Source organism: Hymenobacter polaris (assembly GCF_012927305.1).
In the GTDB taxonomy this organism is placed as follows: domain Bacteria; phylum Bacteroidota; class Bacteroidia; order Cytophagales; family Hymenobacteraceae; genus Hymenobacter; species Hymenobacter polaris.
This window is the reverse complement of the sequence record NZ_JABBGH010000001.1, coordinates 2,047,886-2,105,556: the sequence shown is the minus strand read 5'-3', so window position 1 is coordinate 2,105,556 and position 57,671 is coordinate 2,047,886. Positions and strand designations below refer to the sequence as shown.

The following is a 57,671-nucleotide window of genomic DNA, read 5'->3' as shown; positions in this document are numbered from 1 at the left end:
AATGGCGACCGAACTGGTTTGCGCCGGGCGGATGGTAAAGTTGCGCACGTCGGTAAACTTGCTGCCCTGGCTGGTGTTGGTGCGGAAAACCAAGCGGTAGGCGCCCGGCTGCAGCGCCAGGTTGAGCCGGCTGCTGGCTTCGGGCAGGTTATATACCCAGGTCTGCGATTCATCGTCGTTGAGGCGGTAAATGCTGCCGAAGCCCTTCAAGTCACTGGTAATGTTGAGGGTGCCGGGCGCGGGGTAGCTCACGGTCGTGGTTTGGCCCTGGCGCACCACCACGCGCTCGGTAATGCGCGGCAGCGTCAGCAGCTCCACGTCGTAGCTGCCGGCCAGCAGCTTTTGCCGCGCCCCGAAGCCTAGGGCCAGGCAGGTGGCGCCGCTGCCCGCCGGGCGCACCACGGCCTGCACGGTGGCGCCGTAGGGGTTGGGCGTGCTGGCGGGTGGCTGCAGCGCCAGCGTGCCCTGCGGTGTCTTAAAATTCAGCACGTTAGCTTTGCCCGCCCGAATAGTCAGGTTGGGCTGGCGCACCGCGGGCGTGGTGTTGATGATGAGGTCGTAGCTCTGCAGGGCGTCGATGTCCACCACGTCGGCCTGGCCCTTGGCGTCGCGGTAGTGCACGTAGTTGTACTCGGGCTGACCGGTCACGTTGTTCACGAAGGTCATGTTCACGTTGCTTTCCACGGGGCGGCCGGCTTCGTCGGTTAGGTTCACGGCCACGGTGGTTTTGGCCAGCGTCTGGGCAATCACGTCGTTGAGCACCGTGCGGAAGGTTTTGACTTCGGCCGCGTTGTAGTAGCGCCCCAGGCACTCCAGCGAGCGCCCAAAGTCCTTCTCGGCCCCGATGCCAATCACGAACGGCTTGAGAAAGATGCGCTTGCGCTGCAGCTCCAGCGAGGTGGCGCAGGGGTCGCCCTTGCACGACTCCACGCCATCGGTGATGAGCAGCAGCACGTTGCGCGAGGTTTTATCCGACGGGAAATCCTTGGCCGACTGCTGCAGCGAGTACGTGATGGGCGTGTTGCCCTGGGCCTTCAGCACCTTAAGCTTGGCCTTGATGGCGGCCGCGTTCTTGGGCGCGAAGGGCACCTCCAGGCGCGAATCCTCGCAGTTTTGCTCGGCGTTGGGGTGCTGGTGGCCGTACACGCGCAGGCCCAGCTCCAGGTTGGGGTAGGCGTTGAGCGAGTCGGCCATGCGGGCCAGCAGGCGCTTGGCCACTTCCCAGCGCGGCTTACCTTCCCAAGGCGCCATCATCGAGCCCGAGGCATCGAGCAGAAACAGGATGCGCGTCACCTTGGGCCGCTCGGGCGGCGCGTTCTGCCCTAGGACCGGCCGCGCCGCCAAGGCCAGCCCCAGCAGCCCCAGCAGCCAGCCGATACCGCCGCGCAAACAGAAACGGAGTGGGAATAGCATCGGCGAAATTTACACTGCCGGCGCGAGTTTAGCGCTACCGTAGCGGCAAAATTGGGCGGCGCCCGGCCGGCTGGCGAGCGCCCGAAGCCGCCCAGCCCGCTAACTTTCGCGCTGCCGCGGGCCCTGGGGCCTCCATTTTAGTTCTGCAGTATGCGCGTTGCCCGCTTTCTTTTTCAAAAATTAACCCGAGTATTGGCCGGCAACGGTTTGTACCTCAGTAAATCACTCAACTATAAGCAAAGCCCGGCGCCGCTACCCATCAACTTCGATTACGTGCGCTACGCCACCCTAGGCCTCTGCTTCGAGCAGCTGGTGGCCCGGCAGGTGCCCGGCAATGTGGCCGAGCTAGGCGTGTACCAGGGCGATTTTGCCAAGCGCCTCAACCAGCTTTTCCCCGACCGCCAGCTTTACCTCTTCGATACGTTCGAGGGCTTTGCCGACCAGGATGTGAGCACCGAAAAAGCCAGCGGCTTCTCTACCGGCGAGCAAAGCTTCGCCAATACCAGCGTCGAGCTGGTGCTGCGTAAAATGCCGCACCCGCAGCAGTGCATCGTCAAGAAAGGGTTTTTCCCCGCTACCGCCGCCGATGTGGACGATACCTTCTGCTTCGTGAGCCTCGACGCCGACCTCTACGACCCCATCCTGGAAGGCCTGCGCTTCTTCTACCCGCGCCTCGCGCTGGGCGGCTACATCTTCGTGCACGACTTCAACAACGACGAGTACCGCGGCGCCCGCCAGGCAGTCACCGAGTTTTGCCGCGCCGAAGGTATCGGCTTCACGCCTCTGCCCGATAGCGGCGGCACGGCCGTGCTCTGTAAGTAAAGCTACGGGGCTACGCGTTCAGGCAGGAAGCCGTCATCGGCGCAATACTACTGCCTCGGCCAGGGGCGGCTCCGGTACGTTGAAGGATACAGGCTGACCGTTGAGTTGTAAGCTGACGCTCTTTGCCCGGTCGCACCCATTCTTGCACGGTGAGCGCTCTACGGGTACCATAATACGGCGAATGTCGTAGCGCTGCTTCGCGGCTGGTACTAATACGCGGTACGAGCCGGCAATTCCGCGCGTGGAATCGCCCACAAAGCCGAGCGCAAAACGACGCCGGTCAATAATGAGCAGCTTGCGGCCGGTGGCCGACGCGGCCAGCCAGCGTACAGTGTCCTGCGGCTGGAGCAGGCGCGCATCGTAGTAGCTTACTACGTAGGCACTTCGCACCTCGGCCTGCCGAAAGCCTTGCCCCGCCACCAGCGTATCAGCGCTAAACTGGAAGTATACCGTCGCGCTCTCGCTGTAGCCAGGGCACTCGCCCAGGCAGCAGCTTCCCAGCATAGCTACTAGTAACAGGTATAGTAAGATTTGCATACTGGCGGACGGTGGGGCAGAGAGGGTTGTGGGAAAACTTTACGCGGAGGCAGAAACTGGCTACGGCCGACCCCGCTAATAACTAAAACCCCCGCGCCGGCCTGGTAGCCAACGCGGGGGTCTAGGGTAGGTGGCGGGGCCAAGCTACTACATATTCTTCACAATCTCCTCGCCAAACTCGCTGGTTTTGAGCAGGGTGGCGCCATCCATCTGGCGCTCGAAGTCATAGGTGACACGCTTGCTGGCGATGGCGGCCTCCAGGCCCTTGTTGATGAGGGCGGCGGCTTCCTTCCAGCCTAGGTGCTCGAGCATCATCACGCCCGAGAGGATAACCGAACCGGGGTTCACCTTGTCCTGGTTGGCGTACTTGGGCGCGGTGCCGTGGGTAGCCTCGAAGATGGCGTGGCCGGTGAGGTAGTTGATGTTGGCGCCCGGCGCAATGCCTATGCCGCCCACGATGGCCGCCAGCGCGTCGGAGATGTAGTCGCCGTTCAGGTTCAGCGTGGCTACTACCGAGTACTCGGCGGGGCGCAGCAAAATCTGCTGCAAGAAGGCGTCGGCAATGCTGTCTTTGATGATGAGCTTGCCCTGCTCCACGGCCTGCTTTTGCAGCGCGTCGGCCACTTGCTGGCCCTGCTTGGCCACAATCTTGTCGTACTGGGCCCAGGTAAATACCTTGGCGCCAAACTCCTTCTCGGCCAGCTCGTAGCCCCAGGTTTTGAAGGCGCCCTCGGTGAACTTCATGATGTTGCCCTTGTGCACCAGCGTCACGCTGGGCAGCTTGTGCTCGAGGGCGTACTTGATGGCGGCGCGCACCAGGCGCTCGGTGCCTTCCTTACTCACCGGCTTGATGCCGAACGACGACGACTCGGGGAAGCGGATTTTCTTCACGCCCATCTCGTCCTGCAAGAATTCGAGCATCTTCTGGGCCTGCGGCGTGCCGTTCATGTACTCGATGCCGGCGTAGATGTCCTCCGTATTTTCGCGGAAGATGACCATATTGGTTAGCTCGGGGTGCTTCACCGGCGAGGGCACGCCGTCGTAGTAGCGCACCGGGCGCACGCAGGCGTAGAGGTCTAGCTCCTGGCGCAGGGCCACGTTCAGCGAGCGGATGCCGCCGCCCACGGGCGTCGTCAGCGGGCCCTTAATGCCCACCAGGTATTCGCGGAATGCTTCGAGGGTCTCGTTAGGCAGCCAGTTGTTTAGTTGCTTGAAAGCCTTTTCGCCGGCCAGTACTTCCTTCCACACCAGCTTACGCTTGCCGCCGTAGGCTTTTTCGACGGCCGCGTCGAATACCAGCTGCGAGGCGCGCCAAATGTCGGGGCCGGTGCCATCGCCTTCGATGTAGGGAATAGTGGGTTGGTCGGGTACGTTCAGCTTACCATTTTTAATGGTGATTTTCTGCTCTGCCATGAGAAGGGAAAAAATTATCTTGTTGCGTTGGAGGAGGGTGGGAAGAGAAAGAACTGTCTACGAGGTGGTCATGCTGAGCTTGTGAAGCATCTCGCGTGCAGCAGTAATCTCAAACGTTGGGATTTGCTAATCCAAGCGAGATGCTTCGCAAGCTCAGCATGGCCGCTTGGTGGGGTGTTCTACAAACTCAGTAGCCAAAAATCTCTTTTAGTGTCAGTTGCTGCACGGTGCCGTACTTGGCTAGCTCCTTGAAATTAAGCCGGTCCTTGGAGCCGATGACCAGAATTACCTGGTTCTGGCCCTTGATTTTGGCCTGCTGAAATTTCTGCAAGTCGGCAAACGTCATATTCTGGGTTTGCTCGTACACGTCGCGCCGCAGGTCGTAGTCGAGCCCTAGGCGCCGGGCGCGCTCGTAGCTCAGCAAAATGCCTTCGTGGGTGATGCGGTCGGTGGCGATGCTGTTGCGCAGGCTCTGCTTGGCAATGGCCAGGTTGGCGTCGGCCAGGGGCATGTCGGTGAGCAGGGCTTCCATGCCGCTCATGGCCTCGGGCAGCTTGTCGCTCTGCGTGCCGATGTAGCTCACGATGTAGTTCGAGCGCCCCGTCTTGTCGGCATTCGCGTAGCGCGACATGGCCGAGTAGGCCAGCGCCTTGCTCTCGCGCAGGTCCTGAAACACGATGCTGCCCATACCGCCGCCGAAGTATTCGTTGTAGAGACTCACGGCCGGCACCATGCCCTTGTCGTACACGTCGCCCTTGGTCAGGAACAGGATTTCGGCCTGCACCATGTCGTAATCCACCCAGTACACCTTCTTGTCGCGCAGCGGCTGCTCGGCAAAGTCCTTAGGGGCCGGGTCGGGCTTAAGGGTAGCGGGCGTCTTATGAAAACCCTGTATAACTTCAGCCACACCAAGCTCACTAGAAACGTTGATGCTACCAACTATTTTTGGCTCTACAGAAATTGGTCGCGGCCCGTAGTACAGCACGCGGTGCTGATACGTAGGCAGCGACTTCAGCAGCGCCGTTAGTTGCTCGGGCTTCAGGGCCTTGAGCTGCGCCTCGGGCACGATGTCGGTAAACGGGTTGCGCGGGCCGTACTTGGCGTAGTTCAGCATGGCCGCGTTTAGAATCACGCCCTTGTTGAGCTTGGCGTCCTGGCGCTGCTTGAGGATACCGGCCACCTGGTTTTTCAGGGCCGACGCGTCGGGGCGCGGGTTGTTCAGCAGCTGCTCAAACAGTTTTAGCGCCGGCTCCAGGTTGCTGTCGAGGCCGCTGAGGCTGATGAGCACCCGGTCTTGCCCGCTGCTGACGGCAAACGAGCAGCCCAGCTTATAAAACTCCTGCTGCAACTGCGCCGCCGAGTACTGGCCGGTGCCCAGGTACTGCAAGTAGTCCGTGGCTACGTCGAGCAGCGGGTTGTTATTCGTCCCCAGGTCGATGGCAAAAAACAGGCTAAACAAGCCGTTTTCGGTGTTTTTGGTATAGTACAGCGGCAGGCCGGGCTTAATCTGCGCGGTCTGGATGTCCTTCTTATAATCCACGAACACCGGCGCGAGGTCGGTGGCCGGCAGCTTGCTCACCTCCGTGTAGTAGGCCGAGGCGGCGTCGCGGTTGGCTGGCACGGGCGTAATGGCGGGCTTCACCACCTTCACCTTGTTGGGGTCTTCGCCGGTGCGCTTAAACACGGCCACGTAGTTCTGCCCGTAGTGCTCGTTGGCGAATTTGACAATTTCGTCTTTCGTGATAGTGGCAAAATCCTCGTTCTGCTGCACGTAGTCGGCCCAGCTCACGCGCTCGATAAACGACTCGTACATGGCCCCGGCGCGGGCAGCGTTGCTCTCGTAGCTTTTGGTGCGCTGCAGGGTTTCGTTGTTCACGATAGCCGGAATCAGCCAGTCGGGGAAATCGCCGCGCTTCACCTTGGCCACCTCGGCCAGCATCAGGGCCTGCACTTCCTCCAGCTTCTGCCCCTGGCGCGGCGAGCCGTAGAGCACGTGTGTCGAGTAATCATCGTTGAGGTCGGCAAACGTCTGAGCTTGCAGCACGCGCTGCTGCTGGTTCAAATCGAGGTCAAACAAGCCGGCCTGGCCGTTGGTCAGGATTTTATCCAGCATCCGCAGGCGCAGGCCGTCGCGGGTGGCCTTGCCGGCTAGGCGGTACCCTAGCATCACGTTCTCGGCCTGAGGCCCCACTACTTCTTTAGTGATGGGCGCCGTAACAGGCTGCTCTACCGGCGGGTTGAAGGCCGGCACGGGCTTAGCCTGCCAGTCGCCGAAGTATTTGTCAATCAGGCGAATGGTCTGGTCGAAATCCAGGTCGCCGCTCAGGCACAGCGCTACGTTGCCGGGCACGTAATACTGGTTGAAGTACTTTTTAATTTCGGTTACCGACGGATTTTGCAGGTGCTCAATCGTGCCGATAGTCGTTTGGGTGCCGTAGGGATGGGTGGGGTAGAGGCTGGCGTTGAGCGCCTCAAATTCCTTGTTGAAGTCCGAGTCCAGGCCGCGGTTTTTCTCTTCGTACACGGCCTCCAGCTCGGTATGAAATAGGCGCGGCACCAGCTCCTTGAAGCGCTCGGCCTGCACGGCCGTCCACTTCTCCAGCTGGTTGCTCGGGATATCCTCCTGGTACACTGTTTCCTCGTTTGAGGTATGCGCGTTCGAGCCTTTCGAGCCGATGCTGCCCATCAGCTTGTCGTACTCGTTGGGCACGGCGTAGCGCGCGGCCACCCCCGAAATGGAGTCAATCTGGTGGTAGGTGCGCTTGCGGGCCGCTGGGTCGTTGCGCTGGCTGCGGTATACTTCGTACAGCGCCTCAATCTTGTCCAGCTCCGGCTTTTCCTTGGCGTAGTCCTTGGTTCCCAGGTGCGAGGTGCCTTTAAACACCATGTGCTCGAGGTAGTGGGCCAGGCCGGTAGCGGTAGCTGGGTCGTTCTTCGAGCCGGCGCGCACGGCCACGTACGTCTGGATGCGGGGCGCGCTCTTGTAATCCGACAGATACACTGTCAGCCCGTTGCTGAGCGTGTACACGCGCACCCCTAGGGGGTCGTTGGGAGCCGTAGTGTAAGAGTAGGTTTTGGGAGCGACCGCAGAAGCCGAAGGCGCCGCCACAATGGCCGCCGTCGCGGTGGGCTTGCTCGACTGGCACTGCGTGGTCAGGGCCAGGGCCGCCAGGGCTGGCAGCAGGAGCAACGTTGGTCTAATCACAAACTTCAAACTTACGGGTCGGAACGCAAACAATTTTACAGGGGCACAAAGGTAGAAGGTTGCGGGGGGAATAAAAAACAAAAAATTCGGTGCTTATAGCAAGCGTCAACCTCAAGTATAGCCTTATAAAACACGCATTTGCGTAAATAAATTCGGTTTTTTGGCGCCTTGGCTGAACGGCAATGGCCCCGGCGTATTTGGGGCGCTTGTACTCATGGCGTTACGGGCTTGGTTTTTCTAGCGCCGCGCTTTTTGATGCCACTTGCTACCAATTTTTCGCGCCTAGCAGAACCCACCGCTCAAGCTGGTGGGCCGAGCTACAGCGCCCACCCAGCCTAGGACTGCTGCCGGCCAAGAAGCGCTGCCCCGACCGAATCTGCCCGCATTAAACGCGCAGAAGCGGCTGCCAACCAGCGTCGGCAGCCGCTTCGATAAGTGGCCGGCCCTGCGGGGGGCCTATGGCTAGGGCAACCAGCGTGGGCCGCTGGCCTACTCCGTGGCCGGGGCCGCCGTTGTTTCGGCAGCGGGACCGACGCCCGAGTCCTTGCGGCCGCCGCGGTTGCGGCCGCCACGCTTGCGGCGGCGCTTGGCAGCCTCGCCGGTGCTGCCTTCGGCGGCGGGGCTGGCAGCGCCATCAGGACTAGCGGCAGCAGCGTCGGGGCGGGCAGGGCGCGGGGTGCGGGGGGCACGGGGAGGGCGGTTTTCTCCCTCGGGGCGCGGCTCGCGCGGGGCCGCCACGTAGGGCGCCACCGTGGTTTGGCCGGCGTCGATGGCGGCTAGGCGCGCGGCAGCCTGGGCCAGGCGCTCAGCGCGTTGCGGGTCGTTTTTACCCTCGCCTTCGCGGCGGGGGCCCCGGTCGCGACCGCCGCGGCCACCTTCGCGGCGCTGCCCTCCTTCGCGCTGTTCGCCCTCGGCGCGGGGTGGGCGCGGGCCGCGGTCACCTTCGGGGCGGGGGCCCCGGTCGCGGCCACCGCCGCCGCTGCGGCCGCCATCGCGCCCGCCGGCTTTGCCGCGCAAGCCGCTGAAGCGCTTGGGGTCGAAATCGGGGGCAGGGCCGTAGCCTAGGCCCTCGGTGATGGCTTGCTTCTCAATTTCGCGCTCAATCAGGCGCTCAATCTTCACGATGCGGTCCTGGTCCTGGTCGGCGATGAAGGTGATGGCCGTGCCGGTGGTGGCGGCGCGGGCGGTGCGGCCAATGCGGTGCACGTAGTCCTCGGCGGCCCTAGGCACGTCGAAATTCACCACGTGGCTCAGGCTGTCGATGTCGATGCCGCGGCTCACCACGTCGGTGGCTACCAGGATGGGGAACTGCTTGTTCTTGAAGGCGCGCATGGTGGCCTCGCGCTCCTCCTGGGTGCGGTCCGAGCTGATGCCCTGGGCCGGGTAGCCCAGCTTGTTGAGCGAGCGCACGATGCCGGCCACCGCCGATTTCTTGCTGGTAAAGAGCACCATGCTCTGCACGTCCTGGGCCTTAATGAGGTGCTCCAGCACGGGCAGCTTCTGGTGGTCGAATGTCATGTAGAACTGCTGGTTGATGCCGGCGGCGGGCTTGCTCACGGCCAGGCGCACCTCGTCGGGCTGGTGCAGAATCTGCTGCGAGAAGTCGCGGATTTTGCTGGGCATGGTGGCCGAAAACAGCAGCGTCTGGCGCTGCTTGGGCAGCTGCCGCACGATGTTGAGGATGTCGTCCGAAAAACCCATGTCCATCATCTTGTCGGCCTCGTCGAGCACCAGGTAGCGCAGGTGCTCAAACTTGACGTAGCCCAGCTGCATGTGGGCAATAAGGCGGCCGGGCGTGGCAATAATAATGTCGGCCCCCGAGGTGAGGGCGCGCTTCTGCTGCTCCCAGTTCTCGCTTTTGCCGCCGCCGTAAATAGCGGTGGACGAGGCTTCTACGAAGTAGCCGAAGCCCGTTACCTGCTCGTCAATCTGGGTGGCTAGCTCGCGGGTGGGCACCAGCACCAGCGTGGAGGTGTGGCCGTGGCCGGTGGGGTCGTGGGCAATCTTATCTAGCAGCGGCACCAGGTAGGCGGCCGTTTTGCCGGTGCCGGTCTGGGCGCAGGCAATCAGGTCTTTGCCGTCAATAATCTTGGGGATGGCCTGCTCTTGAATGGGCGTGGCCTGCTGGTAGTTCATGGCCTCGACGCCGGCCAGCAGGTCGGCGTGGAGGTTAAATTCCTGGAACGTCAAGGATTCAGCTTCTTTAAATGTGAGAAATAGGGTAATGTGGAAGAGGTGAAAATGAAAAGCAAGCAGACGCTTTCGCAATTAGCGCATTTTTCACATTCAACACATTTGCCACATTATCAACATGGGGCTGACCATGTGCTTCCCGGTCAGCAAACCGCTTGATTTAGAACAAAGGTAAGCCGGATAAGTGCCCGGCCGGCCGCTACCTTCGCCACCATGCCGCTCGACCGTTTTTCTGCCCAGGCCGCGCTCTACGCCCGCTACCGCATCAGCTACCCGCCCGCGCTCTACGCCTGGCTGCTGCCCCAGGTGGCGGGCCGCCAGCGGGCCTGGGACTGCGCCACCGGCAACGGCCAAGTAGCGGCCGCCCTAGCCCCCTTTTTCGAGAAAATCGAAGCCACCGACCTCAGCGCCAACCAGCTAGCCCAGGCGCCGGCCCTGCCCAACGTGCGCTACCAAGTGGCCCCGGCCGAGCACGCGCCCTTTGCTGACCACTCGTTCGACCTCGTCACCGTGGGGCAGGCCGTGCACTGGTTCGAGCCGGCAGCCTGGCACCAGGAGGTGCGCCGCGTGGCCCGGCCCGGCGCCACGCTGGCCGAATGGGGCTACGGCCTGGCCCACACTGGCGAGCCGGCGCTCGATGCGCTCATCCAGCACTTTCACGACGAAACCCTAGGGCCCTACTGGGACGAAAACCGCTGGCACGTTATCGACGAGTATGCGCGGCTGCCCTTCCCCTTTGCCAACATACAGCAGGCGCGTTTTCCGGTCGGGCGGCACTGGTCGGCGGCGTGGTTTCTGGACTACCTGCGCACCTGGTCGGCGGTGGTGAAGTACGGCCAGCAGCACGCCGGGGCCGATGTAGTAGCCGAGGTAGCACCGGAACTAGTGCGGCTGTGGGGAACGGGCGAGCGTGAGGTACTATTTCCGGTATTTGCGCGGGCGGGGCTAGTAGGCTGAATACTAGGTTGTCGCTAGCTGCGTTGCACTTAATATAAATAGCTACACCGTATGGCAGTCTGGGGGGCGCGGCTTCGGGGAATCTGGCTGTTTTACCGCGGCGTGGCCCCTGCGCTACTACTTATCAGCGCGGCGCTGCTACTAGTGATGCAGCTGCCCGTACTAGTGCAGCTGCCTGGCGTGCGCGAAGGGCGGGTAAGCGGCGTGCCGCCCGGCTTGGTGCTGGCCAAGCTGCTGAGTGGGCTAGCGGTGTGGTACTTGGCCAACGAGTTGCGCCCGCAGCAGTACTGGTTTTACTATAACCTGGGATTATCCAGGGCTTGGCTGTGGGGCGGCGTGGCCGTGCTCGACGGCAGTTTGTTTATGGCGGCGGCCGAAATTATTGCGCGGCTGTGGCCATGAAAAACAACTATTTGACGGGCGGCCCGCACGTGCTGGAGGCCGATGGCATCCGGGTGCTATTTGACGGGCGGCCGGTGCTGACGGACATTTACCTGCGCGTGCAAACCGGCCAAATCGTGGGGCTGCTGGGGCGCAACGGCAGCGGCAAATCGACGCTGCTGCAAACTATATTCGGCGCCCGCCCCGTGCCCGATGCCTCCGTGCGCGTGAATGGCCGCCGCGCGGTGCCCGCCTTCCAAACCCCCGGCTTGCTCAACTACCTGCCGCAAGCGGCCGCGTTGCCCGCCTCCCTGCCCCTAGGGCGCGCCGCGCGCCTGCTGCAAGTAGATGCCGAGGCGGCCACCGCAAATTTTCCGGAATTGCGCCCCCAGTTAGCCGGCTTTCTCCACGAGCTGTCGGGCGGCTCGGCGCGGCTGCTGCAGGCGCTACTGCTGCTGCACGCGCCCACCGCGTTTTCACTGCTCGACGAGCCTTTTTCGGGCGTGATGCCGCTGCACGTAGAGGCGCTGGCCCGCGAAATGCAAGCACTTAAAGTGCGCAAAGGCCTGGTTATTACGGACCATCGCTACGAGGCGGTGCTGGCGGTGAGCGACGTGGTGTATCTGCTGCACCAGGGCCGCCTACGCCAGCTGGCCGCCGACCCCTGGCCCGAGCTGCGCGACTATGGCTACGTGCCAGCCTAGGGCCACAGCGGCGCAAGCAAGGCCTAGCGTCCGCGCTACCATAGGGCCATAGGAGCGCGTTTAGATTTCACTAAAATCGCTTTTGGAACGTCATGCTGAGCCCCGCGAAGCATCTCTACCGAACGATATGGCGCGGTAGAGATGCTTCGCGGGGCTCAGCATGACGTTCTTTTACATGACGTTCTTTTAAATGCCCAAACATGCTCTAAGTCTGATAGCACGTTCTTTTGCGGCACCAATACCGACCCTACCCATCTTGCCAATGCCTACCGTTCTTCCCTTTGTCGGCCTGCGCGTGCTGGAGCTGGCTGCCGTGCTGGCCGGCCCGCAGGTAGGCCAGTTTTTTGCCGAGCTAGGCGCCGAGGTGCTGAAGGTAGAGCCGCCCGCCGGCGACGTAACCCGCAGCTGGCGCACGCCCGCCGACGACCCCAGCAGCTCGGTGTCGGCCTATTTTGCAGCGTCTAACTGGGGCAAAACTTCGCTGGTGCTCGACCTGCGCCTGCCCGCCCACCAGGCCGAACTGCTCCGCCTGGCTGCCACCGCCGACGTGGTGCTGGCTAGCTACAAGCCCGGCGATGCCGCCAAGTTTGGCGTGGGCTACGCCGCGCTGGCGGCCGCCAACCCGCGCCTCATCTACGCCCAGCTCACGGGCTACGGCCCGCAAAACCCGCGCCCCGGCTACGATGCCGTGCTGCAAGCCGAAACGGGTTTTATGCACCTCAACGCCCCTAGCCCCCACGAGGCGCCCCAAAAGCTGCCCGTGGCATTCGTCGATTTGTTTGCCGCCCATCAGCTCAAGGAGGGCATCCTCACGGCGCTGTATCAGCGCGAGCGCACCGGGCAGGGCGCCTTGGTGGAGGTGAGCCTGTACGAAAGCGCCCTGGCCGCGCTGGCCAACCAGGGCGCCACCTGGCTGACGACCGGCTACGACCCCGCGCCGCTGGGCTCGGGCCACCCCGGCATTGTGCCCTACGGCCCCGTGTATCGCGCCGCCGATGGGCAACGCCTGGTGCTGGCCGTGGGCACCGATGCGCAGTTTCGCACCTTGTGCGAGGTGCTGCAGCGCCCGCATTGGGCCACCGAGGTTCGCTTTGCCACCAACTTGGCGCGGGTGCGCCACCGCCCCGCCCTGCACGAGCTGCTGCTCACGCGCATTGCCGAGCTGAACGGCTGGGCCTTGCTGCACGAGCTAGCGCGCCTGGGGGTGCCGGCCGGGGCCGTGCGCTCGGTGGGCGAGGCGCTCGACATGGAGCAGGCGCAGGCCATGCTGCTGCCGCCCCAGGCGTCCGAGTTTCCGTACGCGGGGCTGCGCACGGTGGCGTTTCGCAGCTCGGCCTGGGGCGTGGCCGAAGCCCTGAGCCCGCCACCGCCACTGGCGCAGCCCTAGGGGGTAGTAAGCAGAAAAGGCAGCCAGGCAACGCGTGCGCCCGGCTTACCGTTGAGCCTATTGCTACCTTTACCTTTATGAAAGCAAGTGCGTTGCTACGCCCGTTGGGCCTGGGGTGCCTAGGCCTGTTATTACTGCTAGCCCAACCTGCGCGGGCCTACTCGGTGCTCAGCCACCAGGCCATTATCGACTCGTGCTGGGCCACGTGCCTGCGCCCGGCGCTGGAGCGGCGCTTTCCGGGTGCCACGCCCGACGAGCTGCGCGACGCCAAGGCCTATGCCTACGGCGGGTCTATTATTCAGGATATGGGCTATTATCCATTTGGCTCTAAGCTCTTTACCAACCTGACGCACTACGTGCGCTCGGGCGATTTTGTGCGCCACCTGCTTGAAGAAGCCCGCGACCGCAACGGCTACGCCTTCGCCCTAGGGGCGCTTTCGCACTACGCGGCCGACATCTACGGGCACGAGCTGGGCGTCAATAAATCGGTGCCCATCCTGTTTCCGAAGCTGGGGGCCGAGTACGGGCCGGTAGTTACTTACGAGGAAGACCCGGTGGCCCACGGCCGTACCGAGTTTGCCTTCGACGTGGTGCAGCTGGCCGCCGGCCGCTACCGCACCAACGACTACCACGATTTTATCGGTTTTAAAGTTGATAAAGACTTGCTGGATAAGGCCTTCGATAAAACCTACGGCTTGCCGCTGAGCAAGGTTATTTTCAACGTCGACCTGGCCATCGGCTCGTACCGCTTTGCCGTGCGCAACCTGATTCCGCTGGCTAGCCGCGCCGCCTGGCGGGCCAACCGCCACGCCCTGCGCCAGGTAAACCGCCGCATTCGGCGCCGCGACTATGTGTATAAGGAAAGTAAAGAGCAGTTCGAGCAGGAATACGGCACTAAGTACGAGCGGCCGGGCTTCGGGGCGCGCATCCTGGCCGGCATCATCCGTATTCTGCCGAAGGTGGGCAAGCTTCGCAACCTGAAATTCGTAACGCCCACGCCCCAAGCGCAAGCCCTATTTAGGCAAAGCTTCCGCGAAATAGTGCTGACCTATAGCAAGTTTGTGAATGCGCAAACGCCTGCTTTAGGCCAGGCTGGCACCTACCCCAACATCGACATTGACACCGGGCACCCCACGCACCTGGGCGAGTATGCCCTGGCCGACCGCACCTACGGCGAATGGGTGCGCGACTTGGCCAAGGATAACTTTAAAGACCTGAAGCCACCCCTGCGCGCCAATATCTTGGATTTCTTCGCCAACGGCAGCTACGCGCCCATCGACGAGGAGGAGAAGGAAAAGGACAAGCGGGAAGAAACGGCCAAGGCCCTGGCGGAGCTGCGCGCCCTGCCGGCCGGCCGCTAGGCGCTGCCTACTCGGTGGGGCCGTTGCCCAGGCCGGGGGGCGGGTTGCCCTGGCTGCCGCCGGCCTTCGGAATGCCCATTTTCTCTTCACGCTTCTGCTGGTAGCGCGTAAACTGGCTGCCCGTGAGCACGTCCTTGAGCTGCTCTAGCCGGGCCAGGCCAATGGCGTCGATGTAGCTGCGCAGCTTGGCGGGGTCCTGGCGGTAGCGCAGGCGGGCGGCCTCCACGTTGCGCACCGAGGCCACGTTGATGGTGCGTACTTTCTCGGTCTGGGCGGGCGTCAGGCCGAGGCCCTGCGTCATGTTAGCAGTCAGCGCGTCGGCCCGGCTTTGCACCGTGGCCTCGTTGGGGGCGGCTTGGGTAGGCGCGGTGGCCCTAGGGGCGGCGCGGGGCGTTTGGGCTAGGGCCGGCACCGCGCCAGCCAGCACGAGCGCGGCAGTCAGAATATTCTTGGTAAGCATATAAAGCAGCGGAGTAGGCCAGGAGAAAACGAGTGTTCAGAGCCAGCCTAGGCCAACCCCTGACCGGCAAAGCTAGTTTGGTGCCAAGTCATAAAAAAAGCCGCTGACGAGCAGCGGCTTTTTCGGGGAGGCGGCAGAAACCTAGGGTTTAATGATTACCGTGCCAGTGGTGCCATCGGCGCTGGGAGACAGCGTGATGGTGTAGGTGCCAGCCGTCGTAATCTGCAAGTTATTTTTGCCGTTAACGAGTGTAACGCCTTTAGCTAAAGCACTATTTGTAATGTCGCCGGTGTTGCCGGCCGTGCCAAAGTTCACGCCCCAGTCGTTGTTAGCGCGGAACTTGAACTCGCCCGCATTCAAGGGCATAGTGGCCTTAAAGGTCTGGGTGTAGCAGTCGTAGGTCAGGGCTTTATCGGTGTTCCAATCGGTGCCGGCCGGGCCAATCAGGCTCCAGGTGCGGCCGGTGGTGTTAGGCACGCATACCGGCGTGGGCGTACCCGTCAACGTCACTACCGACGAGTTTTGAGTGGGTGCAGTCGTGCTTACCGAGGCCACTACCCGCGCATCAACCTGCGCCGTGGCGCCGTAGGCCACGCCTAGGGCAAAGAAAGCGTTGGCCAACTGCGACTTGGTGAGCGTGAAGGTGCCGGGCGTAGTGCTGCTCGCCACCACTTGCGGGCTGCTAAAAGTACCGCCCTTCTTATCTATCTGCAGCGAGTAGGTCGTAACGGCCGGAAAGCCGAAATCGGCCGCCGTGTACGTGAAAGTAGCCGCTGTAGCATTGGCATTGGTGGTCGTTAGCACCAGGTCGGGCGCCGTGGTAGAGGTGGTGAGAGCCGGGGCCGCCGCGGTTTTGAGCACCACCTGCGACTCGTCCTTCTTACAGGCAGTGACGCCCAGCACCAATAGCGCAAAGGCACTAGTCGCTACCCGAGTAAACCAAGTATTCATAAAAGTTAAAAAAGCGGGTGAGAAAAGAAAAGCTAAACCGTGTTTCCTAGGCCCTGAACTTGCGGCCAGCGCCAAAAGTTCAAGGGGCCTAGGAAAGCTATAGTGGGTTAGTAACCAGGGTTTTGCGGTAGGTTGGGGTTGGCTACCCGGTCGGTGTTGGGGATGGGAAACAGGGTGCGGAAGGTTTCCACATCCTTGCCCGCCTGCACGCCGCCCTTGAAGGCCCAGTTGTAGCCGGTGGTGTACACGCCGAAGCGAATGAGGTCGGTGCGGCGGTGGCCTTCCCAGAACAACTCGCGGGCGCGCTCATCCAGAATCGAGCTGAGCGTGAGGGCGCCGGCCGTGGTGGCCGAAGCACCGGCGCGGGCCCGAATCTGGTTAACGTAGGCTAGGGCTTGCGTGGCCGAGCCACCCGAGCCGCCGCGCAGCACGGCCTCGGCATACATGAGCATCACGTCGGCCAGGCGGAACATGGGGAAGTCGGTGTCGGGGAAGGTGACGTTGGAACCCGGTGCGCCGGTCGAGGTCACGTTGCGGTACTTGGCAATGAGCGGACCGCTGCTAAACTGCCCTAGGGTATCTACGCGCGGGTTCTGGCCCTGGAACACAAACAGCTGCGAGCGGGCGTCGTTGGGGTTGCGCGCGGTGGTTGAGCCAAACAAGCCGGTAAGGGCCGGCTTGGTGCGCAGGCCCGACCAGCCACCGTCGATGCCGGCCTGGGCGGCCGTGTAGGCGCGGCCGTTGGGCGCGTGCACCAGGTAGGTCATGCCCCCGTAGGTTTGGGTGCGGGTGCCATCGAAAGTGATGGGGAAGATAATCTCGTTACGGGCGTCGGTCGTGTTGTTGTCCGCCAAAAACAGGTTGGCGTAGCTCGGGCTCAGGCTGTAGCCAGAGCTAGCGGCTAGCACCTTGTTGGCGTAAGTGATGGCATCGGTCGAGCGGTCGGTGCCGGTGTACACCTTGGCGTTGAGATAGAGCTTGGTGAGCAGCGTCCAGAGCACGGCCTTGTCGGCGCGGGCATACACGGCCTTCGGAGCTAGCAGGGCGCCGCTGTTGTCGTCCAAGGCATCGAGCGCTTTCAGCTCCGACTCGACGTAGGCGAACATATCGGCGCCTTTCTTATACTGCGGCGTGGTGCCGATGGCGTCGGTTTCGGTGGCGAAGGGGCCGCCGCCAAACAAATCGATGGCGTGCCAGTAGCTGAGGGCGCGCAGCAGGCGGGCTTCCGAGCGGTAGGTGCGCACGGTGTTGAGGCTGGCGGCCGGAATACCCCGCGACGACAGGTTGGCGTCCGACGTCTGGCGGATGAACTCGTTGCACAAGCCCACTTCGTAGAACACCCGGTCGTAGGTGGCGCGCACAAACTCGTTGTCGGCGTTCCACTGCAGGGTGTTCACCTGGGGCAGGGTGCCGTCGTTCCAGCCAATCACGGCCTCATCGGTGGTGATTTCCTGCAGCTGCCAGTACTGGCGGATGTAGTTTGAGAAGCCTTCGTCGATGCCCGAAATGTCGGGGTTACCGGCCGGACCCTGCTGGCCGCTCACCGCGAAGGTGGCGTAGAGGCGGGCCAGCACCTGCTGAATCTGGGCTGGGTCGGCATACACGACGTTCGACGAGGCCGCGTAGTCGGGCGATTGGTTGAGGTCCTTGGTGCACGAGGGGGCTAGGGCCGAAATACCGGCAGCCATGGCCATTATTCCCAGCGTGCGAGTGAAGTTGCGTTGCATAGTAGTTGGATGGGAAAATTAGAGACCAAGGTTCAGGCCGACGGTGAACGTACGAGCCCGGGGGTAAATCGTATTGTCGATGCCCTGAGTTGCTGGAGGACCAGCATTATAAATCTCAGGGTCAAGACCTTTATAATTGGTAATCAGGAACAGGTTCTGACCGGCGGCCGTCAGGGTCAAGGTGGTGCCCTTCTTAATAATGGCGCCGAAGTTGTAACCGAGCGTAGCATTCTGCAAGCGCAGGAACGACCCGTTTTCGATGAAATAATCCGAGAAATACTGAGCCGTGGTGAAGCGCGAAGCCAGGAATTCCTGGGTCTTATTACTTACGAAGCCCGACGAGTTCTGGTCGTAGTAGCTGTTGGCGCGCACGTTGTTATACACGTAGTTGCCTAGGTTGGCACGCAGCGTAAAGGCCAGGTTGAAGCCCTTGTAGCTGGCGTTGGCACCGCCACCCAAAATCCACTGCGGGCGCGGCGAATGGTAGCGGTAGCGGTCGGTGCTGTTGATAACGCCGTCGCCGTTGGCATCCACGTACACGCCTTGCAGCGGCAGGCCGTTGGCGTCGTACACCTGCTGGTTCACGTAGAACGACTGCGTGGGGTAGCCCACGGTGTTAATCTGAATGTTATTGCCTACGCCGCCCGAGATGCCGCCCGTGGGCTGCCCCACGTCGTTGCCCGAACCGTAGATAGTCAGCTGGGTCAGCTTGTTCTGGTTGTAGGTAGCGTTGGCGTTCACCGTGATGTTCACCTTGTCGCCCTTCACCAGGTCGAGGTTGGTGATGATTTCCACCCCGCGGTTGGTCAGCGAGCCCACGTTGAAGTTACCCGCATTTGAGAGGCCCGACAGGTCGGGGATGTTCACGAAGTTGAGCAGGTTCTTGGTGTCGCGGCGGTACACGTCCACCGAGCCGTACACCCGGCCGCCGGCAAAACCGTAGTCCAAGCCCACGCCGTAGGTCGTGGTGGTTTCCCAGGTGATGTTGGGGTTGTACTGGTCGGGGCGCAGGGTGCGGAAAAACTGGTTGCCCAGCTGGTACTGCGCCGTGGCGTTGCTCAGCGTGAGCGAAGCCAGGAAGGGGTAGTAGGCGCCGCCTAGGTCCTGCTGGCCGGTCTGGCCGTAGTTGAGGCGCAGCTTCAGCTCCGAGATGGCGGTCGAGTTCTTCAGGAAGTTCTCACCCTTGAGGCGCCAGGCAAACGCGCCCGAGGGGAAGTAGCCGAAGTGGTTGGGGTTGAAGCGCGAGGTGCCATCGGCGCGGAACGTGCCCGTGAAGAGATACTTATCGCCGATGTTGTAGTTGAGGCGGCCGTAGAAGCCAATCAACACGTTGGTGTTGAGGTAGGTAAAGGCGCCTGAGTAGCTCGGCACCGCCGCCAGGTATACTGCGCCGTTAGCCAGGTTATCGTCGAAGTTGTAGCTCCGGTTCTGGAATTTCTGGTACGAGTAGCCCGCCAGCAGGTCCAGCCGGCCGGGGCCTACCGTACGCTCATACTTCAGGTAGGCTTCCAGGATGGTGTTAGTCAAGTCCTGAGCATACTGGTTGTTAACCCCGCCCCGGTTTACCACGCCGTTGATGGTCACCTGGCGGAAGTAGTTGGAGGCCGCATTGGCCGGCACGAAGGTGGTGCCGCGGCCGCGCTGCACGTCGTAGCCCAGGTTCACGTTGGCGCTCAAGCCCGGCACGAAGGGCAGCTTGTAATTCACCTGCACGTTACCGATGCTGCGCTTCACCGAGCTGCGGTTGCGGTTCTGGTTGATGAGGCCCACGGGGTTGCGGGTAGCCAGTGTCAGCAGGGTGCCACCGCTCGTCGACTCGTAGTAGCCGCCGTAGGGCGAGCCGTCGGCGTAGATGGGCTGAGTGGGGTCGAAGTTGACGGCCGCGCCCACGGCGCTCTGGTCCGAGAAGTTGTTGTCAATCCAGGAGCCCTTCACGTTCAGGTCGATGCGCAGGTCGCCGTTCAGCAGCACCGGCGACAGGTTGATAGCGCCGGTGTAGCGCTTCAGGTCGTTGCGCTTCAAGATGCCCTCTTGGTAGAGGTAGCCCGTGGAGATGCGGTAGGGCACTACGCCCGCGGCCCCGCTAAAGCTCACGTTGTTATCGGCCGTGTAGGCCGTGCGGTAAATCTCGCGCTGCCAGTCAGTGCTAGCGTTGCCTAGGGTGGCTTTCTGGCCGGTAGTGCCGTACTGGTTCACCACATCACGGAACTGGGCGGCGGTGAGCACGGGCACATACTTGGCTGGCGTAGCCAGCGACATTTGGGTGCTCACATTCACGTGAAACTGGTCGCCCGATACGCCGTGCTTGGTCGTTACCAGAATAACGCCGTTCGAGGCGCGCACCCCGTAAATGGCCGTCGAGGAAGCATCCTTCAGGACCGTAATGCTCTCAATATCATTGGGGTTGATGAGCGACAGGGGGTTTGAGGCACCCGCCAGGCCGGTATTATCCACCGGCACGCCGTCAATGACGATAAGCGGCTGGTTGGAGGCGTTCAGCGACGAGCCACCGCGGATGAGAATCTGGGTGCTGGCGCCGGGGGCGCCGCCCGCGGTCGTAATCTGTACGCCGGCCACCTTGCCTTGCACCAATTGCTCGGGGTTGGTTACCTGGCCTTTCACAAACTGCTTCTCGCTAATTTGCTCCACGGCGCCGGTCAGGTCCTGCTTGCGCTGGGTGCCGTAGCCAATCACAACGGCCTCGCCCAGGGCGGTGGCGTTTTCGCTCAGGGTTTGGGCAGGTACGTTGGTCGTTTGGCCGGCCGCTACGGTAATGGGCTGGCGCTTGGTGTTGTAGCCCACAAAGGAGATAACCAGGGTGTGGGGCCCGGCCGGCACGCCCGGAATGGAGTAGGTGCCGTCGACGTTGGTAGAGCTGCCCAGGGTGGTGCCCTCAATGAGGACCGTTACGCCTGGCAGGCCTTCGTTTTTGCTATCGGCCACGCGGCCACTCACGGTGCCGGTACCAGACTGGGCTAGGGCCACTCCAACGGAGCTGGCCAAGCCAATTAGCAACAAGAAGAGAAACCGGAATTTCTCTAAGTAGGAGTGTTTCATAGAAGTGAAACGGGTGGGGGAAAAGTGAAAAGTGGAGTTCGATGTACCAAGTAAAGCCTTGAAAATAAGTAGTTTATTTGGTAGGATGTAAGCGGGGGGACGGCTGGCTTAGCTAAAAAAAGGCCAGCCACAATCGATTGTGGCTTTACGTTTCTGGTAAGGTTTAGAAATTGTTAAATCTTACTCCAAGATAATTGCCCGTGCCCCTAGGGTGGCTAAGCTGGCTCCCATTATTTGCGTTTAGCTGCCGGCTGATTGGGCAGCCGCTTTGCCGCTATTGGCCAGTGGGTGGGCCCTTGGTTGTACTGCAAGGGTGTGGCCCTAAAAGGCTACCGGCGAGATGCTGAAAAGTATTTAAAAGCAACTTGTTGATTTATAGTAAGTAATGACTTACTTTTAGCTTATTGGGGCGGCAAAGGTAATGAGAAGTCGATATAACTTTTCTCGCGGCGGCTTTTCGCCTACTTGCTGCCCCTAGGGAGCTGGCCAGGGGTAAAAAAATACGGGTGACGGGTCCGGGGTGGCCTTAGCGCCACTGGCGGGGCCTAGGGTGGCCGGGGCGGCCGGCAGCAGTCGGCGATGGCAAAACGCGAAAATTTTGCCGCGGGGTCTGTTTGCGCGAGGCAGGGCGCGGGGCCAGCAGTCTCCTGGGCCCGCCCGCCGCGAGCTTGCGAAAAGCAGGGCAATGCTTTAGCTTTGGCTAGTCATTCCTGCCCTTATGAAAATTATTCGTTATTCTATTGTACTAGTAGGCTTATTAAGCATGGTGTGCGGCGCGGCGCGGCGCGCGGCCGCCCAGGTAGTGCCCGCCCGCCCGCCCGCCAAGCCGGTGCCTAGGGCCACCGCCGCTCCCAAGCCCGCGCCCAGGGCCACCGCCACCCCCCGGCCGGCCGGCACCCGGCCAGCGGGCACCCGGGCCCCACTGGCCCCTAAAGCCCCCCCCGCCCCGATAGAAGCTGCCCAGCGCGTGGAGCCCGAGGAAGTGAAGCCCCCGGTAGTGATTCGAAAAGTGAAGCTGCAAGACCCCGTGCTGGTATTTTACCAGCAGGGTGCCCCCACCAACGCCGTGCAGCAACTGCTGATGGAGGAAAAAAACCTGCCCCTGCTCAAAACAGAGTCGCTCGAAAAGCTGGTGGAGCGCCGCGAGGTATTCATTGACGGCCTGGGCAACTACCCCCCGCCCGCCAGCGATGCCGAAAAATTTCGCCTGACGGGCGTGAGTTTGCTGGCGAGCAGCGAGAAGCGCAAAGCGGCCCCCGACGGCCGCAGCACCTACGCTCGCCTGAAAGTGCCTAGCCCCGGCGACCTGTACGTGGTGCGCGAGTCGGCCGAGGACTACCGCCACTTCGTGAGCGGCCCCCAGAAGCAAGGCGCGCGCATCGACTTCTCCGTCAACGGCTTGCCGGGCGTCGACTCGGTGCGGGCGGCTTATACGCTGCGCAAGATTGACCTCTCGGAGCGCGGCGCGGGCAGCGGTGACATTATTCGCTAACCGCTTAGACCCTAGGCGTATGCAGCTGAGCGCAGCCATTGCCCAGCACGTGCTGGATGTGCACAGCGGTGGCAACTGGACCGAGGTAGACTTGGCCCATACCCTGGCCGATGTGACGCTGACCGAGGCCACCACCCGCACGCCCGCCTCGGTCAACACGCTGGCGAGCCTGGTGCGCCACCTCACCTTCTGGAACCGGGTAATGGCGCGCCGCGCCCACGGCCAGCCTACCGAAATAGGCCCGGCCAATGGCTTCGACGCGGGCCCGGCCCTAGGCACCGAGGCCGACTGGCAGGCCCTACGCGCCGACCTTACCCGCTCGGGGGAGGAGCTGGCCGCCGCCATCCGGGCCGTGCCCGACGAGCAGCTAACCGCCGCCATTCTGCCGGGTTATTCGTCGGCCTACAAAAACCTGCAGGGCGCCGTCGAGCACCTGCACTACCACCTCGGGCAGTTGGTCATCCTGAAAAGCCTGGTGCGGGCCCGGCCGAACGTAAGCTGAGTGCGTAGCCGGCAGGCGCCGCGGTTTGCTAGGACCTGCCAGGTACCTAGGCAGCTGGCCTTTCGCCCCTAGGTGAGCGCGTTCAGTCATTCGCCATGCGGCCGGGCCAATATTTGCGGCATGAAATGGAGGAGCGGTTGCCGGTGGAGCGGCGCGCTGGCCCTAGGGCTGGCTTTGGGGGCCAGCTGCCCGGTGCGGGCCCAAACGATGCTGCGCGTGGCAGTGCCCGCCACTACGCCGGCCGGCCCTATTTACGTGGCCGGCTCGTTCAACGCCTGGCAGCCGGCCGCACCGGGCTTCGCGCTCAGTCGCCAGCCCGATGGCAGCTACCAGCTCACGCTGCCCGCCACCGTGCGCGGGCCCCAGGAGTTTAAGCTGACGCGCGGCAGCTGGGCTACCGGCGAGGCCGACGCCAGCTTTCAGGCGGCGCCCAACCGCCACGCCGACTTTGGGCCCGGCCCCGCTACGCTGCCGCTGCAAGTAGCCGCCTGGCAAGACCAGCGCCCTACCAGCGCCCCGCCGCCCGCGCCCAAGCCCCATACCCTCACGGGCAACGTGCGGGTGCTGACCGACTCCTTTAAGCTGCCGCAGCTGGGTGGGCGCGCCCGCCGGGTGTGGCTATACCTGCCGCCCGACTATTCGGGCATGAGTTTGCGCCGCTACCCGGTGCTGTATATGCAAGACGGCCAAAACGTGTTTGACGACGCTACGGCCTACAGCGGCGAGTGGGGCGTGGATGAAACCCTAGGGCAGTTGGGGGCCAGCGGCGCTAGCACTGCCGGCTGCATTGTGGTGGCCGTAGACAACGGCGGCGAGCGCCGCCTCGACGAGTATTCACCCTGGCTTAATACCGAGCTGAAGCACGGTGGCGAGGGTGATGCCTACGTCAACTTCTTGGCCTTCACCCTCAAGCCCTACATCGACAGCCACTACCGCACCCTGCCCGATGCCGCCCACACCGCCATTGCGGGCAGCAGCATGGGCGGCCTCATCGCGCTGTATGCGGGCCTGAAATACCCGATGGTGTTCGGGCGGGTGGGGGTGTTTTCGCCCGCCATCTGGTTTGCCAAAGACTCGCTACTGAGCTACGAGCGCCGCCACCGGCCCGCCCCGCTCAGCAGTCGCTTCTACTTCGTGGCGGGCCCGGCCGAAAGCGAAACCATGCTGCCCCTGATGACGGCCGCCCGCAACGGCCTGCTGGCGCGGGGCGTGCCGGCCAGCCACCTCGCCTTCAAGGCTCCGGCCGACGGGCAGCACAGCGAGTGGTTCTGGCGGCGCGAGTTTGGCCCCGCTTACCGCTGGCTGCTGGCCGAATAAGGCAATGGGTTAATGTGAAAATGTATAAATATACTATTTTCTGATTATCAAATATTTATAAAAACAGAACGTCATGCTGAGCCTGTCGAAGCATCTCTACCGCAGCACTAATCTTAACGATTGAGTTTAGTGACGCGGGAGAGATGCTTCGGCAAGCTCAGCATGACGTTTTTCTGCTCTCATGTTTTCAAATAACTGATTAGCAGCTACTAGTAGCTTTAATAATGTGGAAATAAGCGGAAATAGATTTTTCCGTATCCTTGCATTCCTGAATTTTTACATTCTACATATTCCCTACATTAGCACATTTTCCCATCTATTCCTATATTTGCCACCGTATGCGCCGCCATTTACTAGTCATTATGTGCCAGATTAACCGACCCAAACCGGGTTTCGGAATCGCGCGTAGTGGCCGGCTGCCATGGGTATCAAGCAACTAAGATGCTACCGCCCCTTCTCCTCAGCTAAACTCCTAAAGCCCGATTCCAGCCCGACTGGAATCGGGCTTTTTTTTACCCTTCTCTTATTTCTTAGGCTATGACTCTGCACCTGCTTGCCCGCCCCCATCACCCCGCCGCGCCCGCCTCGGCCACGGTCTGGAAAATGCTGTTTGATAGGCAGCAGGCGCTGCTACACCGCTGGGCGCGGCCCGAGATAACGCGCGCCCTGGCCGAACTGGGGTTGCGCCGCGACGCGCTGCCCAACCCCACGGCCCTGGCGCAGTTGGTGCACCAGCGCACCGGCTGGACGCTGCTCTTCACGGGGGCGCCGGTAGCCGAAGCCGCCTACTACGCCGCCCTGGCCCGGCGCGAGCTGCCGGTAGTATCGCGCCTGCGCACGTTCAGCGAGTTCGACCAGCCCCCCGGCGGCCCCGATTTGTTTACCGATGCGCTGGGGCGCCTGCCGCTGCTGCTCGAAGCCGGCTATGCCGACGCGCTGCAGCAGCTAGGCCAGGCGTGGGCGCTGGCCACCACGCCGGCGGCCCTAGGGCTGCTTCGCCGCTTCGCCCGCGCCACCTTCGAGCTGGGGCTGCTGGCCGGCGCGCCCGGCGCCCGGCCCCAGCCCTACGGCACGGCGCTACTCACGGCGCCCGGCCCGCTGCACGCCCTGGCCGCCGCCGAAGCCGCTCAGCTGCGCCCCCTGGCGGGCGCGGCGCGGTACCTGGCCCTGCAAGCCGCCCCCGGGGCCGCCCTGCTCGCCGAAGCTTCCGCGTATTTCGTGGCCCAAAGCTGGGCCGAGCTAAGCGCCGAGCTGCACCAGCTGCGCCAGGAGCTGGCCGCTACCCAGCGCCCGGCCTTAGGGCCCCATACCACCTCCGCGCCTAATGTGTCGGCCACTGGCCGCGCCCAAGCATTTGCCGCGCGGGTATCAAGCTTGCGGCAGGTGGAGTAAAGGTTCGTTAGGCAGTTTTGGTTAGAGCTACCATCGACTGAAAAGAACGTCATGCTGAGCTTGTCGAAGCATCTCTACCGCGTAACTAATTCCAAACGTTAGGATTACTTACGATGGAGAGATGCTTCGACAAGCTCAGCATGACGTTCTTTTCAGTCGATGGTAGTGTCTTTTGCCTTTTAACCCAGCTGCTGCCCTAGGCCTTCAGGCGGGCTTTGAGGTAAGCCAGGGCTTTTTGGTGGGCGTCGGCGGCCAGGGCCTGGTTGTACTTGGGGTTCGAGGGGTTGGCAAAGGCGTGGTCGGCGGGATACTCCTTCACCGTTACCTTCTTGCCGGCGGCGGCCATGTTCTTCTCAAACTGCGCCACTACCTCGGGGTTTATCCACTTGTCCTGCTCGGCAAACAGCCCCAGCACGTCCGAATTCAGGGTCTTGAGTTTAGCCACGTCTTTTTCGGGCATGCCGTAGTACATGACGCAGCCCACCGTTTGCTTGCCGCCCAGCAAGGCGCTCTGCAAGCTCCAGCCGCCGCCAAAGCACCAGCCGATGCTGGCAAACTGCGCCTTGGGGCCCGCGTACAGCTCGGCGCCCTTAATGATGGCCGTGGCGCGGTCGGTGGTGACGGCTTGCATCAGCTTGCCGGCTTCTTCGGGGGTGGTGGCCACCTGGCCGTCGTAGAGGTCGAGGGCCAGCACGTTCACGCCTGGCAGCTCCTCGGCATACTTGGCCGCCTCCTTCTTGATGTAGTCGTTCAGCCCCCACCACTCGTGGATAACGAATAGGTACTTGTTAGAGGGCTTGGCGCTCTTGATTTCAAAGGCGTGGCCGGTTTTGCCGTCGGGGGTTTTGAACTCAATAGCTTGGCCGGCGCCCTCGTAGCGGTAGGGCAGGGGCGCCTCGTGGCCGCCCGAAAAGTCCTTATTAGCGGCTAGCATGGCGAAGGCCTCGGTAGCGTTGGGGCCGCCGGCGGGGCGCACGCAGCAGCTCAGCGTTTGGGCCTGGGCGGTGGCGAGGCCTAGGGCTGCGGCGGCGAGTAAGAGCAACTTTTTCATAAAGGGGAGTGAATGGGATGAAACTGTTGGGGCAACCGGCCTAGGGGGCACAGGTTTAGTAGTTATTAAAAAAGGCGGTCATGCTCATCTGGCGTCCGCCTGCCGAAGCATCTCTACCGCATCGTTGAACGGCGTGGTAGAGATGCTTCGGCAGGCGGACGCCAGATGAGCATGACCGCCTTTTTTGACTGCATTAGCCTAGCAGTTCCCCCGCGCCTACCGGCCGCCGGGTGGGCAGTACTGGTGCAGGAAGTCGGTATAGGTGGCGGCTAGGTGGCGGCTGGTACCCTCGCCCTCCGAGATGCTGTGAGTGCGGTTGGGGTAGCTCATCAGGCTGAACACCTTACCCTGGCGCACTAGCTCGTTTATCATCTGCTCGCAGTTGTTGTAGTGCACGTTGTCGTCGCCGGTGCCGTGAATGAGCAGCAGGTGCCCGCGCAAGCCCTGCACGTGGGCCAAGGGCGAGTTATCCACGAAGTAGTGCTTATCCTCGGGTAGCAAACCCATGTAGCGCTCCTGGTAGATGTTGTCGTAGTTGAGCTGGTTATCGACGGCGGCGATGCTGATGCCGGTTTTGTAAATCTTGGGGTACTGCATCAGCAGGCTGAGCGTGCTCGAGCCGCCGCCGCTCCAGCCCCACACGGCCACGCGGCTGGTATCGACGTAGCTGTTTTTCAGCACTTCGAGCGCGCCCATGGCCTGGTCGCGGATGTTGAGCTTGCCGATGTTGTGGTAGATGGCCTTGCGGAATTCGCGCCCCCTAGGGGCCGGCGCGCCCCGGTTGTCGAGCGAGGCGTAGATGTAGCCATCGTCGGCCATGTTGCCTTGGTAGAGGCGGTTGAGGCCCGTGCCCACGCGGTCGACCACCGTTTGGCTGGCCGGCTCGCCATACACCATAAATACGATGGGGTATTTCTTCTGGGGGTCGAAGTTGGTGGGCTTCACCATCCAGCCATCGAGCGTCACGTTATCCACCGTTTTCACCTGGAAAAACTCCACGTTGGGCAGCTTGAAGCCCGCCGCGCCGGGGCGCGCCGCGGCCGGGCTGCCGCCTAGGGGCTGGTGGGCGGGCAGGCTCACCACGTCGGCCACCGGCAGGGTGCGGCTGCTGGAGAAGTTGTGCAGCGCCAGCTTGCCGTTGGGCGAAATGTCGTAGCTGTGGGTGCCCGCCTCGGCGGCCGGCGTCACGCGGGTGGCCGAGCCGCCCTTCAGCGGGGCGCGGTAGAGGTAGCGCTGGGTGGCGTTGGTGGGCGAGGCCAGGAAGTAAAGCTGCCCGCCCTTCTCATCGATGCTTTCGAGGCTAATAACGTCGTAGTTGCCCGGCGTCAGTAGTTTCTCGTGGCCCTGGCGGTCGATGGCGTAGAGGTGGCGCCAGCCGTCTTTCTCGCTGCTCCACACAAACTTCTGGCCCTTGTCAATCCAGTTCCAGCCCACGGCGCCCTCCTTGGCATCCACCCAGGCCTTGTCGGTTTCGGTATAAATGGGCTTGGCCGCGCCGGTGGCGGTAGTCACCAAGATTAGCTTACTCTCGTTCTGGCGGCGGTTGAGCTGCTGCACAATCAGCTCGCCCGGCCCGGCCCACTCCATGCGCGGCAGGTAGTGCTGCACGGCGTCGCCGGGGATGTCCATCCACTTAGTAGCGCCGCCCGCGGCCGGTACTACGCCAATGCGGCAGCGGCTGGGGTCTTCGCCCACCACCGGGTATTCCACCGGTACGGTGTAAGGATAGAGCTTGCTGGTAGTATTCAGCATCAAGTAGTTGGGCGTTTTGCGGGCGTCGAGCTGCCAGTAGGCAATACTCTGCCCGTCGGGCGCCCACCGGAAGCCGTCGCGGCAGTCCAGTTCCTCCTCGTACACCCAGTCGAAGGTGCCGTTGATGAGCTTGTCGGTGCCGTCGCTGGTAAGCTGCGTGATGGCGTGGTCGGCCAGGTTTTCCACGTACAGATTGTGCTCGCTCACGTAGGCCACGCGCCCGCCGTCGGGCGAGAACTTGGCAAACATCAGCGACGACACGGGCCGGCCCTTGCCCAGCTGGCTGAGCTGCTTGCTGTCGAGGTCGTACAGCCAGTAGTCGCCGCGGGTGTCGTAGCGCCACACCTTCTGGGTGTTGGTGTTGAGCAGCACCCGGCGGCCCGAGCCCGACAGCTCGAAGCGGCGCACTTGCAGCGGCTCGCTCTGGCCGGCCGGCGTGAGCTGCTGCTTGCTGATGAGCACAGTGGTTTTGGTGGGCGTGCGGGCATCTACCAGCACCAATTCGTTGTTTTGCACCCGGCGGTAGCCGTAGCCGTCGGCCGTCCACTGGGTGCCGGGGCCCACCTGGGCCTGGGCCGCCGGGACCGCGGCCAGCAGCCCTAGGGCCAGCGCCGCCATCGCAGGGCGGAAATGAATGAGGGTCATTAAAAGGGAGGGATTTTTTAGCTTTTTGCTTCGCAAAGATGCGGATTGGGTGCTGGGGTTGCCGTGTGCCAAAGCGTATGTAAAAAGAACGTCATGCTGAGCTTGTCGAAGCATCTCTACCGCGCAAGTAATCCTAACGACTAGGTCTACTTGCGCGGTAGAGATGCTTCGACAAGCTCAGCATGACCGCCTACGTAGGCTGCTAGCCAGTACCCTAGGCCCCCGTTTGCACCACGGCGCCCAGCTCGGTTAGCAGCGAGAACAGGCCCACGTAAGTGCGGTTGAGGTACACAAAGTGGGCCGAACCGCGCGGCTCGCGCTGCTGCTTAAGCTGCTCGTCCTGCATCAGGTCATCCCCTAGGGCATACAGGCTCTTGAGGTAGGCCGGGTCGCCGAAGTCGAAGGTGGCCTGGCGGAAGGGGCGGCCTACCAGTTCCAGCGACTGGCGCAGGGTGCGCAGGTACATGGCGCGCAGGGCGGGCGGGTCGGTGGGGCGCAGCACGTGGGCCTCGGTCAGCAGGGCTTCGAGGCGGGCGGGGTCGCCTAGGGTATCGGGGGCTAGCAAGGCCAAAAACTGCTGCTGCTCCAGCGCCGGCACGTCCTTCACGCAGCCGAAGTCGAGCACGCCCACCGTGCCGCCCTCGGTGTCGCTGAAGAGGAAGTTGCCGGGGTGCGGGTCGGCGTGGAGCTGGCGCAGCTCGCGCAGCTGGTACATGTAGAAATCCCACAGCGCCTGGCCGAGCTGGTTGCGCACCTGCTGGCTGGGGCTGGTGGCCTGAAACTCCTGCAAGTGCTGGCCGGGCAGCCAGTCCATGGTGAGGATGCGGGCGGCCGACAGGGCGGGGTAGTAGCTGGGAAATTGCAAGTGGGGCAGGTGGCCGCACTTGGCCGCGATGGCCTGGGCGCGGCTCAGCTCCAGCTTGTAGTCGGTTTCTTCAAGCAGGCGGGCCTCCACCTCGGCCAGGTAGGGGCGCAGGGTTTCCTCCTTCAGGCCCATGATGCGCAGGGCCACCGGCTTCACCATGGCAATGTCGGAGCGGATGCTGGCGCCCACGCCGGGGTACTGCACCTTCACGGCCAGCGCCTTGCCCAGCTTGCGCGCCGCGTGCACCTGCCCGATGCTGGCCGCCTGCCGCGCGCTCATGTCAAACTCGTCGAACACCTCCTGGGGCGAGCGCCCAAAGGCATCGCGGAACGCCTTGACCACCAGCGGCCCCGAGAGCGGCGGCGTTTGGTACTGCGCCTGCCGGAACTGCTCGGCGTAGGCCGGGGGCAGCAGGTTTTTCTCCATCGCCAGCATCTGGGCCACTTTCAGCACCGAGCCTTTCATCTCGCTCAGCGTGCCGTACAGCTCCTCGGCGTTGGCCTGGTGCAGGTCGGCCATGGCCGAGTCGGCCCCCACGGCGCGCTTGGCGTAGTGCTGCACGTAGTTGGCGCCCACCTTCAGGCCGGTTTTGGCAAAGCGGGCGGCGCGGGCCACCTTAGAGGTCGGCAGCGATTCCTGCGGCTGGTTGTGGTCGGAGGGCATAGATGGGTAATAGGCTAAACCAGAACGTCATGCTGAGCTTGTCGAAGCATCTCTACCGCATCGTTGAACGGCGTGGTAGAGATGCTTCGACAAGCTCAGCATGACGTGCTTACTTAATGAATCTTTCGATAAAAACTATTCGTGCTTGTGCAGCAAAAACCGGCCGAAGTCAAAGGCCGAATCCAGCGTATTGCGGCCCACCAAATCGAAGCTCAGGGTAACGGCTTTTTCCACGGCCGCGTCGGTGCGCTCAAAATTGGCCGACTCGTCGCGCACGAAAAACAGCAGGATGAATTGCAGCTGACGCAGGAACAGGCGGCCGTAGTTGTCTTCCAGCATGGGGCGGCGGGCTACCTCGCCGGTACCGTGGCCCTCGCGCAGCAGCTCCGCCACAAAGCGCTTAAACTCGTCCTCAAATTTACTGAGCACTCTTGGGATAACCGCCGGCCGGAAGCGCTGCGAGCGCCCTAGGGCCAGTAGCGCGTAGCTGCGGTTGTTCTTGAGAATTTCGAGCAGCGTGTAATAGAAAGCCAGCAGCTTTTCGCGGGCGCCGTAGCCCTGCCAGGCGGGTTCCTGGCTGGCCTGCGTCAGCGCGTCGCGCCCAAAGTCGGCCCATAGCTCGCGGTCGAGGGCCCCGAACGAGGCGTAGGCGCGGTAAAACTCACTTTCCGAAATGCCTTGCGCATCGGCAAAGGCAAAGACGGTTTTGGGGGCGTGGCCGTGGCGGCGCACGTAGTCGAGGTAGGCGGCTTTGAGGGCAGATGCTTCCATGCCCGTATAACCGCGTTGGGGCGGGCGTAGTTCGGCCGCTTTGGTAGTGAAGCTGACCCTAGCGCAACTTATAGAGCCGCGCCCCAAACAGCGCAATGAAGGCGTAGCACACGATGGGCAGGTAATAAGCCGCCCCAATGTCGTGGTTGGCGATTTTGCCCATCAGAAAAGGAAAGAACGCGCCGCCCGCCACGGCCATCACCAGCACCGACGAGGCCTGCGGAATCAGCGGCCCCAGGTCCTTGATGCCCAACGAGAAAATGGTGGGAAACATGATGCTGAAGAAGAAATTAATCAGCAGCAGCGCGATAAAAGAAGGCCAGCCCCAACCCTGGGCCACCAGCAGGCACATGAGCACGTTGGCCAGGGCGAAGGTGGCCAGCAGCTTGCTGGGGGCAATGTAGTTCATCAGGAAAGTGCCTACGAAGCGGCCCGCCATCATCAAAAACATGAAGCCGGAGAAATACTTGGCCGCCAGCGCATCAGAAAAATGCATTTTCTCGACCCCATAGTTGATGAAGAAAGCCCAGGTGCCGCCCTGCGCCGCCACGTTCAGGAACTGCGCCACCCAGGCCCAGACGAAGTGCCGGTGCTGCAGCAGCTTCCGGGCCGGGGCCGCGTGCAGCCCCTCCTCGGCCGTGCCGCTGTAGAAGCCGGCTTCGGGTTCGGCCGGTAGTTCGGCGGCGTGCACGTCGTGCAGCGGCGGCACCCGCACGAAGGCAAATGCCACCCCAATAGCCGCGATGACGCTACCAATGGCTACGTAGAGCGTTTTCACGGAGCTTAGGTCGCCCGCGATGTGCGTGCCGCTCAAAATGAAGTGGCTGCCAATCAGCGGCCCAATGACTGCCCCTAGCCCGTTGAACGACTGCCCGAAGTTGACGCGCCGGTCGCTGCTAGCCTGCGGCCCCAGCGCGGCGATGAAGGGGTGCGCCACTGCTTCGAGGGTGGCTAGCCCGCACGCCAGCACAAACAGCGCGCCCCGGAAAAACCCAAACGAAGCCGCATCGGCTGCCGGCACGAATAGGAACGCGCCCACTGCGTACAGCCCTAGCCCCAGCAGCACGCCCTTCTGGTAGCCGTAGCGCTTCATAAAAAGCCCCGCTGGGATGCCCATGACCGCATAAGCCCCAAAAATGGAGAACTGCACCAGCCCCGACAGCGCCTTGCTCACGTGCAACACGTTCTGGAAGTGCTTGTTAAGCACATCGCCCATGGTAATGGCAATGGCCCAGAGCATGAACAGCGACGTGACAAAAATCAGCGTCGGCACGTATTGGCGCTCCGTGAAGGGCGCTTTTGTGCCGGTGGCGCTGGGCGCGGCGGGTGAGTAGGCAGCGGAAGCCATTGGGTGGGGAGCTGGTGAGAAAGTCTGGCAAGTAACTACTGGCCAAGGTATTTCTCACTGCTCGCGGCTCCGCGCTACTGCTGCTGCAAAAACTCCAGTAGCCCCTGGCCCTGCCAGTTGCCGTCGAATTTCTGGCCGTTTACAAAAAAGGAGGGCGTGCCGTTGACGCCGCTGCGGATGCCGCTCTCAAAATCGGCTTCTACCTTGTCGGCTGCGGCCTGGCTTTGCATGTCGCGCTTGAAGCGCTCCACATCCAGCCCTAGGCGCTGGGCGAAGCCTTCGAGGTGCTGGTCGTCCAGTTGGTTCTGGTGCTCATAGAGGGCGTTGTGCATCTCCCAGAACTTGCCTTGCTGGGCGGCGGCCTCGGCAGCCAGGGCGGCGCCCTGGGCCTGGGGGTGCACATCGGGCAGCGGGAAGTTGCGGAACACGAAGGCCAGCTTGTCGCCCAGCGCCTGCTGGGCAGCTTTGATGGCCGGGTAGGCCTCGCCGCAGTAGCTGCACTGATAATCGCCGTACTCAACGAGCTGCAGGGGGGCATCGGCCGGGCCCTGGCGGTGGTCGCCGGCGCCGATTTCTGGTTGGAGGTGGCTCATGGTTAGATTTATGCGTGTAATGGGTGAGTGGATGGCCGCCCGGGGCCTAGGGTTGGCCGCCGTCGCCGTCGAGCTTCTCCAGCGCCTCCAGGATGCCGTCGGCGCCGGGGTTCACCTCGTTGGGCGACACGTAGGCCCAGCGGATAACGCCCTGCTCGTCGAGCACGAACAGCGCCCGCTGGCTGGTGCCGCCGGCCTCGTCGTACACGTCGTAGCGCTTGGCCACCGCGCCCTTGGGCTCGAAATCGGCCAGCAGCGGGAAGTGCAGGTGGCGGTCGTCGACGAACGCCTGGTGGCAGAAACGGCTATCGACCGAGAGGCCCAGCAGCTGGGCGTTGTGCTTCTCGAAGAGCGGCAGCGCCTGGCTGTAGAGGGCCAGTTGGTCGCTGCACACGGGGCTCCAGTCGTTGGGGTAGAAGGCCAGTACCACGCGCTTGCCGCGCAGGTCGCTCAGCTTCTGGGTGTGGTCGAGGGCCGAGGGCAACTCGAAATCGGGGGCCGGGGTGCCAGCTTCCAGCATGGTAGTAGGGGAATAGTACAAGCTACTTGTACGCAAGGCCGCCGCAAACAGCCGGGCGCCGCTACTTGCCCCGGCCCTTGCGAATCAGCTCCAGGGCCCGGTCGCGGCCCTCTTTCAGGTCCACGATGGGGCTAGGGTACTTATCGGTGCCGTACTCAGGTACCCACTTTTTCACGTATTCGTAGTCGGGGTCGTACTGCTTCTGCTGGCTGTCGGGGTTGTAGACGCGAAACCAGGGCGCGGCCACGGCGCCGGTGCCGGCCATCCACTGCCAGTTGCCCACGTTGTTGCTCATGTCGTAGTCGAGCAGCTTCTCCGAGAAGTAGTGCTCGCCCAGCGTCCAGTCGATAAAGAGCTGCTTGACTAGGAAGCCCGCCGCCACGATGCGCGCCCGGTTGTGGATGTAGCCCGTCTGGTTAAGCTGGCGCATGCCGGCATCTACCAGCGGCACGCCGGTGCGGCCCTCGCACCACGCCTGGTAGTCATTAGGCGCGTGGCGGTAAGGCAGGTGGCGCATCTTGGGGTCGTAGGCTTCGGTGGCGGTATTGGGGTGGTGCCAAAGTAGCATCATGAAGAAGTCGCGCCAGATTATCTCGTTCAGCAGCTTCTTATTCAGCTCGTTGGCCTGCTGCATCAGCGCCCGCGGGCTGATGGTGCCAAAGCGCAGATGCACCGACATGCGGGTAGTGCCGTGGTCGAGGGCCGGCGTGTCGCGGGTTTTGTCGTAGTGCTCCACCACCTTGGCGGGCGGCAGCTTGGCCGGCGGCGTGTACTGCTCGTGCCGCTCGAAGCCCAGGTCCTGGAGGGTGGGCCGGCTGGCGTCGCCGCGGGCAGGGCGGCGCAGATTCTCCTTCTTGAACAGCCGCTTTGAGGGGTGGGGCTTGAAATCCTGCTCGGGCTTGAGCTGCGCCTGCCAGGTTTTGGAGTACGCCCCAAATACGTGGTGCGGCTTGCCATTCTTGGTTAGCACCTCGTCCTTGGCAAAAATCACCTGGTCCTTAAACGCCTGAAACTCTACGCCGTGCTCCTGCAGCAGCTTGGCCACGGCCGCGTCGCGCTCGGTGGCGTAGGGCTCGTAGTCCTCGTTGGTGTACACGGCGGCCAGGTCGTAGTCTTTCAGCAACTGCCGGAACACGTCGAGCACCTTGCCGTGCCGGGCCAGCAGGCCACCGCCCGCCTCGTGGGCCTCCTTGCCTAGGGCCTCCACGTGGTCGAAAATGAACGTGAGCCGGGCATCGTCCTTGGGCAGCTTGTCTAGAATTTCCTTATCGTAGATGAAGAGCGGCAGCACCGGCTCGTCGCGCTGCAAGGCCGCCGCCAGCCCGGCGTTGTCGTCGAAGCGCAAGTCGCGCCGGTGCCAGAAAAGGGTAGTTTTCATTGGTTAGTTGTCAGGTGCTCGTTGTCAGTTATCAGTAAAAGCACGTCATGCTGAGCTTGCCGAAGCATCTCTAACGCGCCGCCTAGGGGGTCGTTCGGTAGAGATGCTTCGACAAGCTCAGCATGACGTTCTATTTCGTGTTGGATAGCCCTACTTCAACTTGCCCATGCCGCCGTCCACGGCCAGGGTTTGGCCGGTGATGAAGGTGGCTTCGTCGGAGAGTAAGAAGGTGGCCAGGCTGGCCAGGTCGGCGGGGCGGCCCACGCGCTGCAAAGGGTGGCGCTTGGCCCCAGCCTCGGCCTTCTCGGGCGTGTTGAGCAGGGCGGCCGCCAGGGGCGTATCGGTCAGGCTAGGCGCCAGGCAGTTGACGCGCAGGTTGCTAGCCGCGTACTCGGCCGCCAGGGCGCGGGTGAGGCCCTCCAGGGCGGCCTTGGCGGTGGCGATGCTGGTGTGGAAGCTCATGCCCACGGCGGCGGCCACGGTGCTGAACAGCACCACGCTGGCCCCGCCGGGCGCTTTCTTTAGCCGCTTCACGCAGGCTTGCAGCACCTGCACCGCGCCCAGTACGTTCAGCTCAAAATCGGCGCGGAAGTCCTCCACCGGCACCCGCTCGAAGGGCCGCAGCTTGATGGAGCCGGGGCAGTAGGCCAGGCCGTGCAGCACCTCAGGCAGCGCGTCGAAGGCGGCGCCCACGGGCTGCGTGGCGTCGTAGGTGAAGTGGGTGCCCCCTAGGGCCGCTAGCTCGGGCGAGAGGTGGCGCGAGGCCGTGTAGAGCGTGGCGCCGGCCGCGGCCAGCTGCTGCGCCAGCGCCAGCCCGATGCCCGACGAGGCGCCCACGATGAGAATATTTTTACCAGTGAAATCCATGTAGCGATAGGCTGAAAGGTAGCCCGTTGCGCTAACGGCCCGGTTTGCTCTAGGGTTGTTGGGCGGCGAAAGGGTTGGCCACCGTCAATTGCCCGTCGAACACCTGCCCCACCTGTAGGTCCTCGCTGTAGAGCGTATTGCAGCCGCACTCCAGCGCAGCGGCCACAATCAGCGCATCAAACCACGCCAGTTGGTAGCGCTGAGCCAGGCGCGTGGCGTGGACGATGGTGGCAGGGGTGGTTTGATGGATGGAATTATTGGTAGCCAGCTCTAGTAAGGCAATCTGCACATCGGGCCAGGGCGTCTTCAGCTTGCGCGAAAATACGTTGGCGAACTCGATGAGTACCTGCGTAGAAAGCCAGCGGTCGGGGGCGGTACCCAGTACCAATGCCACTTGGCGCTTCGCCGGGTCGTCGTTGGAATAAGCGTACACCAGGACGTTGGTGTCAAAAAATACTCTACCGCTTATTTGCTTCTTCGCGGTTGAATTTGAAGCCTTTGGTAGATACGCTTATGGCATTGAACGTAGCAGGAGGCCGGGAGGTAAGGGGAGGAGCTGCCTGAATCGTAAGGACGCCTAGGGCCTGTAGCTCCTCCAGCAAGCGGCGGGCGTGTTCGTTTTGCAGGGTGACGGTGACGGTTTCCATACCAGGTGAAAGTAAGCAGCAACAAGATACGCCCTAACGCCCGCCGCGCCAGTTTTACTCCACCGTGGCCTCGGCGGGCACGGCGGCGGGCTTGGGCTTAGCTGACGCTGTCCTCCAGTTACGGCCTACTAGCCACACGCCCAAGAAGATAAGCGCCGCCTGCCAGGCTTTGTCGAGCGTGAACACGTCCTTGCCTAGGGCCACGGCGATGAGCACGGCCAGCACCGGCTGCAGGTAGATGTACACCCCTAGCAGGTTGGGGCTGGCGTACTTCAGGGCCCAGTTGTTGAGCAAGTAGGCCAAAATAGTGAGGAAGAGCACCATGTAGCCCAGCTCGGCCCAGATGTAGGCCGGAAACCGGCCGTAGTCGGTGTGCAGGGCTTGGGGCAGGCCCACGGGCAGCACCACCGCCGCGCCCACCAGAAAAATGCGCGCCAGCACCGTGAAGGCGTGATACTTGCGCATGAGCGGCGCCACCAGCACCAGGTACAGGGCAAACACGGTGGCGTTGAAGAGCAGGAACAGGTTGCCGGCCAGGGCATCGGCGGCCACCTTGCCGCTGGGCGGGCGGCTCAGCACGAGGGCCGCCGCGCCGCAGGCCCCTAGGGCAATGCCCAGCAGCCGCGGGGGCGTGATGCGCTCGCCCAGCAGCACGGCCGAGGCCAGCACCACCACAATGGGCGAGATGGTTTGGATGAGCGAGGCGTTGATGGGCGTGCTCAGGCTGAGGCCCTGAAAGAAGGCCAGTTGGTTGAGCCCGATGCCCAGCACCCCGCAGGCAATGGCCCGCCAGTTGTCGGCCGCCCCCACGATGCGCTCGCCGGGCGCCGTGAGCAGCTTCAGCAGCCCGAATACCAGCGTGGCCCCCCCGATGCGCCACACCACTGCCGCCTGGGGCTGGATGTAGCCGGGCATCAGGTCCTTGGCTAGGCTGTAGGTGGCGGCGTAGATGAGGGCGGCCAAAAACAAGGCGGCGTGAATGCGAAAGGAGGACATTGCAAGTAACGTTCGTACTACGAAGAACGTCATGCGGCGCTTGTCGGAGCATTTCTCCCGCGCCACCTAGGGCCGTTGTTTGGTAGCGCTGCTTCGGCAAGCGCCGCATGACGTTCTTTCGTACTTCAATCTTATGCCGTCCCTTTTCGATACCCCCGTTGCCGCCCCGCTGGCCGAGCGCCGCCGCCCCCGCCGCCTGGCCGACTATGCCGGCCAGCAGCACCTGCTGGGCGAAGGCGGCGTGCTGCGCCGCTACCTGCAAGCCGGCCGCCTGCCCTCGCTCATTTTGTGGGGGCCGCCGGGCGTGGGCAAAACCACCCTGGCCCTGCTGCTGGCCGCCGAGCTGCGGCGGCCCTTCGCCATGCTCTCGGCCATCAGCGCCGGCGTCAAAGACGTGCGCGACGTGATTGAGAAAGCCCGCAAGCAGTCGGGCACCATCCTGTTTATTGATGAGATTCACCGCTTCAGCAAGGCGCAGCAGGATGCGCTGTTGGGCGCCGTGGAGCAGGGCGTGGTTACGCTCATCGGAGCCACCACTGAAAACCCCTCTTTCGAGGTGATTCCGGCCCTGCTCTCGCGCTGCCAGGTGTACACCCTAGAGGCCCTAGGGGCCGATACGCTGCGCGAGATAGTGCACCGCGCGCTCATCGAGGACGAGGTGCTGAAGAAAATACCCGTGGACGTGGTGGAGGACCACGCCCTGCTGCTGCTCAGCGGCGGCGACGCTCGCAAGCTGCTGGGGCTGCTAGAAATAGTGGTGCAAAGCACCGCGCCCGACCCCGAAACCGGCCGCGTGCAGCTCACCGACGCCGCCGTGCAGCAAACCGCCCAGCGCCCCATCGCCCGCTACGACAAGGGCGGCGAGGTGCACTACGACGTGATTTCGGCCTTTATCAAGAGCATCCGCGGCTCCGACCCCAATGCGGCGCTCTACTACCTGGCCGTGATGCTCGAAGGCGGCGAGGACGTCAAGTTCATTGCGCGCCGCCTGCTCATCCTGGCTAGCGAAGACATTGGCAACGCCAACCCCAACGCCCTGCTGCTGGCCCAGAGCTGCTTCCAGGCCTGCACCGTCATCGGCCTGCCCGAGTCGGACCTGATTCTCTCCCAGGCGGTTATCTACCTGGCCACCAGCCCCAAGAGCAACGCCGCCTACACCGCCATCCGGGCCGCGCAGGCGCAGGTGCGGCAGCAGGGCGTGCACCCCGTACCCCCGGCCCTGCGCAATGCTCCCACCAAGCTGCTCAAGGACCTGGGCCACGGCCAGGGCTACCAATACTCGCACAATGCGCCCGGCAACTTCGCCTACCAGGAGTTTCTGCCCGACGCCCTGAGCGGCACCCGCTACTACGACCCCGGTGATAACCCCGCCGAGGCCAAAATCCGGGAGCGCCTGCGCGAGTGGTGGGGCGAGAAGTACGAGTATTAAGCGCGGAATTGAGCGGATTGGCTGCGCCTTCCTTCGGTTCGCGGATACGCTTAGCTGCGCCAGGCTGACGACGCGAAGGGGCGCGGGTGGCCCGGTTAGCGACGCTGGTGCGGCCGGTAATAATGGAACTGGTTGGAAAACCAACAATCAAAAAATAAGAACGTCATGCTGAGCGCAGCCGAAGCATCTCTACCACGCCGTTGAACGATACCTGGACGGCGCGGTAGAGATGCTTCGGCTGCGCTCAGCATGACGGGTTAGTGGAAACCATATAGTTCAATAAGTTGCGTTGCGGTCCTTACAACGCTGGCTTCACTTCAAACTCCGCGCTCACGCTGGTGGCCTGGCCGTTGGCCCCTAGGGCCTGCACCATCACCCGGTAGCGGCCGGCCTGGTCGGCGGTGTAGAAGGTGAGCTGCTGGGTATCCCCGGCCGCGAGCTGCACGGCGGGCTGCCAGTACAGCAGGTTGCGCTGGTCGGGCAGCGGACTTTGCTGCTGCTGGGTGGTTTCGTAGCGCGGGGCAAAGAATTCGCGCTGGCCTTGCACGCTCTCGTACTCTTCCAGCAGCGCGCGCGGGTCGAGCGCAAACCCTTGTAAGTCGCCGCGGTAGGTGGTGAAGCTGAGCATCCCCTCGTAGTCCTGGCCGCCGTAGAAGTAGCGGTTGGTGAACACGGCCACGCGCTGGATGCGCAGCGGGTCGAAGGCCATAAACTTATTGAGGTTGAACATCGGCACGCCGTCGAGCAGCACCAGGGGGTCTTGTTGAAAGAAGGTGTTGTGCAGCTTGTCCACCATCATCAGGTGGAAGCCGTCCTTGCGCGGGCGCACGTCCACGCCCTGCACGTACTCGCGCAGCACCTCATCCAGCACCTTGAAGCGCGTGTAGTCGTCGAGCCGGTACTGCACGGGCGGCACGCCGTAAAAGGCCACCGTGTCGCGCTGGGGCGGCAGCTCGTACTGCGCGTAGCGGCCAAAATACGTGGGTTGCAGCTGCGCCTGCACGTGCCGGCGCGTAAGGTCGGCCGTGAGGGCGGGCCCGAGTTCCAGGGCGGCAGCCGGGTAGGGGGCGTAGCGCGCGGAGTAGGGCGAGAGCAGGGCGAGCTGGTAGGTGCTGTCGCGCCGCCAGTCGGTTTGCAGCGTGACGGACTGCGGCCCGTACCAGTCTTTGGGCTCAAACTGCAGCACCCCGTCGGCCCGGCTGGTGGCCGAGTAGAAGCGCGGGGCCCGGCTCGGCGCGGCCAGGTAGGCCGTGATGCCGGGGGCCGGCGCGCCGGTGGCCGTCAGCACCTGGCCCCGCACCAGGGGGCCGTGCAGCTCGGGCGGGTAGGGCAGCGCGGGCGGGCGGCCCGCCCGCACTTCGGCCCAGCGAAAGCGGCTCCAGCCGTGCGTCAGCAGCAGGTTGTCCAGGGCCTGCTGCCCCACCTGGCTCGAGTCGCGCAGGTAGTAGTCAGGGTTTTCGATGGCGCCCCGCAGGTCGGCGGTAAGGCTGAGGAAGGTATTGATATCGGCCGGCGAGGCGCCCGTGGTCAGCGAGTCGAGCTGGTACACGGCCACCGAGGCGCTGGCGGCCGTGGCGGCCGCCGCCGGCAGGGCCAGGCGCAGCGCCACCGTCTGGCGCGGCCCCACCGGCGCCGGAGCTAGCCCCAGGCTCAGCGGCAGTGCCCGCGGCCGCCGGAAATACAGCCGCTCGCCCACCGGCTGGCGGCGGCTATCAAAGACCGTGAAATGCGAGAGGCCGGCCAGCAGCGTCGCTTTCTCAATCAGAAATTCCGCCTCGCCCTGCGCGTTGAGCTGGGTTGCCTGCGCCGTGGCGATGTGCTGCCCCGAGTGCCCGAGCAGCGCCAGGCTGGCAGCGGCGGCCCCTACGCCCCTGGCTAGCACCCGCAGGCGCAGTTGCGCCGGGCTAGCCTCGGTGAGGCGCAGCACGTAGCCCTGGGCGGCGGCCGGCGGCAGCTTATAGGCGCCCGCCGGCTTGCCCGTCAGCTGAATTTCAGCTGAGTAGGTAGCGCCCGGCGCGGGCGTTAGCTCGAAGCTGCCCAGGCCGGCGTGCACCGTGCGCAGCGTAGCCACGGCCCGGCCCTGGCCGTCGCGCACGGTGCCGGTGGCGGCCAGGCCCCAGCCCGCGGCATCGGCTACCCGGAAGGCTACCCGGCTGGGCAGGCCCTGCACCAGCTGGCCGCCCTCCGGGAAAAACTGCACGTCGTAGCCCGCGGCCTGGGCGGCGGCCGGCGCCGGCCCCGACGCGGTAAACGTGTTGATGATGCTGACGGTGGTGTGGAAGTAAAATGCCGGGTCGAAGTTCTTCATCCAACTGGTGTAGGCGCGCACCACGTAGCGGCCGGTGGGCAGCGAGGCGGGCAAATTGAGCGAGCCCTGGCCGGTGGCTTCGCGCAGGGCAATCTGGGTTTGCAGCACCGGTTGGTGCAGGCTATTGAGCACCTCCACGTAGGCCACTTTGCTCAGGGCCAGAGGGTGGTGGAAGGTACCGTCCACGGCATACACCTTCAGCCACATGGTTTCGCGGGCGGCGTACACGGGCCGGTCGAGGTGCACGTAGAGCTTTTCCACCAGCGTTTGCTGGCCGTAGCGCCGCAGCGCGGCCGCCAGCGAGTCGGCGGCGGGCGCCTGGGCGCGGGCCGAGCCGGCCAGTAGCGCCAGCAGCGCAAAGCGAAAGCAGCGGAAATAGCGCAAATGAAACATGCTGAAACGAAGGAAAAGCAACTGAAATAGTCCGTCGACTAGGGCCAGTAACTGGGCTTGACGTTGGTGCCCCGCAGGCGGCAGTCCACGCAGGCAGGGGTGCTAACGGTGATGAGACTAGGGGTCATATCGTTGCGCTTTATAGGTATCAGGAAGCCAGCTCGAAATTGCTGCAAGTAAAAAGGGTCCGTATCCCCTACGCTTTGCGCAGGCTCGCAGGAAGCGTAGAAGGCGTTGTAGAGCACACTGCTTGGGCGGGGAGTAGGAAATTGCGCCCCATCAATAAAGAGGCGCTTTTCCGTCACCGTATGCACGCCCACGTAGCCCAGCACGGCCTCGCTGGCGTCGGCCAGCGCGTGCACGTTGCCCGTCACGCGCCCCGGCAGCGGGTCGTTGACCGTACCCAGGGCCTCGGTGTTCTTGCGCAGGCGCTCCCAGTAATCGTATTCGGTCTGGTCTTCGGCTACCTGCCGCACCAGTACGCTGTAGCCCAGGTGCAGGCGCATATCGGGCGGCACGTTCAGCAAGGGAAAGTCGGTCAGTGTATTTTGGCTGAGCTGGACGGTATTGCCCTGCAAAATCTGGGTCGACGCCTCCGTGCGCCAGCACGTGTATATCTGCCGCTCGGGCGGGCGCGACACGACCGTGTTGGTGCTCGCCATGTACTCCAGGGCCGACTGGAAGGCGGCGGTGAACTGGTAAGTCTCCTCGTAGTCCCAGCGGTAATAACGGGCGGCCAGGCCGGCGCCGTGGGTAGTAAGGTAAAGCTGGATTCCGCCTACCGTAGTCAACTGCCAGGTTAGGGTGTCGATGGGGGGCGTGCTGACAACTGGTGCCAGGTCCGAAGCGTACTCGCGGCCCAGGCTGGTGGTAATGCGCAGCTGGTACTGGCGGCTCGGGTCCAGCGCGTTAGTGGCCGAGGTGTAGGTGCCAGCCGGGTTTTCGGCCAGCCCGTAGCGCCGCCCCGCGTCGTCCTGGATGAACACCTGGGCCTTGGCTTCCACCGGCGTGCTTTTGGTGTTGACGCTGAACGAGCGTGAGAGCTTGATGACGCTGCTGCCCTGCGCATTAATAAACCCGTCTACCACTAGGCTGCTGCGGTCGGTGGGGGCCACGTCGGGGGTGTAGCGGTCCACGCAGCCTCCGAGGGCTAGCAGGCCGCTCAGTCGTAACGCGTATAGGTAGAGCCGGGTCATGGGCAACAGCGGGAAGAGGGTAGGCTAGGGCCAGAAAATGGGCTTGACGTTGGTGCCCCGCAGGCGGCAGTCCACGCAGTCGGGGCTGCTGTAGTAGTAGAATGTAACCGGGACGGTATTATCATACATGGCCGCCGTGGGAAAAGTGGTAAGCGGGATACCTATGCCAAGCTGGCACAAGTTGAGCATGGCCGGTGGTAATGCCCGGTCGACATAAGTGCAATTAGCATAAAACAGGTCGATGAAAATGGCGTTGGGTCGGGGGCCGCCCAGCGTGGCGGCATCCACGAATAAGCGCTTTTCCGTCACGGTGTGCACGCCTACGTAGCCTAGTACCACTTCGCTGGCGTCGGCCAGGGCGTGCACGTTGCCCGTGACGCGCCCCGGCAGCGGGTCGTTGACTGTGCCCAGGGCCTCGGTGTTCTTGCGCAGGGTTTCCCAATATGTATACTCGGCCTGGTCTTCGGCCACCTGCCGCACCAGGATGCTGTAGCCATAGTGAATCTTGGACGTAGGCGCCAGCAGCAGCAGGGGGTAGGCCACAAGCGCATTTTGAGCAAGCTGGGTGGTGTTGCCCTGCCGGATGTCGGTCGAGGATTCCGTGCGCCAACACGTAAAAATCTGGTGTTCAGACGGGCGAAGCTGAATGGTGTTACTGCTCGCCACATACTCTAGCTCCGACTTATAAGCGGCGGTAAACTGCCAGGTTTCGTCGTAGTCCCAGCGGTAGTAGCGGGCGGCCGTGGCGGCGGCGTGCGTGCTCACGTAAAGCTGCACGCCGCCCAGGCCGTCGGAGCGCCCGCTCAGCGAGTCGATGGGCGGCGTGAGCACCACCGGCTCGGGGTCGGAGGCGTACTGGCGGCCCAGGCTGGTGGTGATGCGCAGCTGGTAGCGCCGGCTAGGGTCCAGCGCGTTGGCCGCCGAGGTGTAGGTGCCAGCCGGGTTTTCGGCCAGCCCGTAGCGCCGCCCCGCGTCGTCCTGGATGGTTACCTGGGCCTTGGCTTCCACCGGCGTGCTTTTGGTATTGACGCTGAACGAGCGCGCGAGCTTGATAACGCTGCTGCCCTGCGCGTTGATAAAGCCGTCTACCACCAGGCTGCTGCGGTCGGCCGGGGCCACGTCGGGCGTGTAGCGGTCCACGCATCCGCCCAGCAGGGCTAGCCCACCACTCAGCAGCAAAAAGCGAAGGCGAAGGCGCATCTCAGAAGCGGAAATTGTAGGTGACGGTGGGAATCGGCTGCCCGAAAATCGAGAGTTGGTAGCCGTTGATTTGCCCCTGCTGCGCCTGGAAATAAATGGAGTACGGGTTGCGCCGGCCCAGCAGGTTGTAGATGGCCAGCGTCCAGGAGCCGTGGGCTAGCTTCTTGATTTTGTGGTTGCCTTCCAGGTTAAAAGCCAGGTCTACCCGGTAGTAGTCGGGCACTCGGTAGGCGTTGCGCTCCGAGTAAAACACGCGCAGCACGTTGTGCAGGTAGTACTGGCTCAGGGGCAGGGTGATGGGCCGGCCGGTGCTGTAGTTGAAGTTGAGCGAGGCGCTGATGCGGCGGTTGAAGCGGTAGTTGCCCACCAGCGTCACGTCGTGGGGCTTGTCGTAGTTGCTGGGGTACCAGTTGCCGTCGTTCACCTGGTCGGTGGCGGTGTTCACCTGCACCAGCGAGCGGGCGTAGGTGTAGCTCAGCCAGCCGTTGAGCTTGCCGGTGGTTTTGCGCAGCAAAAACTCCGCGCCGTAGGCCCGGCCCCGCGCGTTCACCACGTCGGTTTCCAGGTGCGGGTTCAGCAGCAGCACGGCCCCGTCCTTATAGTCCAGAAAGTTGTGCAGCAGCTTGTAGTAGGTTTCCACCGAAAACTCGAGGGAGTTCGACCGGAAGTTGTGGTAGTAGCCCAGGCTCACCTGGTCGGCCACCTGGGGCTGGATGTAGTTGTCGCTCAGCTTCCAGTTGTCGGTGGGCGACACCACCGTGGTGTTGGTGAGCTGGTGGATGTACTGGCGGGTGCGGTTGTAGCTGGCCTTCACCGACGACACGTCGTTGAGCATGTACTTGGCCGAGAAGCGCCACTCGGGGCCCTGGTAGGTAGCCAGCAGCTGGCCGGGGCGGTAGCTGTCGGTGCCCGTCACGGTGTTTTCGCTGCGCGAAAGGCCGGGCTGGTAGGTGAGCACGCTGCGGGGGCCTAGGGCGTTGTAGAGCGAATAGCGCAGCCCCACGTCCAGGGCCAGGCGCGCACTCAGGTCGAAGCGGTCGGCTACGTACAGGGCGCTTTCCAGGGCCTGCTCGGGCTGGATGGTGGTGCCAACGACCAGCGAGGCCGCGCCCAGCGGCGTGAGCTGGCCGGGCGCAATGTGGTAGAGCAGCGAGCTGCCCCCAAACTCCAGCGTGTGCTGCGAGCCCGCGAAGCGCGTAAAATCCAGCTGCACGCCGCCCTGGTTGAGGTTGTAGGCCAGCTCGGAAGCCGTGGTGGCGGTGCGGTCGCTGCGCAGGCCGTACTGGTAGCGGCTGAAAGTGCCCGTCAGCACCCCGTAGAGCTGGCTGCTGAGCGTGTGCTTCCACTTGAGGCTAGCCGCCGTGTTGCTGTAGGTATACACCGTGTCGCTGGCTAGCCGAAACTGGTCGTGGCTGAAGTAGCCGGTGGCGTACAGGCTGTTGCGCTCGTTCAGGTCGTAGGCCAGGTGCCCGCTCAGGTCGTAGAAGCCGGCCGCGCTGTTTTGCAGCGTGCGGCTGGGCAGCTGCTTGAGCAGCCAGTTGGAGTAGGAAGTGCGCCCGCCCACCAGCCACGAGCCCCGGCCGCCGGCCAGCGGTCCCTCCAGCGTGAGGCGACTGGTGAGCAGCCCTAGGCCCCCGGTGGCCGAGAACTGCTTGCGGTTACCGTCGCGCGTCACCACGTCGAGCACCGACGACAGCCGCCCGCCGTAGCGCGCCGGCACCGTGCTCTTGTACAGCTCGGCCGACTTTAGCATGTCGGTGTTGAAGGCCGAGAAGAAGCCGAACAAGTGCGTCGGGTTGTAAATCACGGCGTCGTTGTAGAGCACCAGGTTCTGGTCGGCCCCGCCGCCGCGCACGCTAAAGCCAGTGTTGCCCTCGCCGATGCTCTTGACGCCCGGCAGCAGCAACACCACCCGCAGCACGTCGGCCTCGCCAAACACGGTGGGTATCTGCTTGATGTCCTTGATGTCGAGCTTGGCCACGCCCATGCGCAGGCTGGTCACGTTCTTGGCCTTTTCGCCCTCCACCACCACTTCCTTCAGCGGCGTAATATCTTCCTCCAACTCCACGTCGAGCCGGCCGTTGCCGAGCAGGTTCAGCTGCCGAGTGGTGTTCTTAAAGCCCAGGCTGCGCACGTTGAGGCGCTGCCGGCCCACGGGCAGCGTGAGCGTGTAGGCCCCAAACTGGTCGGTCGAAACGCCGTTGGTGGGCACGTCGCCGTACACCAGCGCCCCCACCACCGACTCGCCCCTGGCGTCGCGCACGCGGCCGCTCAGCGTCGCCCGCCCGTTGGCGGCCGCCTGGCCCAGCCCAATGTCGTACACGCGGCCCGCGGGCGCGCGGGCCGGCCCGGCGGCCTCGGCCAGCACCGGGCCGGGGCTAGCCGAGGCCGCCGGCGCCGGGGCGGGCGCCCGGAAAAAATCGTCCGGCAGCCGGGTTTGCACCGCCTCGCCCGCCGTGATGTACACCCGCCGGCTAGCCTCGTCGACCGAAAAATGCAGCTTGGCCGGCGCTAGCACCTGCTGCAGCACCGCCGCCAGCGGCTGCCCGGTGGCCGTGAGCGTCACGCGCAGGCTATCGGTCTGGGCGGGGTCGTAGGCCAGCCGGTAGGGCGTGGTAGCCGCCACCTGCCGGGCAAACTCCGCGAAGGGCACGCCCTGGAAGGTACCCGTGAGGGTGGGCGTCGGCGCAGCCTGCTGCCCGTAGCTAGCCAGGCTACCAGCCAGCAGCAGCACCAGCGCGGTGCGGTAAAAGAGCGACATACAGGTTCGGGTGGAACCCCAAAGTAGGGGGTAGCCCGCGGTATTTCCTAATCCGCCCGGCCGGCGCAACTACGGCATAGCCAGCGCATTATAGTGCTGCACCAGCCCCGTCAGCAGCGCCTCCCGGCTATCAAATCGATTGTCCCGCGCGTAGGCTTGCAGTTCGGACTTGTGCGCGGCCAGGGCGGCGAGGGCTTGCTTGAGGGTGGCTACTTCGAAAAAATGGCCGCGCTGCTCGACAAAAAAACGAGTTTTCTCCTCGTAGTCGCCTTTCAGGTCGTAGCCCGTGGTGGCCGCGTTCAGCTTCTTAGTCCGCTTCACCCAGAGCTGCGCCGGCCCGGCCACCGCCAGGTCGTAAAAACCCTCAGCCAGCACCCCGGCCGAGTCGGCGGGCAGCCGCACAAACCGGTGCCCACCCAGCTCAAACGCCCGTACCTTCTGCCGCACCAGCTGCAGCGGCTCTGCCTGCGCCGGGCCGTAGAGCAGCACCTGGTCCTGCACCTGCTCGTAGAGCAGCGGCACGCCTGCAAAATGCCGCCCGTCGTAATCGAGGGTGCCAAGCTGCGGGTCGCTGCTGAGGTAAAATGGCCGGCCCCGCACGTAAGAAGGCACGCTGGTGCCGTAGGCCACCCCGTTGAGCAGGCGCGACTCGGGGGCGTCGGCCTGGTAGCGCTGCTGGGCCGCCCGCACCGCCCCGGCCAGCAGGCTGGTGTCGGCCGAGGCCAGGGTCTGCGCCTGGGCGTGGGAGCCGGCCAGTACGGCCGCGGCGAGCAGTAGGAGATTCTTCATGGTGCGGGAAAGGAGTGGTAAGGTACTCAACTGCCGCATTCTACTAGCTAGATAACATCCCCCTAGCCCTAATTTCTAGAAGCTAGAGCTAAAAGCTAGTCCCTCCTCTCCATGGGAGAGGGGGCCAGGGGGTGAGGTCTATACCAGCGCCGCTAGCCCCAGGCTACCAGCCCAGGGCAGCGCGTAGCAGTCCTGGTACCCCAGCCACGTCGCCGGCCCCCAGGCGGGCCGCCACGAAGCCATCGGGGCGCACCAGCAACGCCTCGCCGGGCTGGGTGCCGGTGAGCTGCTGCCAGGCCGGGCGGGCGGTGCTGGGTAGCTCGTGCACCAGCGGCGGCAGGGTGGCCGCGGCCGCAGTGGCTAGCCAGGGGCCGGCCTCGCCGCTGGCCACCAGCAGCCACTGGCCCCGGCACCAGTCGAGGGTAGAAACCTGGTGCGCCTCATCGAGCCAGAGGTGGGGCAGGCGGGTGCCGGGCTGGCCGGCTAGCGGCAGGGCGCTGGCGGGCGTGGTGGGGCCGCCCCCGGCCGCCAGAATGGCCGTTGAGCGGTAGGTATAGTCGGGCAGGCCCAGGAGTTGCGGGCCGTGCGCCTGCATTTTGGTGGGGTCAATCAAGCCGTCGGCGTCGGCCATATCGCCCGAGAGGTCGGCGTAGAACTGGCCGATGGGCTGGCGCTCGGCCTGGTAGGTGGCCAGCAGGACGGGGCTAGCCTGGTGGCGCAGCACGGCAGCCAGCTTCCAGGCCAGGTTGTGCACATCCTGCACGCCGGCGGCGGCACCCTTGCCGGCGTAGGGCGTCATGGTGTGGGCCGCGTCGCCGGCCAGAAACACCCGGCCCACCTGCTCCTGTTCCACCGAGCGCACGGTCATCTCCCAGGGTAACACGCTCAGGATGCGCAGGGGCTGCTCGGGGGGTGTGCCCAGCACTCGGCGCAGCAAGGTCAGCAGCACCGGCTCGGGAAAATCGGCGGGCGTCTGGCCCAGCTCGGGGTAGTAGCGCAGGTGCAGGGCCCAGCGGTCGGCGTTGTTGATAGTCAGCAGGAAGCACGTTACATCGGGCTCCCGCAGCAAAAACATGCTGAACTCGCGGCCCCGCACCAGCTCGGCCAGGTCGGCCGTGAAGTACACGTTGAGGTAGTGCCCTAGGCTGCCGCGGCCGGTGGTAGGCACGCTCAGCGCCCGGCGCACGGGGCTGTTCGCGCCGTCGGCGGCCAGCAGGTAGTCGGCCGTGAGCTGGTGCTCGGCGCCGGTGGCGCGGTGGCGGACAGTGGCCGCGACGCCACTGGCATCCTGCGCAAAGCGCACCAGCTCGTAGCCGAAGCGCAGGTCGCCGCCCCGCGCCTCGGCGGCTTGGCGCAGCACCGGCTCGGCCAGGTCCTGGGTGCAGCGGATGGTGGTTTCGGGGCTTTGGGCGGCCAGCGCCTGGAACGCGGCCTGCTGGCCGGGCGAGGTAAGGCGGGCGGGGTTGGCGGGCGGCTGGGTAGCTAGGGCCTCTGCCAGGCTGGCGCCGCGCAAGATGCCCCAGGCGGGGGCCAGCGGCCGGCCGGCGTCGCGCAGGGCCTCGGCCAGGCCCAGCTCCCGGAAAATCTCCAGGCTGCGCACGTCGAGGCTGCGCGCCTTGGGCAGGATGGACGTGCTGGGGTGGCGCTCCAGCAGCAGATAGTCAAGGCCTTGCTGCTGCAGGCACAGCGCGGCCGTGAGGCCGGCAAAGCCCCCGCCCACGATGAGCACGGGCACGTGGGGCGGGAGGGGGGCAGGAAAATCGGGCATAACTTCTCGGGGGAAAAGGAGGTAGTAGCAATACTCCGCAAAGGTGCGCGGCTCGCCTAGGGCCGGTAGTGCACAATCGGGAGCAATTCGTACCACTTGCGCGTTGGCCTGCCCATGGACCCTGCCTCGCCCCCGCCGTTTGCCGCCGGCTTCTGCCTGCCCGAGGGCCAGGAGCAGCACGCGGCGCTGCAGCTGGGCGGCAGTCCGGGCACGGTGCGGCTGGTAGCTACCGGGGGGCTGGTGCTCACCGAAACCCGCCTGGAAGCCGCGCCGTCCGCCGCGCCCTGGCAGCACCTCAACGAGCGCCCGGTGGTGGAGCTGAACTTTATGCTGACTGGCCACCTGCGCCAAAGCCAGGGCGGCCTGCTGCGCCAGCAGCTCTACGCCCCCGGCTACCACAACTGGGTGCACAACCCGCAGTCGCTGGAGCAGAACGAGCTGCTCGGCCCGGGCCCGGTGCGGCTCATCACGGTGCAGGTGCCGGTGGCGCGCATGCTGGGCCTGCTTACCGACTACGTGCCCGAGCTGCCCGCCGTAGCCGAGCAGCTGGCCCTAGGGCGCCCGCTGGTGCAGCACGCCCCGGCGCCGGGCTTGCCGCCGCGCCTGCGCGCCCTGCTCGATACCCTCTGGGACAGCCCCGCGCCCCTGGGCCTCAAGCGCTTGCACTACGAGGCCGTGGCCCTGGAGCTGGTGGCCCAGCAGGCGGCGCTGCTGCTGCCCGCCGCCCCCGCCGCCGGCCCGCCCCTAGGGGCCCCCGAGCGCGACAAGCTGCACCACGCCCGCGCCCTGCTGCTCCAGCACCTGGCCGAGCCACCCAGCCTGGCCGAGCTAGCCCGCCAGTGCCAGCTCAACGAGTTCAGCCTCAAGCGCGGCTTCCGGCAGCTGTTTGGCAGCAGCGTGGGCCAGTTTGTGCAGGCCCAGCGCTTGGAGGCCGCCCGCCACTTGCTGCTGGGCGGCGGCCGCACGGTGGCCGAAATTGCCTACGAGCTGGGCTATGCCCACCCGCAGCATTTCCACCGGGCCTTCAAAAAGCACTTTGGCCACCCGCCGGGGCAGCTCAGGCGCTAGCTGCGGCCCCACCCCCGGCCCCTCCCCTGCGGGGGAGGGGAGCCACGGCGGCGCGGTCCTGAAACCGTCAGGCTCCCCTCCTCCGCAGGGGAGGGGCCGGGGGTGGGGCTCCCCTAGGCCTGCTTGCCCCGGCCTTTCTTGGCGGGGGCACCCAGCACCGGGGCGCTGAGCTGCTGGTAGAGGCCAAACAGGAATTCGAGCCGGGCCAGCTCGGTGGCGAAGGGCTGCGGGCGGTAGCAGCGGTCAACGGCGCGGTCGAGCACCTGGTGGGCGCGGGCCAGGGCGGGCGGCATGGTGGCCGGGTCGTAGAGCGCCGCCAGCGACTCGCCCGCAAACTGCGCCCGCGCCGCCAGCACCTCCTCGGCCGCCGCCGCTACCGCCTGCTTTTGGGCTTCGGTAGGGGCTAGGGGGAAGGGGTAGTTGTTGTAGACTAAGCTACCAGAGTAGCTATAGCGGTTCTCTAGACGGCCAGCCACTACCCGCATCCATGCCATATGCATTGCGGACGATAGTAGTCCAAACAAAAACGGGCTGGCCGAATCAATTAGATATGCTTTATTACTCGCAATGATATTGGGGCTTACAAAGCCGATAGGTATGTATTGACGCCTTTCAGAAGATGTTTCTGGAATAAGTAAATACTCATTAGCGGGCTGCGACACAAAGAAGAAACGGCTTGGTGTCGCGGCAGCGGCGCGAGTAGGAGGTGCAGTACTGGCTAAACGGAACTGCCGTACTGCTTCAAGGCGCTGGCGCACTAGCGGCAGCCTCTGCAATAAGCTCGGCGCAGCGTTTTCCAGCCATAAGCACCACCTAGGGTTGCCATTGATGTATTCCTCGGCCCCGATATATGGCCGCAATAGGCTGGCTGCTTCAGGCTCTTGCGCAAGTAACTCGTCTTTCTCAGCCGTAGTCAAAATTAAGTTTCCACCATCGCTTGGCTTGCTGCCGCAGCGCATGGCTGGAAAACCACCAAATGGTTCTCGCCTTTTCTGCACAACAGTTTCGGCGGTTGGCAGTAGGTAAGGGCTTATTTGAGTTGTGGTAAGCTCGTGAGGCGTCGCTGAAGGACTTGCGTAGGCGAATAATCGGCGGGGTTCAATGAGTTGTTTGCCGAAGCCTACGATAACGCAATGCACGGCCGCGTTGCTTCGAGCTTCGTTTGACCATTTGAATGTTTGATGAGCGAATTGAATGTGAAATCCCCTCCTCAATAATGGCGGCCACAAGATGCCTACCTGCTCGCCCTGCACAACAGAGTTTGTAGAAACAAAAGCTGCTCTTGTGTCAGGATGCTGGTCTATATAAGTAGCTGCCTTTATAAACCATGCGGCCACAAAATCCAGGTCCGAAGCATTGTGTATGCGGCTGCCTGCGCCTACTGCTACAAGGTCTGCTTTCTGCTCGGGCTTCTGATAGTGCTTGCCGCCAAACGGCGGGTTGCCCACGATGTAGTCGAGACCCGGAAATTCGGCTGCCCAGTCGGTGCGCAGGGCGTTTTGGTTGAGAATTCGGGCCCCGCTGGTGAGGGGCAGGCGCACGTAGCGCTGGTCGAAGCGGGCGGAGAGGGCCAGGTTGAGCTGGTGGTCCATCAGCCACAGGGCCACCTCGGCAATGCGGGCGGCAAACTCCTCCACCTCGATGCCGGCCACCTGCTCGACGCGCACCAGCTGGTAGAGGGCCAGGTTGACGTTGCGGCCGGCGGCCACCTCGCGGGCGTAGAGGCGGTCGAGCACCTCGTGCTCCAGCAGGCGCAGCTCGCGGTAGGCCACCACCAGGAAGTTGCCGCAGCCGCAGGCCGGGTCGAGCAGGCGCAGGCCGGCCAGGCGCTGTTGCAGGCGCGTGAGGGCCGGGCGGCTGGTGCCGGCCGCCGCCAGCTCCTGGCGCAACCCGTCGAGCAGCAGCGGGTCGAGCACCTTCCCGATGTTGGGCTCCGAGGTGTAGTGCGCCCCTAGGGTGCGGCGCTGCCGGGGGTCGGCAATGCTTTGGAAGAGCGAGCCAAACACGGCCGGCGAGATGCGGCTCCAGTCGAAGTAGGTGCAGTCGATGAGCCGCTGCCGGGTGGCGGGCGTAAACACCGGCGGCCGGAAGTTCTCGCTAAACAGCGCCCCGTTCACGTAGGGAAAGCTGGCCAGGTGGGCCGGCAGCGCCCGCGAGCGCTGGGCCGGGGGCGTGTCGAGCACCCCAAACAGCTCCACCAGCTTGGCGCCCAGGTCGTGCCCGTCGGGGGCGGTGTGCTCTTCGAGCAGGCTACGCAGCTCATCCTTCTCGAAGATGGCCGTGTCTTCGGCAAACAGGCAGAAGAGCAGGCGCACCAGCAGCACTTCCAGCGGGTGGCCCTGGTAGCCGTCGGCCAGCAGGGCATCGTGCAGCTGGGCCATCAGCTCGGCGGCCTCGGCGTTGGCGGGGTCTTCGGGGCGCTGCTGCCCGGCGGGCCGGTAGCCGGTCAAAAAGCCAAATAAGTGCAGGTGCTCGGGCAGCTCGCCCAGGGCAAACTCGTGCTGCAAGCCCTGGTCGCGGTCGTAGAGTCGCAGGCGCTGAAAGTCGCTCACGAGCACGTAGGGCGGCAGGTGGGCCGTGGGCAGGCCCGGCAGGTAGGTCAGCGCCTGCTGGTAGGCCGCCTCCAGGTCGCGGCCCCGGCTTTTCATTTCCACCAGCAGCGTGCCGGGCCACAGCGCGTCGATGTAGCCCTGGCTGCCGTCGGGCTTCTTCACCCGCACCTGAAACTGCGCCCGGCGCCGCCCCTGGGGCGTAAACACGTCGAGCAGGTCGCGCACGAAGTTCTGGTCGTCGGATTTTTCGTCGTGGGTAGCGGCGTGCTGGCGCCCGAAGTCGGCGGCGCGGTGCCGCAGCTCGGCAAGGGAAAAGGGCATGGCCGCGAAGGTAAGCGCCGCGCCCGCCGGCCTGTAATGCCGACCCGCCTTGGGCGATGTAAACCACGCAAGCGGCGCAGGCCCTAGGGGGTACGTAGGCAGTAAGCAAAATGAACGTCCTGCTGAGCTTGCCGAAGCATCGCTACCGCGCAACTAAACTCAATCGCCAAGATTAGTGCTGCGGTAGCGATGCTTCGGCAAGCTCAGCAGGACGTTCTAGCTAGATTCTTTAACTACCTGTCTATAGTCTATAGGCCCCAGAGTCGCTAGGCCCCAGCAGCTCAGGCATTGCCACCGGTGCCTACCGTAACTTGCCCCGCGGCGCGCCACCCGTTGCTACCCCTTCCTTCTTTACCCGCGTAGTCAGCCCGCGCAGCGGGCGTATCCGCGAAATCCGTTAAATCTGTTCAATCTGCGATTTTATGAGGCAGTTTTTTAAATTCGTGTTGGCTACCGTCACGGGCCTGGTGCTGTTTTCGGCCCTAGGATTTGTGCTGCTGCTGGGGCTGGTGGCCGCCGCCAAGAGCGTGGGCGCCACCGATAAGGAAGTAGCCAGCAACTCGGTGCTGGAGCTGCGGCTCGACAAGCCCATCACCGAGCGGCAGGAAGCCAACGACTACGGCCCGCTGGGCGGGGGCGACGCCAGCATCGGCCTGCTGAACCTGCGCCAGGCCATTGCCGAAGCCAAGAAGGATGATAATATCAAGGGCATCCTGCTGCGGCTCGAGTCGGTGCAGGGCGGGCTGGCCTCGCTCACGGAAGTGCGCGACGCGCTGCTCGACTTCAAGAAATCGGGCAAGTTCGTGGTGTCGTATTCCCAAACGGCGAGCGAGAAAAGCTACTTCCTGGCCAGCGTGGCCGACCAGATTTACCTGCACCCGCAGGGCCGGGTCGAGTTCAACGGGCTGAGCGCCGAGTCGCCCTTCTTCAAGGGCCTGCTCGACAAGTCGGGCATTGAGGTGCAGGTGTTCCGGGTGGGCTCGTTCAAGAGCGCCGTCGAGCCCTTCATCCGCACCAGCTTCTCCGACTCGGCCCGCGCCCAGGAGGTGTCGTACCTGAACTCCATAAACGACGACATGCTGCGGCGGGTGGCCGCCAGCCGCAAAATTGCGGTGCCCCGCCTGCACACCATCTCCGACTCGATGCTGGTGCACAACGGCCCCGACGCCCTGCGCCTGGGCCTCGTGACCAAGCTGGGTTACTACGACGAGGTGCTCGACTACCTGCGCGGCAAGCTGGGCACGGCCAAGGATAAGAAGCCCAGCCTGGTGAGTTTGAGCGACTACCACGAGGGCGGCACGGCCAGCCAGCGCACCGGCAGCACCAGCGGCAAGCGCATCGCCGTCATCTACGCCGAGGGCGACATCGTGGACGGCAACGGCTCGAACTCCAGCATCGGCGGCGACAAGTTTGCCGAGGCCATCCGCAAGGCCCGCCTCGACGACAAGGTGAAGGCCGTGGTGCTGCGCGTGAACTCGCCCGGCGGCTCGTCGCTGGCCTCCGATGTGATGTACCGCGAGGTGCTGCTCACGAGCAAGGTCAAGCCCATCATCGCCAGCATGGGCGACGTGGCGGCCAGCGGCGGCTACTACATCAGCATGGCCTGCGATACCATTGTGGCTCAGCCCAATACCATTACGGGCAGCATCGGCGTGTTTGGGCTGCTGCCCAATATCCAGCAGCTGCTGGCCGATAAGCTCGGCATCACGACCGACCGCGTGGAAACCGGCAAGTTCTCGGACTTCCCCACCATCACGCGCCCGCTCACGGCCTATGAGAAGCAGCAGTTCCAGGCCGAGATTAACGACATCTACGCCGACTTTACGAGCAAGGCGGCCCTAGGGCGCCACATGCCCGTCGAGCGCCTGCGCCGCCTGGCCTCGGGCCGCGTCTGGAGCGGCAGCGAGGCCAAGGCCCGCGGCCTGGTTGACGTGCTAGGCAGCTACGACGCCGCCGTGCAGCTGGCCGCCCGCGCCGCCCACCTCTCGGAGGGCGACTACTCCATCCAGCGCCTGCCGCGCCAGAAAACCAGCTGGGAGCGCCTGCTCAGCCGCTTCGGCGGCGACGACGACGACCAGGCCGCCGCCGAGGCCCGCCTCATCCAAAGCAAGCTCGGCCCGCTCTACCCCGTGTACCGCCAGTACCAGACGCTGCTGCAGATGAAGGGCGTGCAAGCCCGCCTGCCGTATGAGTTAGAGCTGAAGTAACCATTTTAAGAGAAAGAGAACGTCATGCTGAGCTTGCCGAAGCATCTCTATCGCGCCTTTCGGGTCGTTCGGTAGAGATGCTTCGGCAGGCTCAGCATGACGTTCTTGCGTTTTGATTATCCATTTCAAGCATGATGCTTCAACCCAAGCACCTTTTCCTAACCCTAGGGCTGGCCGGCCTGGCTACCGCCGCCACGGCCCAAACCAGCCCCAATTCCCTCTACAAGCCCCGCGACATCAAGCGGGCCTACGCCAAGGGTACCCGCGCCGACGACGGCCGGCCCGGCCCGAAGTACTGGCAAAACCGCGCCCGCTACGACATCACGGTGCAGGCCGCGCCGCCCGCCCGCGACATCCGGGGCCGCGAAACCATTACCTACGTCAACAACAGCCCCGACTCGCTCAAGTCGCTGGTGTTCCGCATCATTCAGAACATCCACCAGCCGGGCGTGGCCCGCGAAGGCGACACGGGCGCCGACTACCTGACCACCGGCGTCAGCATCGACTCGTTTAGCGTGGCCGGGCAGCCTAGGCCTACCAACTGGCCCGGCTCGGCCACGGCCAAAACGGTGGCGCTGCCCCGCGCCCTAGCCCCCCACGACTCGGTGAAGCTGCAGGTAGCCTGGCACTTCCCCATCAGCAAGCAAAGCGGGCGCGAGGGCGAGCTGGACCCCACCACCTACTTCCTGGCCTACTTCTACCCCCGCGTGGCCGTGTACGACGACTACGCCGGCTGGGACCGCCTGCCCTTCCTGGACAGCAAGGAGTTCTACAACGATTTCAACGACTACACCCTGCGCGTGCAGGCGCCGGCCAACTACATCGTGTGGGCCACTGGCACCCTGCAAAACCCCAAGCAGGTGCTGCAGCCCGCCGTGGCCAAGCGCCTGGCCAAGTCCATGACCAGCGACGAAATCGTGCGCCTGGCCACGCCCGCCGACCTGGCCGCCAAGCGCATCACCAACCAGGCGGCTACGAACACCTGGGTGTGGACGGCCAAGGACATCACGGACGTCACCTTCGCCCTGAGCGACCACTACAACTGGGACGCCGCCAGCGTGGTGGTGGACCCCGCCACCAAGCGCCGGGCCAGCGTGCAAGCCGCCTACAAGGACGACGCCCAGGATTTCCACTCGTCGGTCAAGTTCAGCCAGAACGCCCTCGGGTGGTTTTCGCGCAATTGGCCGGGTGTGCCCTACCCGTTTCCGAAAATGACGGTGGTGCAGGGCTTTGCCGACATGGAGTACCCGATGATGGTGAACGACAGTCCCGAGGAGGACTTGAAGTTTGCCCAGCTGGTGCAGGACCACGAAATCGCCCACACCTACTTCCCGTTCTACATGGGCATCAACGAGAGCCGCTACGCCTTCATGGATGAGGGCTGGGCCACCACGTTTGAGCTGCTGATTGGGCGGGCCGAGAACGGCAACGAGGCGGCCGAGGACTTCTACCGCAAGTTTCGGGTGGTGCGCTACATCAACGACCCCAGCACCACCGAAGACCTGCCCATCATCACGCCCAGCAGCGAGCTGAAGGCGGGCTACGGCAACAACTCCTACGGCAAGGCCTCGCTCAGCTACTTGGCCCTCAAGGATATGCTCGGCGATGAGCTGTTTAAGAAAAGCCTGCACGCCTACATGGACCGCTGGCACGGCAAGCACCCCATTCCGTGGGACTACTTCAACTCGATGAGCAGCGCCAGCGGCCAGGACCTCACCTGGTTTTTCCAGAACTGGTTTTTCACCAACAACTACATCGACCTGGCCCTCACCAAGGCCGATAAAACCGCCCAAGGCACCGCCATCACGGTGCAGAACGTGGGCGGCTTCGCCGTGCCCGTGGATTTGAAAGTGACCTACGCCGACGGTAGCACCGAAACCGTGCACCGCACCCCGGAAATCTGGCAAGCCGACCAGAAGCAAACCGTCATCACGCTGCCCGGCACCAAGGCCGTGCGCAGCGTCGCCTTCGACCACGGCCTGTACCTGGACTACGACAAAAAGAACGACCAGCTAACGGTGCAGTAGGGCCCTAGGGTAAGAAAATTAAAGAACGTCATGCTGAACTTGTCGAAGCATCGCTACCGCACGATACTGCGTGGTAGCGATGCTTCGACAAGCTCAGCATGACGTTCTTTTTGTTGTCTTTAAGCTAGAAAGCATACCCCACGCTCAGCTGCCCGTCCAGCACCGAGCCGGGCTGGCCCACGGCGTACCAGTTGCCGAGGTAGTAGCAGTCACATTTAGCGCCTAAGTTGTGGGGGTAGAAGCGGAGGCCTAGGCCGGCATTGGCCAGCCAGCGCTGCCCAAACT

At 63.9% G+C, this 57,671-nt stretch carries 43 protein-coding genes (2 of these 43 running past the window's edge); 14 read left to right on the top strand and 29 right to left on the bottom strand.

The annotated features are described in order from the left end of the window. A protein-coding gene (locus tag HHL22_RS08975) for a vWA domain-containing protein (protein ID WP_241737998.1) crosses the window boundary here: on the bottom strand, positions 1-1,389 show its 5' portion. Its footprint begins 12 nt before the window's first position; 1,389 of the gene's 1,401 nt are visible here — the first part of the coding sequence; the start codon lies at positions 1,387-1,389; its stop codon lies off the left edge, out of view. Positions 1,390-1,620: 231 nt separating this feature from the next. Between HHL22_RS08975 and HHL22_RS08970 the strand changes: the two genes are divergently transcribed. Continuing rightward, positions 1,621-2,235: a TylF/MycF/NovP-related O-methyltransferase gene (locus HHL22_RS08970; protein ID WP_206680698.1), complete on the top strand. Its 615-nt coding sequence runs from the start codon at positions 1,621-1,623 to the stop codon at positions 2,233-2,235. A gap of 33 nt (positions 2,236-2,268) precedes the next feature. Here HHL22_RS08970 and HHL22_RS08965 read toward each other — a convergent pair whose 3' ends face one another. The 4 genes from HHL22_RS08965 to HHL22_RS08950 form a co-directional block, all read right to left on the bottom strand. Continuing rightward, positions 2,269-2,772 carry a hypothetical protein gene (locus HHL22_RS08965; RefSeq protein WP_169530575.1) on the bottom strand — a complete coding sequence of 168 codons (504 nt, stop codon included), beginning with the start codon at positions 2,770-2,772 and terminating at the stop codon, positions 2,269-2,271. Positions 2,773-2,919: 147 nt separating this feature from the next. Then, positions 2,920-4,185, bottom strand: coding sequence for an NADP-dependent isocitrate dehydrogenase (icd, locus tag HHL22_RS08960; protein ID WP_169530574.1), 1,266 nt, complete (start codon positions 4,183-4,185; stop codon positions 2,920-2,922). A gap of 187 nt (positions 4,186-4,372) precedes the next feature. After that, the gene (locus HHL22_RS08955; RefSeq protein WP_169530573.1) at positions 4,373-7,375 is read right to left on the bottom strand and encodes a M16 family metallopeptidase; all 3,003 of its coding nucleotides are present in this window, start codon (positions 7,373-7,375) and stop codon (positions 4,373-4,375) included. Positions 7,376-7,879: 504 nt separating this feature from the next. Then, positions 7,880-9,526 carry a DEAD/DEAH box helicase gene (locus HHL22_RS08950; RefSeq protein WP_169531034.1) on the bottom strand — a complete coding sequence of 549 codons (1,647 nt, stop codon included), beginning with the start codon at positions 9,524-9,526 and terminating at the stop codon, positions 7,880-7,882. A 270-nt stretch (positions 9,527-9,796) separates the two neighbouring features. Here HHL22_RS08950 and HHL22_RS08945 point away from each other — a divergent pair, with 270 nt between their 5' ends. The 5 genes from HHL22_RS08945 to HHL22_RS08925 all read left to right on the top strand — a co-directional run bounded on the left by HHL22_RS08945 (position 9,797) and on the right by HHL22_RS08925 (position 14,373). Continuing rightward, a complete protein-coding gene (locus HHL22_RS08945) occupies positions 9,797-10,540 on the top strand; it encodes a class I SAM-dependent methyltransferase (RefSeq protein ID WP_169530572.1) in 744 nt (247 codons plus the stop codon). A gap of 102 nt (positions 10,541-10,642) precedes the next feature. Continuing rightward, positions 10,643-10,942, top strand: a complete 300-nt coding sequence (locus HHL22_RS08940; protein ID WP_169530571.1) for a hypothetical protein — start codon at positions 10,643-10,645, stop codon at positions 10,940-10,942. Beyond that, positions 10,939-11,625: an ATP-binding cassette domain-containing protein gene (locus tag HHL22_RS08935; RefSeq protein ID WP_169530570.1), complete on the top strand. Its 687-nt coding sequence runs from the start codon at positions 10,939-10,941 to the stop codon at positions 11,623-11,625. Before HHL22_RS08940 ends, HHL22_RS08935 begins: the two co-directional genes overlap by 4 nt. A 262-nt stretch (positions 11,626-11,887) precedes the next feature. Then, positions 11,888-13,012 carry a CaiB/BaiF CoA transferase family protein gene (locus tag HHL22_RS08930; RefSeq protein ID WP_241737997.1) on the top strand — a complete coding sequence of 375 codons (1,125 nt, stop codon included), beginning with the start codon at positions 11,888-11,890 and terminating at the stop codon, positions 13,010-13,012. A 77-nt stretch (positions 13,013-13,089) separates the two neighbouring features. Then, positions 13,090-14,373: a zinc dependent phospholipase C family protein gene (locus HHL22_RS08925; RefSeq protein ID WP_169530569.1), complete on the top strand. Its 1,284-nt coding sequence runs from the start codon at positions 13,090-13,092 to the stop codon at positions 14,371-14,373. A 7-nt stretch (positions 14,374-14,380) separates the two neighbouring features. Here the strand turns inward: HHL22_RS08925 and HHL22_RS08920 are convergent, their stop codons facing one another. The 4 genes from HHL22_RS08920 to HHL22_RS08905 form a co-directional block, all read right to left on the bottom strand. After that, entirely contained in the window at positions 14,381-14,833 is a 453-nt protein-coding gene (locus HHL22_RS08920; protein ID WP_169530568.1) for a hypothetical protein, read from the bottom strand. Between the two features lie 141 nt (positions 14,834-14,974). Further along, the gene (locus tag HHL22_RS08915; protein ID WP_169530567.1) at positions 14,975-15,784 is read right to left on the bottom strand and encodes a SusE domain-containing protein; all 810 of its coding nucleotides are present in this window, start codon (positions 15,782-15,784) and stop codon (positions 14,975-14,977) included. Positions 15,785-15,891: 107 nt separating this feature from the next. Beyond that, positions 15,892-17,511: a RagB/SusD family nutrient uptake outer membrane protein gene (locus HHL22_RS08910; RefSeq protein WP_169530566.1), complete on the bottom strand. Its 1,620-nt coding sequence runs from the start codon at positions 17,509-17,511 to the stop codon at positions 15,892-15,894. An 18-nt stretch (positions 17,512-17,529) separates the two neighbouring features. Beyond that, the gene (locus HHL22_RS08905) at positions 17,530-20,568 is read right to left on the bottom strand and encodes a SusC/RagA family TonB-linked outer membrane protein (RefSeq protein ID WP_169530565.1); all 3,039 of its coding nucleotides are present in this window, start codon (positions 20,566-20,568) and stop codon (positions 17,530-17,532) included. Positions 20,569-21,286: 718 nt separating this feature from the next. On the opposite strand from HHL22_RS08905, the gene HHL22_RS08900 reads away from it, so the two are divergent. The 4 genes from HHL22_RS08900 to HHL22_RS08885 all read left to right on the top strand — a co-directional run bounded on the left by HHL22_RS08900 (position 21,287) and on the right by HHL22_RS08885 (position 25,271). Next, positions 21,287-22,060 carry a hypothetical protein gene (locus HHL22_RS08900; RefSeq protein WP_169530564.1) on the top strand — a complete coding sequence of 258 codons (774 nt, stop codon included), beginning with the start codon at positions 21,287-21,289 and terminating at the stop codon, positions 22,058-22,060. A gap of 19 nt (positions 22,061-22,079) precedes the next feature. Beyond that, complete coding sequence (locus HHL22_RS08895) at positions 22,080-22,562, top strand: DinB family protein (RefSeq protein WP_169530563.1); 483 nt, start codon at positions 22,080-22,082, stop codon at positions 22,560-22,562. A 120-nt stretch (positions 22,563-22,682) separates the two neighbouring features. After that, positions 22,683-23,879, top strand: coding sequence for an alpha/beta hydrolase (locus HHL22_RS08890; protein ID WP_169530562.1), 1,197 nt, complete (start codon positions 22,683-22,685; stop codon positions 23,877-23,879). A gap of 537 nt (positions 23,880-24,416) precedes the next feature. Then, positions 24,417-25,271, top strand: a complete 855-nt coding sequence (locus tag HHL22_RS08885) for a hypothetical protein (protein ID WP_169530561.1) — start codon at positions 24,417-24,419, stop codon at positions 25,269-25,271. 196 nt (positions 25,272-25,467) lie between these two features. Here HHL22_RS08885 and HHL22_RS08880 read toward each other — a convergent pair whose 3' ends face one another. From HHL22_RS08880 to HHL22_RS08825, 12 genes are all read right to left on the bottom strand, one after another. After that, positions 25,468-26,322: a dienelactone hydrolase family protein gene (locus HHL22_RS08880; RefSeq protein ID WP_169530560.1), complete on the bottom strand. Its 855-nt coding sequence runs from the start codon at positions 26,320-26,322 to the stop codon at positions 25,468-25,470. A 216-nt stretch (positions 26,323-26,538) separates the two neighbouring features. Next, a complete protein-coding gene (locus HHL22_RS08875) occupies positions 26,539-28,719 on the bottom strand; it encodes a S9 family peptidase (RefSeq protein WP_241737996.1) in 2,181 nt (726 codons plus the stop codon). A 214-nt stretch (positions 28,720-28,933) separates the two neighbouring features. After that, complete coding sequence (locus tag HHL22_RS08870) at positions 28,934-30,247, bottom strand: ABC1 kinase family protein (protein ID WP_169530559.1); 1,314 nt, start codon at positions 30,245-30,247, stop codon at positions 28,934-28,936. A 135-nt stretch (positions 30,248-30,382) separates the two neighbouring features. Further along, the gene (locus tag HHL22_RS08865; protein WP_169530558.1) at positions 30,383-31,018 is read right to left on the bottom strand and encodes a TetR family transcriptional regulator C-terminal domain-containing protein; all 636 of its coding nucleotides are present in this window, start codon (positions 31,016-31,018) and stop codon (positions 30,383-30,385) included. Between the two features lie 58 nt (positions 31,019-31,076). Continuing rightward, on the bottom strand, positions 31,077-32,366 hold the full coding sequence (locus tag HHL22_RS08860; RefSeq protein ID WP_169530557.1) for a sugar MFS transporter: 1,290 nt from the start codon (positions 32,364-32,366) through the stop codon (positions 31,077-31,079). Between the two features lie 74 nt (positions 32,367-32,440). Next, positions 32,441-32,959 carry a DsbA family protein gene (locus HHL22_RS08855; RefSeq protein WP_169530556.1) on the bottom strand — a complete coding sequence of 173 codons (519 nt, stop codon included), beginning with the start codon at positions 32,957-32,959 and terminating at the stop codon, positions 32,441-32,443. A 46-nt stretch (positions 32,960-33,005) separates the two neighbouring features. Beyond that, positions 33,006-33,479 carry a redoxin domain-containing protein gene (locus tag HHL22_RS08850; protein ID WP_169530555.1) on the bottom strand — a complete coding sequence of 158 codons (474 nt, stop codon included), beginning with the start codon at positions 33,477-33,479 and terminating at the stop codon, positions 33,006-33,008. 61 nt (positions 33,480-33,540) lie between these two features. Further along, the gene (locus tag HHL22_RS08845) at positions 33,541-34,857 is read right to left on the bottom strand and encodes a cryptochrome/photolyase family protein (protein WP_169530554.1); all 1,317 of its coding nucleotides are present in this window, start codon (positions 34,855-34,857) and stop codon (positions 33,541-33,543) included. Between the two features lie 150 nt (positions 34,858-35,007). Continuing rightward, positions 35,008-35,724 (bottom strand): SDR family NAD(P)-dependent oxidoreductase, encoded by a 717-nt coding sequence (locus HHL22_RS08840; protein ID WP_169530553.1) that lies wholly within the window; start codon positions 35,722-35,724, stop codon positions 35,008-35,010. Positions 35,725-35,773: 49 nt separating this feature from the next. Further along, positions 35,774-36,193 (bottom strand): PIN domain-containing protein, encoded by a 420-nt coding sequence (locus tag HHL22_RS08835; protein ID WP_317172646.1) that lies wholly within the window; start codon positions 36,191-36,193, stop codon positions 35,774-35,776. Then, complete coding sequence (locus HHL22_RS08830) at positions 36,183-36,371, bottom strand: hypothetical protein (RefSeq protein WP_169530551.1); 189 nt, start codon at positions 36,369-36,371, stop codon at positions 36,183-36,185. The genes HHL22_RS08835 and HHL22_RS08830 overlap by 11 nt, the downstream gene beginning before the upstream one ends. Before the next feature lie 54 nt (positions 36,372-36,425). Continuing rightward, a complete protein-coding gene (locus tag HHL22_RS08825) occupies positions 36,426-37,367 on the bottom strand; it encodes a DMT family transporter (RefSeq protein WP_169530550.1) in 942 nt (313 codons plus the stop codon). A 133-nt stretch (positions 37,368-37,500) separates the two neighbouring features. Between HHL22_RS08825 and HHL22_RS08820 the strand changes: the two genes are divergently transcribed. Further along, positions 37,501-38,796, top strand: coding sequence for a replication-associated recombination protein A (locus tag HHL22_RS08820; RefSeq protein ID WP_169530549.1), 1,296 nt, complete (start codon positions 37,501-37,503; stop codon positions 38,794-38,796). A gap of 298 nt (positions 38,797-39,094) precedes the next feature. Here HHL22_RS08820 and HHL22_RS08815 read toward each other — a convergent pair whose 3' ends face one another. The 6 genes from HHL22_RS08815 to HHL22_RS08790 form a co-directional block, all read right to left on the bottom strand. Then, complete coding sequence (locus HHL22_RS08815; RefSeq protein ID WP_169530548.1) at positions 39,095-41,497, bottom strand: hypothetical protein; 2,403 nt, start codon at positions 41,495-41,497, stop codon at positions 39,095-39,097. A gap of 38 nt (positions 41,498-41,535) precedes the next feature. Next, positions 41,536-42,693, bottom strand: coding sequence for a DUF4249 domain-containing protein (locus HHL22_RS08810; protein WP_169530547.1), 1,158 nt, complete (start codon positions 42,691-42,693; stop codon positions 41,536-41,538). Positions 42,694-42,717: 24 nt separating this feature from the next. Further along, the gene (locus HHL22_RS08805; protein ID WP_169530546.1) at positions 42,718-43,893 is read right to left on the bottom strand and encodes a DUF4249 domain-containing protein; all 1,176 of its coding nucleotides are present in this window, start codon (positions 43,891-43,893) and stop codon (positions 42,718-42,720) included. Between the two features lies 1 nt (position 43,894). Next, positions 43,895-46,654 (bottom strand): TonB-dependent receptor, encoded by a 2,760-nt coding sequence (locus HHL22_RS08800; RefSeq protein WP_169530545.1) that lies wholly within the window; start codon positions 46,652-46,654, stop codon positions 43,895-43,897. A 69-nt stretch (positions 46,655-46,723) separates the two neighbouring features. Then, positions 46,724-47,443 (bottom strand): hypothetical protein, encoded by a 720-nt coding sequence (locus tag HHL22_RS08795; RefSeq protein WP_169530544.1) that lies wholly within the window; start codon positions 47,441-47,443, stop codon positions 46,724-46,726. A gap of 163 nt (positions 47,444-47,606) precedes the next feature. Continuing rightward, the gene (locus HHL22_RS08790; protein ID WP_169530543.1) at positions 47,607-49,211 is read right to left on the bottom strand and encodes an FAD-dependent monooxygenase; all 1,605 of its coding nucleotides are present in this window, start codon (positions 49,209-49,211) and stop codon (positions 47,607-47,609) included. Positions 49,212-49,325: 114 nt separating this feature from the next. Here HHL22_RS08790 and HHL22_RS08785 point away from each other — a divergent pair, with 114 nt between their 5' ends. Next, positions 49,326-50,279 (top strand): AraC family transcriptional regulator, encoded by a 954-nt coding sequence (locus HHL22_RS08785; protein ID WP_169530542.1) that lies wholly within the window; start codon positions 49,326-49,328, stop codon positions 50,277-50,279. 113 nt (positions 50,280-50,392) lie between these two features. Here the strand turns inward: HHL22_RS08785 and HHL22_RS08780 are convergent, their stop codons facing one another. Beyond that, positions 50,393-53,152 (bottom strand): class I SAM-dependent DNA methyltransferase, encoded by a 2,760-nt coding sequence (locus HHL22_RS08780; protein ID WP_169530541.1) that lies wholly within the window; start codon positions 53,150-53,152, stop codon positions 50,393-50,395. A 422-nt stretch (positions 53,153-53,574) separates the two neighbouring features. On the opposite strand from HHL22_RS08780, the gene sppA reads away from it, so the two are divergent. Further along, complete coding sequence (sppA, locus tag HHL22_RS08775) at positions 53,575-55,359, top strand: signal peptide peptidase SppA (RefSeq protein ID WP_169530540.1); 1,785 nt, start codon at positions 53,575-53,577, stop codon at positions 55,357-55,359. A 131-nt stretch (positions 55,360-55,490) separates the two neighbouring features. After that, positions 55,491-57,386 carry a M1 family metallopeptidase gene (locus HHL22_RS08770; protein WP_206680697.1) on the top strand — a complete coding sequence of 632 codons (1,896 nt, stop codon included), beginning with the start codon at positions 55,491-55,493 and terminating at the stop codon, positions 57,384-57,386. Positions 57,387-57,510: 124 nt separating this feature from the next. On the opposite strand, the gene HHL22_RS08765 is transcribed toward HHL22_RS08770, so the two are convergent. Next, positions 57,511-57,671, bottom strand: the 3' end of a protein-coding gene (locus HHL22_RS08765; RefSeq protein ID WP_169530539.1) for a DUF3575 domain-containing protein. The gene runs 406 nt beyond the window's last position; 161 of the gene's 567 nt are visible here — the last part of the coding sequence; the start codon falls outside the window, past its right edge; the stop codon is at positions 57,511-57,513.

Excerpts from the sequence above, each read along its gene's own strand:
- HHL22_RS08965 (WP_169530575.1), bottom strand. The coding sequence starts at position 2,772 with ATGCAAATCTTACTATACCTGTTACTAGTAGCTATGCTGGGAAGCTGC.
- icd (WP_169530574.1), bottom strand. The coding sequence starts at position 4,185 with ATGGCAGAGCAGAAAATCACCATTAAAAATGGTAAGCTGAACGTACCC.
- HHL22_RS08950 (WP_169531034.1), bottom strand. The coding sequence starts at position 9,526 with ATGAACTACCAGCAGGCCACGCCCATTCAAGAGCAGGCCATCCCCAAG.
- HHL22_RS08945 (WP_169530572.1), top strand. The coding sequence starts at position 9,797 with ATGCCGCTCGACCGTTTTTCTGCCCAGGCCGCGCTCTACGCCCGCTAC.
- HHL22_RS08935 (WP_169530570.1), top strand. The coding sequence starts at position 10,939 with ATGAAAAACAACTATTTGACGGGCGGCCCGCACGTGCTGGAGGCCGAT.
- HHL22_RS08930 (WP_241737997.1), top strand. The coding sequence starts at position 11,888 with ATGCCTACCGTTCTTCCCTTTGTCGGCCTGCGCGTGCTGGAGCTGGCT.
- HHL22_RS08925 (WP_169530569.1), top strand. The coding sequence starts at position 13,090 with ATGAAAGCAAGTGCGTTGCTACGCCCGTTGGGCCTGGGGTGCCTAGGC.
- HHL22_RS08920 (WP_169530568.1), bottom strand. The coding sequence starts at position 14,833 with ATGCTTACCAAGAATATTCTGACTGCCGCGCTCGTGCTGGCTGGCGCG.
- HHL22_RS08915 (WP_169530567.1), bottom strand. The coding sequence starts at position 15,784 with ATGAATACTTGGTTTACTCGGGTAGCGACTAGTGCCTTTGCGCTATTG.
- HHL22_RS08910 (WP_169530566.1), bottom strand. The coding sequence starts at position 17,511 with ATGCAACGCAACTTCACTCGCACGCTGGGAATAATGGCCATGGCTGCC.
- HHL22_RS08905 (WP_169530565.1), bottom strand. The coding sequence starts at position 20,568 with ATGAAACACTCCTACTTAGAGAAATTCCGGTTTCTCTTCTTGTTGCTA.
- HHL22_RS08900 (WP_169530564.1), top strand. The coding sequence starts at position 21,287 with ATGAAAATTATTCGTTATTCTATTGTACTAGTAGGCTTATTAAGCATG.
- HHL22_RS08895 (WP_169530563.1), top strand. The coding sequence starts at position 22,080 with ATGCAGCTGAGCGCAGCCATTGCCCAGCACGTGCTGGATGTGCACAGC.
- HHL22_RS08890 (WP_169530562.1), top strand. The coding sequence starts at position 22,683 with ATGAAATGGAGGAGCGGTTGCCGGTGGAGCGGCGCGCTGGCCCTAGGG.
- HHL22_RS08885 (WP_169530561.1), top strand. The coding sequence starts at position 24,417 with ATGACTCTGCACCTGCTTGCCCGCCCCCATCACCCCGCCGCGCCCGCC.
- HHL22_RS08880 (WP_169530560.1), bottom strand. The coding sequence starts at position 26,322 with ATGAAAAAGTTGCTCTTACTCGCCGCCGCAGCCCTAGGCCTCGCCACC.
- HHL22_RS08875 (WP_241737996.1), bottom strand. The coding sequence starts at position 28,719 with ATGACCCTCATTCATTTCCGCCCTGCGATGGCGGCGCTGGCCCTAGGG.
- HHL22_RS08870 (WP_169530559.1), bottom strand. The coding sequence starts at position 30,247 with ATGCCCTCCGACCACAACCAGCCGCAGGAATCGCTGCCGACCTCTAAG.
- HHL22_RS08865 (WP_169530558.1), bottom strand. The coding sequence starts at position 31,018 with ATGGAAGCATCTGCCCTCAAAGCCGCCTACCTCGACTACGTGCGCCGC.
- HHL22_RS08860 (WP_169530557.1), bottom strand. The coding sequence starts at position 32,366 with ATGGCTTCCGCTGCCTACTCACCCGCCGCGCCCAGCGCCACCGGCACA.
- HHL22_RS08855 (WP_169530556.1), bottom strand. The coding sequence starts at position 32,959 with ATGAGCCACCTCCAACCAGAAATCGGCGCCGGCGACCACCGCCAGGGC.
- HHL22_RS08850 (WP_169530555.1), bottom strand. The coding sequence starts at position 33,479 with ATGCTGGAAGCTGGCACCCCGGCCCCCGATTTCGAGTTGCCCTCGGCC.
- HHL22_RS08845 (WP_169530554.1), bottom strand. The coding sequence starts at position 34,857 with ATGAAAACTACCCTTTTCTGGCACCGGCGCGACTTGCGCTTCGACGAC.
- HHL22_RS08840 (WP_169530553.1), bottom strand. The coding sequence starts at position 35,724 with ATGGATTTCACTGGTAAAAATATTCTCATCGTGGGCGCCTCGTCGGGC.
- HHL22_RS08830 (WP_169530551.1), bottom strand. The coding sequence starts at position 36,371 with ATGGAAACCGTCACCGTCACCCTGCAAAACGAACACGCCCGCCGCTTG.
- HHL22_RS08825 (WP_169530550.1), bottom strand. The coding sequence starts at position 37,367 with ATGTCCTCCTTTCGCATTCACGCCGCCTTGTTTTTGGCCGCCCTCATC.
- HHL22_RS08820 (WP_169530549.1), top strand. The coding sequence starts at position 37,501 with ATGCCGTCCCTTTTCGATACCCCCGTTGCCGCCCCGCTGGCCGAGCGC.
- HHL22_RS08815 (WP_169530548.1), bottom strand. The coding sequence starts at position 41,497 with ATGTTTCATTTGCGCTATTTCCGCTGCTTTCGCTTTGCGCTGCTGGCG.
- HHL22_RS08810 (WP_169530547.1), bottom strand. The coding sequence starts at position 42,693 with ATGACCCGGCTCTACCTATACGCGTTACGACTGAGCGGCCTGCTAGCC.
- HHL22_RS08805 (WP_169530546.1), bottom strand. The coding sequence starts at position 43,893 with ATGCGCCTTCGCCTTCGCTTTTTGCTGCTGAGTGGTGGGCTAGCCCTG.
- HHL22_RS08800 (WP_169530545.1), bottom strand. The coding sequence starts at position 46,654 with ATGTCGCTCTTTTACCGCACCGCGCTGGTGCTGCTGCTGGCTGGTAGC.
- HHL22_RS08795 (WP_169530544.1), bottom strand. The coding sequence starts at position 47,443 with ATGAAGAATCTCCTACTGCTCGCCGCGGCCGTACTGGCCGGCTCCCAC.
- HHL22_RS08790 (WP_169530543.1), bottom strand. The coding sequence starts at position 49,211 with ATGCCCGATTTTCCTGCCCCCCTCCCGCCCCACGTGCCCGTGCTCATC.
- HHL22_RS08785 (WP_169530542.1), top strand. The coding sequence starts at position 49,326 with ATGGACCCTGCCTCGCCCCCGCCGTTTGCCGCCGGCTTCTGCCTGCCC.
- HHL22_RS08780 (WP_169530541.1), bottom strand. The coding sequence starts at position 53,152 with ATGCCCTTTTCCCTTGCCGAGCTGCGGCACCGCGCCGCCGACTTCGGG.
- sppA (WP_169530540.1), top strand. The coding sequence starts at position 53,575 with ATGAGGCAGTTTTTTAAATTCGTGTTGGCTACCGTCACGGGCCTGGTG.
- HHL22_RS08770 (WP_206680697.1), top strand. The coding sequence starts at position 55,491 with ATGATGCTTCAACCCAAGCACCTTTTCCTAACCCTAGGGCTGGCCGGC.